Origin of the sequence: Xanthomonas arboricola pv. juglandis (assembly GCF_001013475.1) — a bacterium.
Classification (GTDB): Bacteria; Pseudomonadota; Gammaproteobacteria; order Xanthomonadales; family Xanthomonadaceae; genus Xanthomonas; species Xanthomonas arboricola.
On record NZ_JZEF01000005.1, the window covers coordinates 425,620 to 481,238 of the forward strand.

Here is a 55,619-nt window from a genome sequence, read left to right on the forward strand (position 1 = left end):
AGTAGCGCGGCTCGCCGCTGCGCTGCGCCAGCAACGCCGCCGCCGCCAGCGATTCGGCCTGCACCCAGAAATACTTGTCGTCGTCGCAGACCTTGCCGTCCGGGTCGAAGCCGTAATACAGCCCGCCACGCTGCGCATCCCAGGAGCGCTCCACCGCCACATCGAACAGGTGTTGCGCGGTCGGCAACAACCAGTCGGTCGGTGCGTAGCGATCCAGCAGCATCAGCAGCTTGGCCCATTCGGTCTGATGGCCCGGCTGGAAACCCCAGGGCCGGAACAGGTGCTTGGGATTGTCGCGGTTGTAGTCCCAGTCGATGTTCCATTGCAGATCGTAGTGTTCCCACACCAGGCCATCGGCCTTGGCCGCCTGGCGCCGGGTCATGGTGTCGGCCAGCGACAGCGCACGGTCCAGGTAGCGTTGCTCGCCACTGGCTTCGTACGCGGCGATCATCGCCTCGCACATGTGCATGTTGGCGTTCTGACCGCGGTAGCTGGTGAAGTTGAACTGCGCATCGGCTTCGTCGCGGTACAGGCCGAATTCCGGCTCCCAGAAGTGCTTTTCCAGCAGCTGCCAGGTCTCGTCCATCCATGCGCGCGCCTCCTCGACGCCCGCCTTCAGGCCGCACGAATACGCCAGCAGCACGAAGGCCACGCCGTAGCAGTGATTCATGTCGTCTTCGACCACGCCGTCGCGCAAGGTCCATGCGTAACCGCCGGTGGCCGGATTGCGATGCACGTTGCGCAGATAGTCCAGGCCGTGACGCACCGCCTGCAGGTACTGCGCATCGCCGAATTCGCGATATGCCATCGCGTAGTTAAAGACGAAGCGCGTGCTGCTGACCAGATGCCGATGCCCGGCATCGTAGATCGAACCATCGTCGCGGAAATACTGGAAAAATCCGCCCGCCGGGTCGATCGCGCGCGGGTGGTAGAACGCCATGGTGTCGGCGATATGCTGACGCAGTACATCGGCCGAACGGAAATCGGGTGCGGGGCTCGCAGGCAAACGGCTCATGATTGTTCCTGGATCAGGGAATGGACTTCATCGACGCTCGGCATGGCCGCAAACGCGCCCTTGCGCGTTACCGCGAGCGCGCCGACCGCCGCGGCAAAGCGGATCACCTCGGTGATCGCAGCGGCATCGCCGGACAGCTGCTCCAGCGTGGATGCACGCGTCGCCAGCTGAAACAGCAAGCCACCGACGAACGCATCGCCCGCTGCCGTGCTGTCGCGCACCTGCACGCGGAAGGCCGGTACCTGACCCGAATCGGTGCGTGTCTGCCAGTGCACCGGGCCACCACCGTCGGTGACCAGCAACCAGCTGGCCTGGCCCTGCCAGAGCTTGCGGGTGACCGCGCTGGCGTCGCCATCGAGCGTGCCGGCCAGGTAATCGAGTTCTTCGCGCGAGAGCTTGACCACATCGGCCAGCGCCAACGCCTCCCACAGCAGTGCAGCCGGGTCCACATCCTGCGGCCACAGCATCGGGCGCAGGTTGAGATCCAGGCTGACGATGGCGCCATCGGCGCGTGCGCGGCGCATGCCGTCCAGCGTGCATTGCGCGATCGCAGGCTCGGTCATGCTGTTGGAACACACATGCAGCACGGCGGCCTGCGTGAAGCCGTCCGCGGCGAAATGCTCCGGCCGGAACAGCAGATCCGCCGCAGGCGGACGGTAGAAACTGAAACTGCGTTCGCCGGCTTCATCCAGCGCCACGAAGGCCAGCGCGGTCTTGGCCTGATCGGTGCGCACGACGCCATCGGTGGCGACGCCGGCCTGCTGCAGGCTCTGCAGCAGAAAATCGCCGAACATGTCGCGCCCCAGCATGCCGACGAAATGCGCTGCGCCGCCCAGGCGCGCCACCGCGACCGCGACATTGGCCGGCGCACCGCCGGCGTATTGCGCAAACGTGCGTGCCTCATCCGGACCGGCCTGCGGCAGTGCCAGCATATCGATCAAGGCCTCGCCAAAACACACCACCCGGTTCTTCAAGGCACTCATGCGCGTGCCTCCGCCAGTGCACCGCGCAGACGCGAGCCCCAGATGCCGTAGAACACGATGTACAGGTAGCACACCAGCGGCAACACGAACGACTCGTGCAGACCGATGCTGTCGGCCAGCAGGCCCTGCAGATACGGCACGATGGCGCCGCCGACAATGGCCATGATCAACAGGCTCGAGGCGCGGCCGGTCAGCGGGCCAAGCCGCTCGATGCCCAGCGTAAAGATGGTCGGGAACATGATCGAATTGAACAGGCCGATCGCCACCAGCGCATACACCGCCAGCATGCCGCCGCTGGCCATGGTCAGGCCCAGCAGCAGTGCGTTGATTCCGGCGAACACCGACAACAGCACGCGCGGCGACAACTTGGCCAGCAAGGCCGAACCGATGAAGCGGCCGATCATCGCCAGCGTCCAGTACGCCGACACGTAGTGGGTCGCCTCGCGCTCGGTGAACCCGCCGATCTGCGGCAACGAGAAATAGTTGACCATCAGGCTGCCGATCGCCACTTCCGCACCGACATAGAAGAAGATCGCCAATACACCGAAGCGCACATGCGGATGCGCCAGCGCATCCAGCAGCGAATGCCTGCTTTCATCCTTCTGCGCGCCCGCATCGGTCAGGGCCGGCAGACGGAACAGGAACACGAAGATCGCCAGCAGAAACAGCACGATGCCCAGACCGATGTACGGCCCCTGCACGGCTTGCGCTTCCTGCACGCGATAGGCCAGTTGCTCGGCTTCCGGCAGCACCTTGAGCTGGTCGCCGCTCATCACCGTGTTGGACAGGATCAGCCAGCCACCGAACAGCGGCGCGATCGCGGTACCCAGCGAATTGAGCGCCTGCGCCAGGGTCAAGCGGCTGGACGCACTGCGCTCCGGACCCAGCAGCGCGACATACGGGTTGGCCGCCACCTGCAGGATGGTGATGCCGGTGGCCAGCACGAACAGCGCGCCGAGAAATGCGCCATAGACGCGCAGTTCGGCTGCGGGCCAGAAGCCCAGCGCACCGACCGCGGCAACCGCCAGCCCGGCCACGATGCCTTGCTTGTAGCCAAGCCTGGCCACCAGCCAACCGGCCGGCAGCGACATCAGGAAATACGCGCCGAAGAAGGTGAACTGCACCAGCATCGCCTGCGCGAAGTTGAGTTCGAATACCGCCTTCAGATGCGGGATCAGGATGTCGTTGAGGCAGGTGAGAAAGCCCCACATGAAGAAGATCGTGGTGACGACCGACAACGCAACGCCGTTGTTGACGGGCGCCTTGTTGCCGCTAGGCACTGTGGACTGCGTGGAAAGGGAAACCATAGGAATTGCCTGGTCAGCGGCCTGAGGCCTTGGTGGGGGAATGGGCGGGAGAATCGCTGGGGGAGTGAAGCGGAACCACGGAGATTGACGCGCTGGCGCTGCTGGCGCTGCTGGCGCGGATCTTCAATTCGACTGCGGCGGTCAGGCGCTGCGATGCAAGGGTGGGACTCCCGATACGCTGCAACACCAATTGCGCAGCCTGGCGCCCGCGCGCGCGCGGATCTGCGGCCAGCGTGGTCAGCGCGGGCGTAAACAACGCGGCTTCGGCAATATCGTCGAAACCGGTCACCGCGAAATCGCGCCCTGGCACGATGCTATGCATAGCCAGCGCCGCCATCAGGCCCAACGCGACGCTGTCGTTGTAGCAGACCGCCGCAGTTGCACGATCGTGCTCGGCGCGGTCCAACATGCCAGCGGCGCACAGCGCAGCATCCTGTCGATTCGGTGCGGATTCGACGTAATGCACGGCCAGACCGGCATCGGCCATCGCACGCGCGTAACCGGCGCGGCGTTGCCGGCAGGAACTGGATTCGGCATGGCCACCGAAGAACACGATGCGCCGGTGGCCTTGCGCGATCAGATGCGCGCAGGCAAGCAACGCGCCCTGCTCGTTGTCCAGCGCCAGCAGATCCCAGCCCGCGCCCTCCACTTCGCGGTTGAACAACACCACGTTGTGTTGTCGCCCCAGCACCTGGGTCAGCGCCTGTGCCTGGCTGCCTTCGGCCGGCGACAGGATGATGCCGGCAGGGGTGTGCTCCATCAACGAGGTCAGCACCGCCTGCTGGCGCTGCGTCGATTCGCCGGTGCTGCCGAGCAGGGTCACGTAACCCGCCGCGCCCAGCGCTTCGTCCACGCCTGCGGCGAATTCGGCAAAGAACGGATTGGACAGATCGTTGATGACCAGCGCGATGCTGGATGAGGTGCGGCAGCGCAGATTGGCCGCAGCACGGTTGTAGACGTAGTGCTGCCGATCCAGTTCGGCCTCCACGCGCGCGCGCGTGGTCGCATGCACCAGCGGGCTGCCGCGCAGCACCAACGACACCGTCGCGCGCGATACGCCGATGGCACTGGCGATATCGCGCAGGGTCACCGCCCCGCGTCCGTTGCGGCGCGCGTCGCCGTCCTCCGAAGTGGAGGGCGCCGGTTTGGCACGCGTCACGTTGCCGACCTTGCAATGGAAGAAGTGCGCATGCATCTGGCGTCGATTGGATCGATCCAATTAGGCCTTTTCCGGGCACTCAATGCATGCGGCAGTGCAACATAGGCAGCAGCCGCGACTTCGCCGCCGCCTTCCATCGTCCCATCACTGAAACGCAATCGACAGGCCGATTCCACCCTGCCAGTCCGGGCTCTCCGAGGTCAGCCCGCGCAGCACCGAGACATCCAGTTGCATCGCGTGCGGCAGCTGCCACGCACCGCCGGCGCCGGCCACACGCGAATGCTCGCTGCCGGTATCGAAACCTGCCTCGGCATAACTGCTGAAACGCTCGCCGGAAAAGAACGTGTAGTTGGGCGAGAAGGTCCAGGTATGCCCGTCGCTGTCGCGCGCATAGTTGACGTATAGCGCCAGTGCGCGCTGCTGGGCCAGATCCCAGGACGCGGTCACGCCCAGTTCGCGCGCGTAGCCATCGCTGAAGGCAGCGCTGCCGGTCGGCACGCTGTAGCTGCCGAGCGCGGCCCAATGAAAGCTGTCCGACTGCGACGGCAATGCCACCTTCAGGCCGATATGGCTATCGCCTCCGCCACGCACATGCGCACCGCCGCCGTGCTGCCAGTTGTAGCTGTCGCTGCCGACCTGCAGTTCCACGTTCTGGAACAGGCCCAGGCGCAGCACCGTATCGGCGGTGTACTGCGTGATTCGCTGTCCGTCGCTGCGATCGGTACTCGCATCCGGCAGACCCTGCTCCCAAGCGAACACACCGGGCTGCAGCACCTCGGCGGCAAACGGAATGCCGGGACGGTCGAACGCGGGCGCATCCCCCGTCTGTGCAGCGGCCTGCCCACTCATCCCGCATAACGCAAACATGGCAGCGGCCAACACCGTGGCGCGCGTCGCCTGCAAACCCGAAGCGCCACGCGCGGTGGAGGCAACCGACGCAACGGCACGGGACTTCAACTCTTTCGACAACATGGACATACGCGGCACCATCGGCAGGAGTGGGCAGCGACGCAGTGGGCACCATGCCCGGCTGCGTCGACAGTAACGCGGCGATGGTGCCGCGCGCACCGTGACCGGCCCGTGTATCGCTGGCGGTGCGTTTGCCGCATAGCTCGACCCGAAGGCGCGCAAGTAACGATTCAAGCACGCAACACACAGGGCAACGCACAAAAAACATGGGCACCCATCAGGTGCCCATGTGCCAACGCAAAACCATCTACGCAGCCTTACCAGACCAGGTCGTCGGGCACCTGGTACTGGGGATCGGCATACGGGTCTTCGCCTGCCGGCGCATTCGGGTCCACCTTCAATGCTACCGATGGCGCAAATACCGCTTCCGCCTCGGCCAGTGCCTCGGCAGTCACCAACAGGTAACGGCCATTGAGCTGCAGCACGCCCAGCTCGCCGGCATTAAGCGCCTTGAGCTGATCGGCGGTCACATAGATACGTTTGATCTTGCCGCCATACGGAAAATGCCGGGCGATATCGGCATCGGCATGATTCAGCCCCTTGTCCTTGAGCAGTTCTTCGAGTTTGGTCTTGGCTTCGCGACGCAGGCGTGCTTCTTCCTGCTTGAGCCGCTCGGCTTCGATGCGCTCGTCCTTCTCGCGTTGCGCGCGGATCGCATAGGCCTTGGCCAGGTCGATATCCTCACGCGTGCGTGCCGGCCTGGGTCCGCGGCGGTCGGCCGTGGACTGCGGCGGACGTTGCGACCCTGCCGGCTTGCCATCGTTGCGACGCTCCGGCCTGCCGTCATTCTTGCGCTCGCCCTTGCCGTCGGTCGCCGCAGCGGCATGCGGCCGCTGCGGTCCCCTGCCCTGGCCGCCCGGCTTGTTGCCGCCGGGCGCAGGCCTGCCACCGTTGCCATGTTGACGCGCGGCAGGCCGTGCGTCGGGTTTGCGTTCGGGCTTGGGTGCGGACTTGAAGCCCAACCCAAGCAACTGGTCACGTAAGGTATCGCTCATGGCGGTGGCAATCTGCAATCAATAATGCGGAGGCGGCGGTTCATCCGCTGCGTCGGCAAACAACGTGGAGCGCACCTTGCCCAGATCCTCGAGCAGGTGGCGGATCAGTCCGGCATTGCGGGCGCCCGTCAAACGGGCGTCCGCAAGTGCTTCACTCAGTTCATTGAGCGCCTGCTCCTGAAAGGACAGGCGCGTTTCCAGTTCAACCAACCGCGCGTCCAGTTCCTGGTCGCGCGGCGAGAGTTGCTCATGCATGCAACGAACGGCCTCGTCCGATGGCGTAGTAGGCCAGACCTGCGGCCTCGATTTCCTGCGGATCGTAAAGGTTGCGGCCGTCGAACACGACGTCGTCCTTCAAGGCCTGCTTGATCTTGCCGAAATCCGGGCTGCGGAACTGCTTCCACTCGGTGACCACGACCAGGGCGTCGGCGCCTTCCAGTGCGGCAAATGCCTCGTCGCAGAAGGTCAGATCGTCGCGCTCGCCGAAGATGCGCTTGGCTTCATGGGTTGCTTCCGGGTCGTAGGCACGCACGGTGGCACCGGCCTCCCACAACTGCTCCATCAAACGGCGGCTGGACGCGGCACGCATGTCGTCGGTATTGGGCTTGAATGCCAGGCCCCACACCGCGAATGTCTTGCCGGCAATGCTGCCGGTGCCCTCAGCGCCGTAATGACGCTGCACCAGTTCGAACAGGTGCCCCTTCTGCGCGTTGTTGACGCTTTCCACCGCGTTGAGCAGGGTCGGCTCCATGCCGTACTGCTCTGCGGTCTTGGCCAGTGCCTGCACATCCTTCGGGAAGCACGAGCCGCCATAACCGGCGCCGGGATAGATGAAGTGCCAGCCGATGCGCGGATCCGAACCGATCCCGTTACGAACGTGCTCGACGTCCGCACCGACACGCTCGGCAATGTTGGCGATCTCGTTCATGAAACTGATCTTGGTCGCCAGCATTGCGTTGGCCGCGTACTTGGTCAGCTCGGCCGAACGCACGTCCATCTCCACGATGCGATCGCGGTTGCGGTTGAACGGCGCATACAGACGACGCATGCGGGCAATGGCCGCCGGCTTCTTGGCGCCGATCACGATGCGATCCGGACGCATGCAGTCGGCCACGGCGTCGCCTTCCTTGAGGAACTCGGGGTTGGAGACCACATCGAACTCATGGTCCAGGCCGCGTGCGTCCAGCTCTTCCTGGATCGCGGCGCGCACCTTGTCGGCGGTGCCGACCGGCACGGTGGACTTGTTGACGACCACCGACGGGCCATCGATATGCCGACCGACGGTGCGCGCAACCGCCAGCACGTACTGCAGGTCGGCACTGCCGTCCTCGTCCGGCGGCGTGCCCACGGCGATGAAGGTGATTTCGCCGTGCGCAATCGCCTCGGCCGCATCGGTGGTGAAGCGCAACCGGCCAGAGGCGTGGTTGGCTTTCACCATCGGCTCCAAGCCGGGTTCATAGATGGGAATCACCCCACGATTGAGACCATCAACTTTCGCCTGGTCGATATCCACGCAGATAACGTGATGACCTACTTCCGCCAGACAGGTACCGGTGACAAGACCAACATAGCCGGTACCAAAGATCGCAACTCGCATGGGTGGGGGTACTCCTGTGGGGGATCAGGGAAGGATACCCATCAGTTCGACATCGAACGTCAACGTTGCGTCTGGTCCGATCGGCCCCCCCTGCGTGCCGTTCGGGCCATAGGCCAAGTTGGATGGAATCCAGAAACGATATTTCGAACCGACCGGCATCAATGCGACGCCCTCGGTCCAACCAGCAATGACTTGATTCAGACCGAACTCGGCCGGCTGGCCGCGCTGGTAGGAGCTGTCGAATACCTGCCCGTTGAGCAGCTTGCCTTCGTAGTTCACGCGCACCGTATTGGTGGGCATCGGACGCTCGCCGCTGCCCTGGCGCAGCACCGTGTACTGCAGGCCCGACGCGGTGGTGATCACGCCCTTCTCGGTCTTGTTCTTGGCCAGGAAGGCATTGCCTTCCTCACGATTCTTGGCGCCGGCAGCGCCCTGCTTGGCAGAGGCAAACGCCTGCATGGTGGCAGCGGCTTCCTGCTGGGTCAGACGCGTGGTGCCCTTGGCGAACACGGTGCGCACCGCTTCCATCAGGATCGACAGATCGATCTCGTCCTTGATGCCGGCCAGCGACGGACCGACCGCGCGATCGCCCAGCATCAGGCCGACATTTTCCTTGGACGGCGCGGCCGGCGCGCTACCCGGCGCCATGCCCGGAACCTGCTGGCCGTTACGCGCCGCCAGCGCCGTGCGCAGTGCGGTGTCGGTGGCCTGGGTCTGCTCGTCGGACAACAGCGGCTTGCCGCCCTTGAATGCATTCTCGATGGCGCGTTGCAGTGCGCTCACATCGATGTCCTGGGCAATCGGCTCGAACGAACGTGCCACGTCCATACCGATGGCGTAGCTGACGTTGTCGCGCGTGCTCTTCTCAGACGATGCATTCAAAACTGGCTTCTCCTTGGTGGCCGCTGCGGCCGGTTGCTGCGACATCGCCGGCATCGATGCCGACAGTGCCACCATCAGTAGCGACGCCGCCGCGCCGCGCTTTCCCATCTTCATTCGATGCACTTCCCGAAAGTGAAAAGACACGCCGACGCCGGCGCTGAATGCGCATTGTCGCATGTGCGCGTGGCCTTGCGAGCGCCGTGCTCAGCGCGACGGCGCGTTGAGCTCGCGTTCGATTGCCGCCAGCACGCTCGGATCGTCCGGTTTGATCTTGCTGGGGAACTGCGCCACCACCCGTCCATTGCGCCCGATCAGATACTTGTGGAAGTTCCAGCCCGGCGCCACACCGGTGGCCTGGGTCAGGCGCTGATACAGCGGCGTGGCCTGCGCACCCAGCACATGCACCTTCTCAAACATCGGGAACTTGACGCCATAGGTCAGCGTGCAGAATTCCTGGATCTGCTTCTCAGATCCCGGTTCCTGCCCCTGGAAATCGTTGGACGGAAAGCCCAGCACCGAAAAACCGCGGCTGCCGAAACGCTGGTTGAGCGCCTCCAGCCCTTCGTACTGCGGCGTGTAGCCGCACTTGCTGGCGGTATTGACCACCATCAGCACCTTGCCGCCGTAGGTACGGTTCAGGTTGATTGGCGCCTTGCCGGCCAGCGGCCGGTAATCCAGATCCAGCACCGGCGCGCCGGCGGCCAGCGCGGAGGCGGAGAAAAAGCCAGCGAATACAACGACCAGCAGACGCTTGAGCAACATGAGCGATCCCTTTCGATAGGTCCGGGCCACCCGCCGACGCGGGGTGCCATCAGTTGGGTATGACAGGCAGTTGACTGTCTGCGTGTCGGTGTTATAGTTTAATACAACACCAGTCATCCAACGCAGGGGAAAGCATGAACAGCACACGCTTCACGCGACCAGCTCCATTGCTGCTGTTCGGCAGCGCCCTGTTCGCCATTGGTTGCCTGGGAGCCGCTTCCAGTCAGGTCACGGAGTCCGGCGCCGATTATGGCGTGTCGGAGGCGGTTACGGAAAACGCGACAACTCCCCCCGAGGCGCGCACCCGGCCCAGCCGGCACCTGCGCACCTCGCTGTCGATGCCCTATTTCTCCTTCGCGCAGGTTCTGCGTCCACGGAGCTGACCATGAACGACATCCAATGGAGCGACGGCGCTCCCATCTACCGCCAACTCAAGGAACGGGTGATAGCCATGATGCTCGATGGAATCCTCAAGCCTGGCGACGCCCTGCCCTCGGTACGGCAGGTGGCGGCCGACTACCAACTCAATCCCATCACCGTCTCGCGCGCCTACCAGGAACTGGCCGACGAGAACCTGGTGGAGAAACGCCGCGGCCTGGGCATGTTCATGACCCCGGAGGCCGCACAGAAATTGCGCGGCAGCGAGCGCGAGCGTTTCCTGAATGAAGAATGGCCCGCAGTGCTGGAACGCATCCAGCGCCTGGGACTGTCCATCGACGATCTGTTGCCACAGGGAAAAACACCATGACCGCCGTCTCCTCCGACCATGTGGTCGACGCACGTGGCCTGCGCAAGGCTTACAAGCATCGGCTCGCGCTGGACAACACCAGCTTCACCATCGCCGCCGGGCGCATCGTCGGCCTGATCGGCCCCAACGGCGCCGGCAAGACCACTGCGCTCAAGGCGGTGCTGGGGCTGACCGATTTCGATGGCGAACTCAGCGTGCTCGGCATGGATCCGCGCACCCAGCGCAATGCGCTGATGAACGAGGTCTGCTTCATCGCCGACGTGGCGGTACTGCCGCGCTGGCTGCGGGTTGGCGAGGCGATCGACTTCGTCGCCGGCGTGCATCCGCGCTTCGATCGCGCCAAGTGCGAACGCTTCCTGGCCAATACGCAGCTCAATCGCAAGTCGCGGGTGCGCGAACTGTCCAAGGGCATGATCGTGCAGCTGCACCTGGCGCTGGTGATGGCGATCGATGCCCGCATCCTGGTGCTGGACGAGCCCACCCTGGGCCTGGACATCCTGTATCGCAAGCAGTTCTACCAGCGCCTGCTGGAGGACTACTTCGACGAACAGAAGACCATCATCGTCACCACCCACCAGGTCGAAGAGATCGAACACATCCTCACCGATGTGATGTTCATCCGCGACGGCCGCATCGTGCTGACCGCCGACATGGAAAACGTGGCCGAGCGATACACCGAAGTGCTGGTGGGTGCCGAGCATCTCGACGCCGCCAGAGGCCTGCAGCCGATCGACGAGCGCAGCCTGCCGTTCGGCAAGACCGTGATGCTGTTCGATGGCGTGCCGAAAGCGCAGCTCGCCCGTTTTGGCGAAACCCGCAATCCCGGCCTTGCCGACCTGTTCGTTGCGGTCATGAAGGGGACCTACGCATGAATGCACTCACTCACCAAGCTTCTCCCGCACGCACGTTCGGCTGGCTGCTCAAACGCGAGTACTGGGAACACCGTGGCGGTTTCGTCTGGGCACAGATCATCACCGGCGGCATCGCGGTGTTCTTCGCGCTGCTGGGCGCGGTGATCGGCGCGATCAGCGCGCGTCGCAACATGATCGGCGACAGCATCACGATGGACGATCTGGCCGAATACACGCGCACCCTGGGCCAGGTCGGCGACGGCCTGCTGCTCGGCGGCATCGGCATCGCCTCGGTGGTCCTGGCGTTCGTGGTGTTCTTCTATTCGCTGGGCAGCCTGTACGACGACCGCCGCGACCGCAGCGTGCTGTTCTGGAAATCGCTGCCGGTGTCCGATGTGCAGACGGTGCTGTCCAAGGCCGCCTGGGCGCTGTTGCTGGCGCCGCTGATCGCCATCGTGATCGGCGTGCTGGTCGGCCTGGCACTGTGGCTGATCGCCATCGTGGGCGCCTCGATCGCCGGCGTCCCCAGCCCCTGGGCCCTGGCCACCCATTCGCACCCGTTCGCGTTGCTGTGGCTGTTGCTGAAGACCGTGCCGATGAGTCTGCTGTGGGCGTTGCCGACGGTGGGCTGGTTGATGTTCTGCTCGGCCTGGGCCACCAGCAAGCCGTTCCTGTGGGCGGTGCTGTTTCCGCTGCTGGCCTGCGTGATGCTGAGCATCCTCTCGGCGATGCCGGGTATCTCGCTGCCGATCGGCTGGATCTGGTACATCGTCGGCTACCGCGGCCTGCTCAGCGCCCTGCCCGGCACCTGGTCGCCGCGTGCGGTCAGCGGCAACCTCGACAGCAGTGCGATGCAGACCCCCAACGACCTGGTGCAGTGGGCGCTGCAGCACACCGACAGCGCACGGGTCTACGGCAATCCGGACATCTGGATCGGCGCTGCAATCGGCGTAGCCCTGATCGCCGCCTCCATCTACCTGCGCCGTCGGCGCTCCGAAGCCTGAAGGACATCCCATGCGTCGTCTGCTGAGTCTGGCCATCCTGTTCGCCGTGCCCGGCGCTGCGTTTGCCGAGGAGCAATGCAAGTTCTCCGAACCGCGCAGCCTGGAGTTGAAGCTGAGCGGAGTGAAGTCGGTGCTGTTCGAGGTCGGCTCAAACGACCTGCATCTGGACGCCGCGCCGGGGAACGGCGGGCGCCTGGGCGGCCGCGCCTGCGCCGCCAGGGCCGATCTGCTCAAGGGCCTGACCGTCTCCCAGAAGCGCGTCGGCGACAAGCTGGTGGTGACGCTGGCCGATGACCGCCCGCTGCGCATCTCCATCGGCGACAGCTACTCGTACCTGGACCTGCGCGGCAGCGTGCCGGACACGCTGCTGGTGCAGTTCGACGTGGGCTCCGGTGACGCCGAGATCAGCGGCGCTGCGGCCGTGAGTGCCGATGTCGGTTCCGGCGACATGGCCATCCGCCGCACCAGGGGCCGGGTCACCGCCAAGGTCGGTTCCGGCGATATCGAACTGGAAGAGATGGGGTCGCTGCGCGTGCTGGCGATCGGCTCGGGCGATCTCAAGGCCAGGCAGGTGCATGGCGCAGCGGAGGTTGGCAAGGTCGGTTCGGGCGACGTCAAGCTGCGCGGCGTGGCAGGCAACGTCAAGTTCGGCACGATCGGCTCCGGCGATGTCGACATCGACGATGTGCAAGGCGATGTCGGCGTGGAAGCGGTCAACTCCGGCGCCCTGAGCGTGCACAAGGTGCGCGGCGACGTCAGCGTCGCGCGCAAGGGCAGCGGCGATATCGACGTCAGCGATGTGGCCGGCACCACCCGCGTGCCGACCGACAACTGACCGCTGCATTGACCATTCAAGAGGGGAACGGCTGATGAAACTGTTGATTTCTGCGGTATTGGTGGGTGCGCTGCTGGTCGGTTGCGGCAAGTCCGAACCCACGGTCGTGGTGTCGGGCAAGACCAACGCGAACGGGGTGATCTTCAACGGCAAGAGCCTGACGCTCCACCGCGACGGCCTGCCCGCGGCCACCATCGGCGTGGATGGCGCGCTCAGCATCGCCGGCAAGCCGGTGAGCCTGAACGATGCGCAGCGGCAGGCGATGCGCGGTGTCTACGTGCAGATCCAGGGCGTCGCCGATAAAGGCATCGACATTGGCACGCAGGGCGCGGCCTTCGGTGCGCATGCCGCCGGCGAAGCACTCAAGGGCGTGCTCAGCGGCAACACCGACCAGATCGGCGACAAGATCGAAGCGCAGGCGGAAACCTTCAAACACACTGCGATGCAGATCTGCGATCAGCTGGCCAAGCTGCGCAACGCGCAGGACGCCGCCGCGCAACTGGTGCCGGCATTCGCGCCGTACTCGACCCTCACCCAGCACGATATCGACGACTGCCGCAAGTAAGCGTGGCCTGGATCGCCGCTGCGCCCGCAACGACGGGCGCAGCGACTGATCGGAACCGGAGGGATCGTCACGCCGATTGCTGCGCGCACGCCAGGCACCCGATACCGCCTGCGACAGCTTGTCAGCCGCGCCATGTGCCGCAGGCGCCGATCGGCTGGTCGGAGCGGGATTACACTAGTGCGCTCCCTGAACCCGGCGACCCCATGAACAAGTTGGTGATGCTCTGCATGGCGCTTCTGCTATGCGCCCTGACCGCCTGCGGCGACCAGTCGTCGCGGCGCGCCGAACGCGGCAAGCCGCGCGTTGCCATCACCACCCAGTCGGTGATGATCCGCCGCCCACCGGCGGCCAATGCGGAAATCACCCCGGACGGCACGCTGAAGATCGACGATATCGCGCTGCCGCAAAAGGAGCCGACGCGCGCCAAGTTGCAGCTGCTGTTCGGGCACCTGCAGATGCTGCGGCAGCAGGCCGTCAACGAGGCTGGCGCGGATCCGGAGTACAAGTCGATCAAGCTGACCGCCACGCCGGAGATCCAGAAGCTCAGCGGCGAATTGCTCGATGAAATCCCGTCACTGCAGCCGTATCGCGAGAGCTTCGGCAACGTGCAGGCCGAGCGGCACTGAGTCCTGGCAACGCCGCGGATTCGCGCAATGCCGTGTAGGAGCGCACCTGGGCGCGACGGGGCGTTGTCGATAAAGCCCCATCGCGCCCAGGCGCGCTCCTACGCGCGCACGCTGCGGTGGTCAGCCACCGCCGCCCGTGCTGCCGGCCTGGATGCCACCGCGGGTCAGCGCAGCCGGATCCAGCAAACGGCGCAGATCCGCCTCGCTGAGCCCGCTGTCTTCCAGCGCCACGTCCAGCACCGGGCGCTGTTCCTTGTAGGCACGCTTGGCGATCGCCGCGGCCTTCTCGTAGCCGATGATCGGGTTGAGCGCGGTGACCAGGATCGGATTGCGGTCCAGCGCCTCGCGCACGCGCTCCTGGCGCACCTTCAACCCGGCAATCGCGCTATCGGCCAGCAGCCGCGCCACATTGCCCAGCAAGTTGATCGAGTCCAGCAGGTTGTAGGCGATCAACGGCAGCGTCACGTTCAACTGAAAGTTGCCGGTCTGCCCCGCCACGGTGATCGCAGTGTGGTGGCCGATCACCTGCGCGCAGGCCATCACGGTGGCTTCGGGAATCACCGGGTTGACCTTGCCCGGCATGATCGAACTGCCCGGCTGCAGCGCCGGCAACTCGATCTCGCCCAGCCCGGCCAGGGGGCCGGCATTCATCCAGCGCAGGTCGTTGGCGATCTTGATCAATGCCACCGCCAGCGCATTGAGCTGACCGGACAACTCCACCGCATCGTCCTGCGCGGCCAGGCCTTCGAACTTGTTGTCGGCACTCTCGAACTTGAACTTGCTCAAGCCCGACAAGGCCTTGGCCACCTTGCCGCCGAAACGCGGATCGGCATTGATGCCGGTGCCGATTGCGGTGCCGCCCAGCGGCAGCCGCCGCAGGCGCTTGAGGGCATCGTCGATGCGCTCCTGCGCCGAACTCAGCTGCGCCGACCATGCACCGAATTCCTGGCCAAAGGTCAGCGGCATCGCATCCATCAGATGCGTGCGCCCGGTCTTGACGACCTTGTTCAGCCCCTTGCCGCGCTTGTCGATGGTCTTGCGCAGATGCTTGAGCGCCGGCTGCAGGTGTTCCTGCACCGCCAGCAACGCCGACACCCGGATCGCGGTGGGCACCACGTCGTTGGAACTCTGCCCGAGGTTGACGTGATCGTTGGGATGCACCGCGTCCTTGCCGGCGCGCGTGGCCAGCGTGGCGATCACCTCGTTGGCATTCATGTTGGACGAGGTGCCCGAGCCGGTCTGGTAGACGTCGATCGGAAACTGCGCGTCATACGTGCCGTCGGCGACCTGCAGCGCCGCGTCCTGCACGGCCTTGCCGATCGACTTGGGCAGCAGCCCGAGCTCGGCATTGACGCCGGCCGCAGCGGCCTTGATCAGCCCCAGCGCGCGGATGAAGCCACGCGGCATCGGCTGGCCGGACACCGGAAAATTCTGCACGGCACGCTGGGTCTGCGCGCCCCACAAGGCATCGGCGGGCACCTGCAATTCGCCCATGCTGTCGTGTTCGGTCCTGAAACGTTCGCTCATCTGCACTCTCCGCACATGGTTGGTTTGTGGTGATGGATGGCTGGCAGCGGGCGTACCCACGCTGGCGAGGCTGCCTACGATACTCGCTCGCGGCGTTGCGACCGTGTCGTCGCAAGCCCTGGGCTAGACTGCCCAATGATCCATACGAGGTACCACGCCGCCATGGGCGACGACCCTGACTGTAGAAACGCATCGTTTGCGTCTTGCTTGCTTGCACACCGCCCCGGCACTGACGCGCAGCCGCTGACATACCGCGTCACCGCCGCTACGCGCCATGGAGGCGGACGCCATGTTGGGTAATGTGCTGCTGTTGTTCGTCGCACTGCTGCTGGTGCTGTTGAACGGTTTCTTCGTTGCCGCCGAGTTCGCGCTGGTCAAGCTGCGCCACACGCAGGCGGTGGGCCTGGCGCAGAACAACGGTTGGCGTGGACGGTTGTTGCTCGGGGTACATGCGCATCTGGATGCCTACCTGTCGGCGTGCCAGCTCGGCATCACCCTGGCCTCGCTCGGCCTGGGCTGGGTCGGCGAGCCGGCCTTCGCGCATCTGCTGCAGCCCTTGTTCGATACCGCCGGCCTGTCGCCGGAAGCGGCACAGTTCACCGCACTGGCGATCGCCTTCAGCCTGATTTCGTTCCTGCACATCGTGCTGGGCGAACTGGCGCCCAAGACCATGGCGATCCGCCGCCCGGAGCGGATGTCGCTGTGGACCGCCGCGCCGCTCTACGTGTTCTATTGGCTGATGTACCCGGCGATCTGGGTGCTCAACACCAGCGCCAACCGCCTGCTGCGGGTGCTGGGCTGGGGCGATGTGGAACACCAGTCGCACCGCTATTCACGCGAGGAGCTGATGCTGATCGTCGGCCGCCAGGATCCCAACGCCGCCACGCCCGATCACGGGCTGGCCCTGATGAGCCATGCACTGGAACTGCCCGACCTGGTCGCCGGCGACCTGATGCGCCCGCGCGAGCACCTGCGCAGCCTGCGCGAAGGCATGACGCTGGAATCGGTGCTGGCCGAGTTCAGCGAGTCGCGCTACAGCCGCTACCCGTGGTTCGACGCCGACGGCGAGCAGGTGCTGGGCATCCTGCACACCAAGGATCTGCTGGTGGCGATGGCACGCAGCCAGGATCTGGACGATCTGCGCCCGTTGCTGCGCCCGCCCACCCTGCTGACCCTGGAAACCCCGATCCCCAGCGCGCTGGAGCAGTTCCGCACCGGCACCACCCATCTGGCGCTGTGCGTGGAGGACGAGGGCCGCATCCTGGGCTTCTTCACCCTGGAAGACCTGCTGGAAGTGGTGGTCGGCGAGATCGAGGACGAGCACCGCCACGTGATGCGCGATGCCCCGATCCGCAGCCAGGACGGCTCGCTGCTGGTGGCCGGCAGCACGTCGATCTTCCGCCTGGAACGTCTGCTGGGCCAGGACCTGAGCGCGCCGGACCACGTCAATTCGGTCGGCGGGCTGATAGTGCACCAATTGCAACGGCTGCCCGAAGAAGGCGAAACCCTGGAGCTGGACGGCCACGCACTGACCGTGCGGCGCATGGCCGGGCACCGGATCCAGGCCATCACGGTGCGGCCGATCGGCGAAGCCGGCGCCGGGGCGGCGTAGAATACGCACCCCCGCCAGCCTCCCAGTGCCCTGCCCATGTCGGATTCCGCCCTGCTCGCCCTGTCCCCGCTCGACGGCCGCTACGCTTCCAAAGTGGATGCGCTGCGCCCGATCTTCTCCGAATACGGCCTGATCAGGGCGCGGGTCAAGGTCGAGATCGAATGGCTGCTGGCATTGGCCGCCGAGCCGGGCATCGCCGAGCTGGCGCCGTTCTCGGCCGCCGCCACCCAGACCCTGCGCCGCCTGGCCGACGACTTCAGCGTCGGCGATGCCGCGCGGGTCAAGCAGATCGAGCGCACCACCAACCACGACGTCAAGGCGGTGGAGTACTTCATCAAGGAACAGCTCAAGGACGATGCCGAGCTGGGCCCGGCGCTGGAATTCGTGCATTTCGCCTGCACCAGCGAGGACATCAACAACCTCAGCTACGGCCTGATGCTGGAGCAGGCGCGCCGCGAGGTGCTGCTGCCGACGCTGGACGGCATCACCGCCAGCCTGCGCACCCTGGCCCATGCCCAGGCCGGCCAGCCGATGCTGTCGCGCACGCATGGCCAGACCGCCTCGCCCACCACGCTTGGCAAGGAAATCGCCAATGTGGTCGCGCGCCTGGAGCGGCAGCGCAAGCAGATCGCCGCGGTCGAACTCACCGGCAAGATCAACGGCGCGGTCGGCAACTACAACGCGCACCTGGTGTCGTACCCGGAGCTGGACTGGGCCGCGTTCGCGCAGCGCTTCGTCGAAAGCCTGGGCCTGGTGTTCAACCCCTACACCACCCAGATCGAGCCGCATGACAACGTGGCCGAAATCGGCGACGCCAGCCGCCGCGTCAACACCATCCTGATCGACCTGTCGCGCGACATCTGGGGCTACATCTCGCTGGGCTACTTCAAGCAGAAGCTCAAGGAGGGCGAAGTCGGTTCATCGACCATGCCGCACAAGGTCAACCCGATCGACTTCGAAAATGCCGAAGGCAATTTCGGCATCGCCAATGCGCTGTTCGAGCATTTTTCCGCCAAGCTGCCGATCAGCCGCTGGCAGCGCGACCTCACCGACTCCACCGTGCTGCGCGCGCTCGGCACCGCGTTCGGCCATACCCAGGTCGCGCTGGATTCGCTGGCCAAGGGCCTTGGCAAGCTGACCGTCAATCCCGAACGCCTGGATGCCGATCTGGATGCGGCCTGGGAAGTACTGGCCGAAGCCGTGCAGACGGTGATGCGTCGCCACGGCCTGCCCAACCCCTACGAGCAGCTCAAGGCGCTGACCCGCGGCCAGGGCATCACTGCCGCGTCCATGCAGGCCTTTGTCGAGAGCCTGCAGTTGCCGGAGCAGGACAAGCAGCGGCTGCGGGCGCTGACGCCGGGTGCCTACACCGGGCTGGCCGAACAGCTGGCGCGCGCGATCTAAGCAGCGGTATCCATCCACCGGTATCACGCCCTTGTATCCAGCTGCCAGGAGTATTGCCATGGCATTGCGCGCGCTGCTGTCTGCCTCCCTGCTTGCGTCGGTGGCCTGCGGATTGCTGGCCTGCGGGAAGCAGGCCACTCCCGACTCGCACCCGGACTCCCCCGCTGCCGCGCCGCACGCGCCGGCCGGCGTGGCGGCCGCACCGGTTCCGTCGGTGCCGAGCATGGACGGCGCCACCCAGGTCGCCAGCAACGGCGAGCGGCCGACACTGATGGTCACCTCGACCAGCGGCACGGTCAGCTGCGACGGCCATAACGTCGATCTGACCGGCCAGAACGCCAATCTGGTCCTCAAGGGTGACTGCGGCACGATCGCGGTGCTGGGCCAGCATGCGATCGTGCAGATCGAGCGCGCCGAGGCAGTGCGCATGGTCGGCAACGATGCCCAGGTCACCCTCGCCGGCGATGCCAGCACCATCGAACTGTTCAGCCGCACCTCCACACTCAAGGCCGGCCGCATCGGCACGCTGCTGGTGCCGGGCGACGACAACCAGGTACAGGCGCAGGCGATCGCCTCCGCCACGCTGCACGGCCGCGGCAACCGCATCACCCAGCAATCCGGCACTGCGATGGTCAACGACTACGGCAGCGACAACCAGATCTCCACCCGCTGATCTGCTGACACCGAGACACCCAGCTGCATCCCCGGCCCTGCATGGCCCGGACGCGCACCGCAACCTCACCGCGACACCCGCATGCAAGGCAGCGCATGGCGGGCTGGGCGACAATAAGCCACCTCGCCGGCCGCACCGCGCCGGCCCTCCAGTCGGACCCGTGACACCATGAAAAAGACCCCCGCAAAAAAGATCGCCGCCAGGAAAGGCGCGCCACTGCCCTTCGAGATCCACGCCACCCGCGACCAGCCGCTGGGCATGCCGATCGAGCGCTTCCTGCGCAACTACTGGCACAAGCATCCGCTGCTGATCCGCAACGCGTTTGCGGAGTTCCAGTCCCCGCTGCAGCCCGAAGACCTGGCCGGCCTGGCCTGCGAAGACGGCGTGCTGGCACGCCTGATCAGCCACGACCGCGCCACCGACGACTGGAACGTGCGCACCGGCCCGTTCCAGGAAACCGACTTCCCCGGCCTGCCCGACCATGACTGGACCCTGCTGGTGCAGGACGTGGACAAGTGGGACGCCGACGTGTGCGCGCTGCTGGAACAGTTCCGCTTCCTGCCGCGCTGGCGCATCGACGACATCATGATCAGCTTCGCCGCCACCGGCGGCTCGGTGGGCGCGCATGTCGACCATTACGACGTGTTCCTGCTGCAGGGCCAGGGCCACCGGCGCTGGCAGATCGACGCACGCGCGCAGCAGGGCCGCAAGGCCGCGCCGCTGGCGTTCCGCGACGATGTCGAGCTCAAGCTGCTGCGCGACTTCAAGCCCACCCACGACTGGGTGCTGGGCCCGGGCGACATGCTGTACCTGCCGCCGCTGGTGCCGCACCACGGCGTGGCCGAAGACGCCTGCCTGACCTTCTCCATCGGCACCCGCGCGCCGTCCTCGGCCGAGCTGATCGGCGACTATCTGGACACCTTGATCGCCGATGCCGACGAGGCCGTGCGCTATCACGACGAAGACCTCAAGGTGCCGGCCGATCCGTACGAGATCGACGTCACCGCGATGAACCGCGTGGTCGAAGCGCTCAACGCGCTGCGCATGAACGACCCGGATCGCCTGGGCGACTGGTTCGGCCGCTTCATGACCACCTACCGCGCCTCCGGCGACGTAGTGCCGGCACCCGAACCGATTCCCCGCGAGGCGGTCGAGCAGGCGCTGGAAGAAGGCGTGCTGCTGCACCGTCACCCCTGGTCGCGGCTGGCCTGGCGGCGCGCCAAGCGTGGCGCCACCCTGTTCTGCAGCGGCCTGGAATTCGCGCTGTCGGCCAAGGATGCCGCACGTCTGGCCGCAGCCGAAGAGATCGACGGCGCGCTGTATGCGCAGCTGTCCAACCGTGGCCGCGAGGTGGTGCTGGAGCTGCTGGCGCAGGGCCATTACCAGCGCGCCCACGAGGAGGCGGAGGACGACATCGAGGACATCGACGACGACCAGGCCCACGTCCTGAGCCTGTCGGGCGACCACGACGATGCCGACGAAGGGGCCGACACGCCGGACGCGGACGATGAGATCGACGCCGAGGCCGACGTCGAGCAGGTCGCCGATGCCGCGGACGGTCCGGCCCAGGCTGAGGAGGCCGAACAAGGCGAGGATGCCGACCAGGACGACGACAGCGGGCTGGCCGACGACGACGCGGCATCGGACGCTGGCGACGACGACGGGTCCGACCAGCGCGCATGAGTTCCCAGGCCGGGCCGCAGATCGTTTCGCTGGATGCGGCGTCCGACGCCGCAGCCCTGCGTGCGCTGCGCCTGGCCTGCGGTACCGGCAGCACCGACGACAGCGCTGCCGACTGGGACGCCCTGGACCCGCTCAGCCTGCACCTGGCGCTGCGCAGCGAGGACGGCCAGCTGATCGGCTCGGTGCGGCTGACGGCAGATCGGCGCATCGACCGGCTCGGCGTGCTGCCGGGCTGGCGCCGCCGCGGCTTGGCCGACCGGTTGCTCGCAGCCGCCGTCGCCAGCGCGCAACAATGCGGCTGGCCCGGCCTACGAACCCGCGTGAACACAGACGCCGAGGCCGCTTTCGCACGCCTGGGCTTCCTGCCGGACACCTCTTCCGACCGGCACCCCGCTCGCGCCGCAACGGCGGGCGATCGTCCGGGCAGGCCGCTGCACCGCCGTCTCGACGGCCCGATGGCGGTGGACGACCTGCGCGCGGCCCTGGCCGCCACCACCGGTCTGCTGTGCGCCGCACGCCGCCAGGTGCTGATCTATACGCGGGCACTGGATCCGCCGCTGTTCGACGACGCCGCAGTGCTCGATGCGCTGCGCCGCTTCGCCACCGCCCGCCACGACAAGCGCGTGCAGGTGCTGGTGCAGGACACCGCCGTCGCGGGCGCCAACAGCAGCGCGATGCTGCGGCTGGCCCAGCGCCTGCCCAGCGTGTTCCGCTTCCGTGCGGTCAGCGATCCGGTCGATGCCAGCTTCGCGTCGGCCTATGTGGTGGGCGATGACGCCTACTACTTTCGTCCAACAGGCCATCGCTTCGACGATGGCGAAACCTGGCTGTCGGGCGCGGCGCGCAGCCGCCAGCTGGAGCGCGAATTCGCGCAGATATGGGAGCGCAGCGCGCTTTGGAACGAACCGCGCGCACTCGACATCTGAGACCGCAGCGCCCTTCGCACGTAGGCGCCAGGCGGTTGCACCTACCCGTCCGGTCAGCTGGCAGACGCCCCCTCACTAGCGCAAGGGGGTATAATTTTTCGAGATTTGAGACCGACCGACAGGGCATCTCGCCCCGCCGCTTCCGCACAATCATCCCCACAGCAGACCCGACTTACCATCGTGGATAATCTCCTAAAGCAGTTCGCACAGTCATCGCAGCTCGCCGGCGGCAACGCCGCCTATATCGAGGATCTGTACGAGCAGTACCTCGTCGCCCCGGACAGTGTTGACCCGAAGTGGAAGAGCTATTTCGATGGCTTCAAGGGTCGCGATGCCGGTGATGTACCGCACTCGGCGGCCATTGCCCACATCCTCATCGCCTCCAAGCAGGCTGCCAACGCCGGCACCGGCGCCGCGGCCAGTGACGAGCGCGAGCGCAACGTCGGCCGCCTGATCACCGCCTACCGTGCGCGCGGCCACCTCGGCGCGCAGCTCGATCCGCTCGGCCTGACCCCGCCGGTCAACCCGCCCGATCTGGACCTGCCGTTCCACAGCCTGTCGCAGGCCGATATGGACAGCGAGTTCAGCACCGGCGGCGTCGGCGGCCAGCCGCGCATGAAGCTGAAGGATCTGCTGGCCCGCCTGAAGGCGACCTACGCCAGCACCATCGGCGCAGAGTTCATGCACATCCAGGAATTCGACCAGCGCCAGTGGATCTACAAGCGCCTGGAAGATGCCGGTGGCAAGATCGCCGGCGACGCGGCCAGCCGCAAGCGCACGCTGGAGCGGCTCACCGCCGCCGAAGGCCTGGAGCGCTACCTGCACACCAAGTACGTCGGCCAGAAGCGCTTCTCGCTGGAAGGCGGCGACGCGCTGATCCCGATGATGGACGAGATCATTCGCCAGTCCGGCAACGATCAGGTCAAGGACATCGTGATCGGCATGGCCCACCGCGGCCGCCTCAACGTGCTGGTCAATACGCTGGGCAAGAACCCGCGCAAGCTGTTCGACGAGTTCGAAGGCAAGTTCGAGCACGCCCACGACGACCGCGCGCACACCGGCGACGTCAAGTACCACATGGGCTTCTCGGCCGACATCGCGGTCGGTGGCGACAAGCAGGTGCATCTGGCGCTGGCCTTCAACCCCTCGCACCTGGAAATCGTCGACCCGGTCGTGGTCGGCAGCGTGCGTTCGCGTCAGGAACGCTTCGGCGATGCCGAGCGCAAGACCGTGCTGCCGATCCTGATCCACGGCGATGCCGCATTCGCCGGCCAGGGCGTGGTGATGGAACTGTTCCAGATGTCGCAGGCGCGCGGTTTCGCCGTCGGCGGCACCGTGCACATCGTGGTCAACAACCAGATCGGCTTCACCACCAGCGCCCGCGACGACGCCCGTTCCACGCTGTACTGCACCGACGTGGCCAAGATGATCGGCGCGCCGGTCTTCCACGTGAACGGCGACGACCCGGACGCGGTGATGTTCGTGTCCAAGTTGGCCTACGAATTCCGCCAGCAGTTCAAGAAGGACGTGGTCATCGACCTGGTCTGCTACCGCCGTTGGGGCCATAACGAGGCCGACGAACCGGCAGCGACCCAGCCGGTGATGTACCAGACCATCCGCAAGCACAAGACCACCCGCGAGCTGTACGCCGCCAAGCTGGAAAGCGACGGCGTGCTGAGCGCCGACGAGGCCAAGGCGCTGGTCGACGGTTACCGCAACAAGCTTGATTCGGGCGAGTACACCACCGAACTGGCGACGCGCAAGCCGGACGAATTCGCCATCGACTGGTCCAAGTATCTGGTCGGCACCGCTGCCGATCCGGTCGACACCCGCGTCAAGCGCGAGCAGCTGGACCGTCTGGCCAAACTGATCACCACAATTCCGGAAGGCGTCGAGCTGCATGCGCGCGTTGGCAAGATCTACGACGACCGCGTCAAGATGGCCGCCGGCGAGCAGGCCGGCGACTGGGGCTTTGCCGAAAACCTGGCCTATGCCACCTTGCTGGCCGAAGGCCACAAGCTGCGCCTGGTCGGCCAGGACGCCGGTCGCGGCACGTTCTTCCACCGTCACGCGATCCTGCATGACCAGAAGACCGACAGCTACCACCTGCCGCTGCGCCAGCTGGTGCAGAACCCCGAAGACGCCACCATCATCGACTCGCTGCTCAGCGAAGAAGCGGTAATGGGCTTCGAATACGGTTACTCCACCACCGACCCGAATGCGCTGTGCATCTGGGAAGCGCAGTTCGGCGACTTCGCCAATGGCGCGCAGGTGGTGATCGACCAGTTCATCGCCGCCGGCGAAGCCAAGTGGGGCCGCATCGCGGGCCTGTCGCTGTTCCTGCCGCACGGCTATGAAGGCCAGGGCCCGGAGCACAGCTCCGCGCGTCTGGAGCGCTTCCTGCAGCTGTGCGCGCTGGAGAACATGCTGGTCTGCGTACCGACCACGCCGGCGCAGTGCTTCCACATGATCCGCCGCCAGATGCGCATGACCACCCGCAAGCCGCTGGTGGTGATGACGCCCAAGTCGTTGCTGCGCCACAAGCTGGCGGTATCGAGCCTGGAAGAATTGGCCGAGGGCGAGTTCCAGCATCTGATTCCCGACGCCAAGGCCGATGTCGGCAAGGTCAAGCGCGTGGTGCTGTGCTCGGGCAAGGTCTATTACGACCTGCTCGAAGACCAGACCAAGCGTGGCCAGGACGACGTCGCCATCCTGCGCGTGGAGCAGCTGTATCCGTTCCCGCGTGCGCAGCTGGCCGCCGAGCTCAAGGCCTATGCCAACGCCACCGATGTGGTGTGGTGCCAGGAAGAACCGCAGAATCAGGGTGCGTGGTACCAGATCCGCCACCATCTGAACTTCTGCCTGGCCAGCGGCCAGAGCCTGCATTACGCCGGCCGTGCCCGTTCGCCCTCGCCTGCCGCCGGCCATATGGCCGACCACATCGTCGAACAGCAGAAGCTGGTCGCCGATGCGCTCCTCAATCCGTTCAACGACCAAGTCGCTGAATAACTCCTCTTCCCCAAAGAACGAAAACCCTAGGACGCTCCCCGAATGGCCACCGAAGTCAAAGTTCCGGTACTGCCCGAATCCGTTTCCGACGCCACCATCGCCAGCTGGCACAAGAAGGCCGGTGAAGCGGTCAAGCGCGACGAGAATCTGGTCGACCTGGAAACCGACAAGGTCGTGTTGGAAGTTCCTTCGCCGGTCGACGGCGTGCTGAAGGAAATCAAGTTCGAAGCCGGCAGCACCGTCACCAGCAACCAGATCCTGGCGATCATCGAAGAAGGCGCCGTGGCTGCGGCCGCACCGGCCGACGAGAAGAAGGCCGAGGCACCGGCTCCGGCCGCTGCTGCCCCAGCTGCCGCGCCGGCCCCGGCTGCTGCCGCTGCGCCTGCCGCTGCATCCAAGTCCGCTGCCGATGCGCTGCCGCCGGGTGCGCGTTTTTCCGCGATCACCCAGGGCGTGGATCCGGCCCAGGTCGAAGGCACCGGCCGTCGTGGCGCGGTGACCAAGGAAGACATCGTCAACTTCGCCAAGGCCGGCGGCGTGGGCAAGGCGTCCGGCGCCCGTCCGGAAGAGCGCGTGCCGATGACCCGCGTGCGCAAGACCATCGCCAAGCGCCTGATGGAGTCCAAGAACTCCACCGCGATGCTGACCACCTTCAACGAGGTCAACCTCGCCAAGGTCTCGGCCGCGCGCAAGGAGCTGCAGGACGAGTTCCAGAAGGCGCACGGCATCAAGCTCGGTTTCATGAGCTTCTTCGTCAAGGCCGCCGCCAACGCGCTGCAGCGCTTCCCGCTGGTCAACGCATCGATCGACGGCGACGACATCATCTATCACGGCTACAGCGACATCTCGATCGCGGTGTCGACCGAAAAGGGCCTGGTCACGCCGGTGCTGCGTAACGTCGAGCGCCAGTCGTTCTCCGACGTCGAACAGGGCATTGCCGACTACGCCGCCAAGGCGCGCGCCGGCAAGCTGGGCCTGGACGATCTGCAGGGTGGCACCTTCACCATCACCAACGGCGGCACCTTCGGCTCGCTGCTGTCGACCCCGATCATCAACCCGCCGCAGAGCGCCATCCTGGGCATGCACGCGATCAAGGAACGTCCGATCGCCGAGAACGGCCAGGTCGTGATCGCCCCGATGATGTATCTGGCGCTGTCCTACGACCACCGCATCATCGACGGCAAGGACTCGGTGCAGTTCCTGGTCGACATCAAGAATCAGCTGGAAAACCCGGGCCGGATGTTGTTCGGTCTATAAGAGCCGGGAATCGGGAATGGAGATTCGGGAATGGGACAAGCGCCCATCGACCGCTCCATTCCCGCCTGGACCTGGATGGGACGCGGCAGGCGCACGCATGCGCTCTTGCAATTCTCCATTCCCTATTCCCCATTCCCGTGAGCAAATGAAATGAGCGAACAATTCGACGTCGTCGTCATCGGTGCCGGTCCGGCCGGTTATCACGCTGCGATTCGCGCGGCCCAGCTGGGCATGAAGGTCGCCTGCATCGACGCGGCTATCGGTAAGGATGGCAAGCCGGCGCTGGGTGGTACCTGCCTGCGCGTGGGCTGCATTCCGTCCAAGGCGCTGCTGGATTCCTCGCGCCAGTTCTGGAACATGGGCCACCTGTTCGGCGACCACGGCATCAGCTTCAACGACGCCAAGATGGACGTGCCCACCATGATCGGCCGCAAGGACAAGATCGTGAAGCAGTTCACCGGCGGCATCGCGATGCTGTTCAAGGCGAACAAGATCACCCCGTACTACGGCTTCGGCCAGCTGCTGCCGGGCAACATCGTCAAGGTCGCCCAGCACGAAGGCGGCGAGATCGAGCTCAAGGGCACCAACGTGATCCTGGCGCCGGGCTCGGAGTCGATCGAGCTGCCGTTTGCCAAGTTCGAAGGCGACACCATCGTCGACAACGTCGGCGGCCTGGATTTCACCGCCGTTCCCAAGCGTCTGGCGGTGATCGGCGCCGGCGTGATCGGCCTGGAGCTGGGCAGCGTGTGGAAGCGCCTGGGCGCCGAGGTCACCATCCTCGAAGCGCTGCCGGATTTCCTGGCGCTGGCCGATGCCGAAGTGGCCAAGACCGCGCTGAAGGAATTCAAGAAGCAGGGCCTGGACATCAAGCTCGGCGCCAAGGTCAGCAAGACCGAGATCACCGGCAGCGGCGATGCCAAGCAGGTGGTGGTCAGCTACACCGACGCCGCCGGCGAGCAGACCCTGACCGTAGACAAGTTGCTGGTGGCCGTGGGCCGCAAGGCCGCGACCAGGAACCTGCTGGCCGAGGGCACCGGCGTCAAGCTCAACGAGCGTGGCCAGATCGAGGTGGACGGGCATTGCCACACCGGCGTCGACGGCGTGTGGGCGATCGGTGACTGCGTGCGTGGCCCGATGCTGGCGCACAAGGGCTTCGAGGAAGGCATCGCGGTTGCCGAGCTGATTGCCGGCCTGCCTGGCCACGTCAACTTCGACACCATTCCGTGGGTCATCTACACCGAGCCGGAGATTGCCTGGGTCGGCAAGACCGAGCAGCAGTTGAAGGCCGAAGGCGTGGCCTACAAGGCCGGCAGCTTCCCGTTCGCGGCGATCGGCCGTGCCGTGGCCATGGGCGAGCCGGCCGGCTTCGTCAAGGTCATCGCCGATGCCGAAACCGACCGCGTGCTGGGCATGCACCTGGTCGGCGTGGGCGTGTCCGAACTGGTCCACGAGGGCGTGCTGACGATGGAGTTCAACGGCTCGGCCGACGACCTGGCGCGCATCTGCCACGCCCACCCGACGCTGTCCGAAGCGATCCACGACGCCGCGATGGCAGTGAGCAAGCGCGCGATTCATAAGGCCAACTAAGCCGGGAATCGGGAGTGGGGAATCGGGAATCGTAAGAGCGTTCCCATCACCTCACTCTTCATGCTGACGCCGGACCTAGGTCCGGCGTCATGCGTTCTGGCTGCTGTGTTTGCTTTGACCCATTCCCTATTCCCAACTCCCGATTCCCGTTCCCATGAAAAGCATCTGCGTCTACTGCGGTTCCAATGCCGGCAACAAACCCGCCTACGCCGAGCGTGCCACTGCGCTGGGCCAGCGCATCGCCGAGCAGGGCCTGCGGCTGGTGTATGGCGGCGGCAACGTCGGGCTGATGGGCACCGTGGCCAATGCGGTGCTGGCGGCCGGTGGCGAAGTGACCGGGGTGATTCCGCAGCAGCTGGCCGATTGGGAAGTGGCGCACCGCGGTCTCACCACACTGGAAATCGTCGGCTCCATGCATGAGCGCAAGATGCGCATGTTCGAGCTGTCCGATGCCTTCGTCGCCCTGCCCGGCGGCTTCGGCACCATGGAAGAGATCTTCGAGATGCTGACCTGGCGCCAGCTCGGCATCGGCAACAAGCCCTGTGCGTTCCTGGATATCGAAGGGTTTTACGCACCGCTGATCGGCATGATCGATCGCATGGTGGAAGAGCGCTTCCTGCATCCGGACCAGCGCAGCGACCTGTGGTACGGCGCCGATATCGAACAGATGCTGGAGTGGATGCAGCACTACACGCCGGCGCAGGCCTCCAAGTGGATCGACGAGAAGCGCCGCTCCACCCTGGTGTGATGCCAGGCGACGCACGCGCCCTGCCCCATCGCCTGCCAGGTCCGGCGTCGGGCAGGCGCACCAGCAAGCACGCAGCAGCGTTGTAGTCACACGTCAGCTGCGCGGGGCGCAGCGACACACCAGGCCATCTCTCACTGATGCGGCAATGGCTCCAGCGCGATGCCGCACACCCCGGCCCCTGCCACGGCGGACCGTGTGGCATGTTGTCCGACAGGTCGACAGCGCAACCACAGCGCCTGCGCGTCACCGCCCCCCGGCCTGCGCGACCCCATCGCGCATCCGACCCTTCGCAATGCGCCGCCGAACACCCTGCCGATCTGCAAGCTTGCAACGGCAGTCACGATGGCTGCAGCGTCCGGCACGAGCGGCTCGCATAGAATGGCGACGATGCTCGATACCCTCGCCGCTGACGCGCACCACAGCCTGGACATCAAGCACAGTCGCTTTCTGGCCAACGCTGCTGCATTGGAATCGCCCGCGCACGCGCTGGCGATCGTGCAGCGCGTGTCTGTGCCCGATGCCACCCACAACTGCTGGGCGTACCGGTTCGGGCAGGAATACCGCTCCAGCGACGATGGCGAGCCCAGCGGCACCGCCGGCCGGCCGATTCTTGCGGCTATCGATGGTCAGGGTTACGACCGCGTGGTGGTGGTGGTCACGCGTTGGTACGGCGGCATCAAGCTCGGCGCGGGTGGATTGATGCGCGCCTACGGCGGGACGGCAGCGGAATGCCTGCGCATGGCCACTCGTCGTCCACTGATGACGCTGTGTGCGCTTGAACTGCACTGCCGGTTCGATGATCTTGGCGTGGTGCACGTCGCACTCAATGCGTTTCACGCCACGAAACTCAACGAGCGTTTCGATGCAACTGGTGCCCTGCTAGACATCCACATAGCGGCCGATCAACTTCTCGGCCTGAAAGAGCGACTGCGCGATGCGACAGGCAATCGGGCTCGACTAACTGGCGCGGAAACCTGCTGATACATCAGCCACCGTGCGGATTGCGTGCACATGGCTGCTATTGGACCACCGCCTGGCTCAGCAAACGTATCGCACCTTGCGCGGTATCTAGCGACACCGTAGCTCCCAGCGGCAATGCAAGATTGGGATCGACGTGGCCGCTTGGCCAATTGACCATCACCGGAATCTTGAGCGGCAAAAAAAACTCATTGAATAAGGCGTTGGCCATACTGGAGGGCGTGGCCGCCGGAGTTTCGCCGGCGATCACGAACCTGCCTAACAACAGCCCTCTGATCGAGCGCAGCTTGCCAGCCAACCGCAATTGGGTGAGCAAACGATCCAGCCGAGGCAATGCGATCTCGGTGTCTTCGAGAAAGAGAATGGCATCGGTGGAGTCCACCTCGTAGGGCGTACCGAGGGTACTGCACAGCAGCGACAGGTTACCTCCCACCAGCCGACCCTGTGCAGTTCCATCGACAAGCGTGGCGGCCGGGTACATCGGAGGGGAAGGAATCCAGGCGCCCGATGACAGGCGTCCGGACAGCAGATCAAGGATGAGCGAAGCAGTTGGTGGAAGCTTTTCTGGTACCAGGTCGGAAACCAGCATGGGACCGTGAAATGTCACCATACCAGCATGTTGCTGTAGCGCGATGTGCAACGCGGTGATATCGCTGTAGCCAATGAATGGCTTGGGATTGGCGCCTATCAGCGCGTAGTCGAGCTTATCGAGTAAGCGCGTGGCACCAAAACCACCACGCAGGCACCAGACTGCCTTTATTTCGTTGGAGAGAAAGGCATAGTGGATATCGTCTACACGCGCACTGTCGGTTCCAGCCAGATAATCGAACGGAGGCGCCAGCTTCTCCATTGCCGAAGGCATGATCTCCACGGAAAACCCGTGTGCCCGAAGCCACTCGGCTGCCTTTTCCACATCGCTTGAGGGGGAAGACGGTGCAACGATGGCGACCTTGTCACCGGCTTTGAGCGCAGGTACCGGACGATGCGGGCCTTGTGCAGCATGGGCCTGCACTCCCCGCGCGCCTTCGCGCGCAAGTGCGGGAAGTCCGAGCGACGCCAGCATCAGCGCCGCGCCGCCACTGGCGGCCCCAAAAAATTCTCGCCTGGACGTGTTCATCTGCAGTCACTCCACTTCTTTTCAGTTATGACTTGGCGGGTGCTACCCTTAAAGGCCAATACCGAAGTTGCAGTGCTTTTAGAGAACCGATGCCTTTGAGACAGGGAATCCCTTCTCATTGCCCGCGCTGCATCACACATCCTGAGGCAACCGTGTACTGGTTCTTTACACTTGGACTGTAAACGCAGCTAGGCTCCGCACACGCTTGAAAACGCGCCTGTGCGACGCCACTCGCAACCGTGTCCATCTCTCATCACCGGAAGCCGCATGAACCAGCCAGCCGCCGCCAGGCCCAACCCGTTGCGGAAGCTTGGCAGCCTGCGCACCTTGTGGCCGTTCGTGCAGCGCCAGCGTGGCCTGTTCGCCGCCTGGCTGATCGCACTGGCCATTTCCTCGGCCGCCACGTTGAGCCTGCCGGCGGCGGTCAAGCAGATGATCGACCATGGTTTTTCCGGCGGCTCGCAGATCAACCACGCCTTCGCGCTGTTGTTCGCGGTGGCGGTGGTGCTGGCGGTGGCAACGGCCGCGCGGTTTTATTTCGTCGCGTTGCTGGGCGAAAAAGTGGTGGCAGATTTGCGCGGCCGCCTGTATGCGCATCTGATCGGGCTGGACGCCGGCTTCCATGATCGCAGCCGCAGCGGCGAGCTGGTGTCGCGCCTGTCGGCCGACAGCGAGCTGCTGCGCGGCGTGATCGGCACCACCATGTCGGTGGCGCTACGCAGCTCGGTGACGGTGATCGGCAGCATGGTGATGTTGTTCGTGACCAGCCCGCGGCTGGCCGCCTTCACCTTGATCGGCATTCCGCTGGCGGTGCTGCCGATCGTGCTGGGCGCACGCCGCCTGCAGAAGATCTCGCGCGCCAGCCAGGACCGCGTCGCCGACGCCAACACGCTGGCGGCCGAAACGCTGGGCGCGGTGCGCACCGTGCAGGCGCATGCGCGCGAGCGCTACGAGAGCCAGCGGTTCAGCCAGGCCCTGTTCGCCGCGATCGATACCGCACGGCTGCGCATCCGCACCCAGGCCACCGTGACGGCGGTGGCGATCATGCTGATCTTCGGCGCCATCGTCGGTGTGCTGTGGCTGGGCGCGCACGATGTGATCGCCGGACGCATGACCCCCGGCACGCTGGGACAGTTCGTGTTGTACGCGCTGATCGGCGGCGGCTCGGTCGGTGCCTTGGCCGAGGTCTGGAACGAGTTGCAGCGCGCCGCCGGCGGCATGGGCCGGGTCGGCGAATTGCTCGACGAGCAGCCGGCGATCGTCGCCCCGGCCACGCCGCAGCCCTTGCCGCAGCCACTGCGCGGCGCGATCCATTTCGATCAGGTGGTGTTCCATTATCCGCAGCGCCCCGATGCGCCGGCGCTGGATGGCTTCGACCTGCATGTCCATCCGGGCGAAACCGTGGCGCTGGTCGGGCCCTCCGGCGCCGGCAAGAGCACGGTGCTGGCGATGTTGCTGCGCTTCCATGACCCGGTCAGCGGCAGGCTGCGTATCGACGAGGTGGACCTGCGCGATACCGACCCGGTACTGCTGCGCGAACGCATCGCCCTGGTGCCGCAGCAACCCACGCTGTTTGCCGCCAGCGCCGCTGACAACATCCGCTATGGTCGCCTGGACGCCAGCGATGCGGAGGTGCAAGACGCCGCCGCGGCCGCCGAGGCCGACAGTTTCATCCGCGCCCTGCCGCAGGGCTACGCCAGCGAACTCGGCGAACGCGGCACGCGCCTGTCCGGCGGCCAGCAGCAACGGGTGGCGATCGCGCGCGCCTTGCTCAAGGACGCGCCGATCCTGCTGCTGGACGAGGCCACCAGCGCGCTGGATGCGCAGAGCGAACGCGCCGTGCAGCAGGCGCTGGACCGGTTGATGGAAGGCCGCACCACGCTGGTCATCGCCCATCGCCTGGCCACCGTGCTCAAGGCCGACCGCATCGTGGTGATGGATGCCGGCCGCATCGTCGCGCAGGGCACGCACGCGCAGTTGATCGCCGAAGGCGGCCTGTACGCCGAACTGGCGCGGCTGCAGTTCATCGATCAATGACGCCTGGGTGACACCGGCGTGTGCTGTCATGCCGGCGTGTCCGCGGCAGCGGCCCGGGCCGATCCAGCGCCCCCACGCGCCCCCACCTGACGACGTCACGCATGCCCCGCCCCAGAACCACCATTCGCCAGCTCAGTTATTTCGTCGCGCTCGCCGACACCGGCAGCTTCACCCGCGCCGCCGAGCAGATGGGTGTGTCGCAACCCTCGTTGTCGCAACAGATCCGTGCGCTGGAAACCATCGTCGGCGCCGCGCTGTTCGAGCGCGGCGTGCCGGCCATCCTGACCCCGTTGGGGCGCGACCTGCTCGAGCGCGCGCGCAGCATCCTGCTGGACGTCGCCGACCTGGAAGACGTCCGCGCCACCTCGGCCGATACCTTGATCGGCACCATCCGGCTGGGCGTGTCGCCCACGCTGGGCGCCTACCTGATGCCGAGCCTGGTGGCGCGCCTGCATCGCGAACATCCGGCACTGCGCGTACACGTGCGCGAAGGCCTGCCGACCGCGCTCGCCAGCGGCCTGGCCAGCGGCGTGCACGACCTGATCCTGGCGCAATTGCCGGTGGCCGGGCGTGGCCTGCACAGCGAGCGGCTGTTCCGCGAACCGCTGCACGTGACCATGGCCGCCGATCACCCCTTGCGGGCCAAGACCTGCATCACGCCGGCCGATCTGCGCGGCGCCAACCTGCTCACCTTGATGCCCGAGTACCGCCTGGCCGAACAGGTGGCGGCGATCGCCATGGACGTCGGCGCCAATGTGTTGCGCGATTACGAAGGCACCAGCCTGGATGCGATCCGCCAGATGGCCGGGATGGGCATGGGTCTTGCACTACTGCCAGACCTGTATGTGCGCCAGGAAATCCGCGAGGGCGACGATGTCGTGGTCCGGCCGATCAAAGGCGGACGCTACTATAGGGAGATCGGGCTGTTGTGGCGGCAGGGTGCAGGACGCGCGCCGGCCTTCGGCCTGATCGCCAATCTTCTGCGTGCGGTGGCCGCATAGGAAAATCCTATGCGTCGAATAAGCGCTGCGGCCTTGTTCGCCAGCTGCAACTCGTCAATGCTTCATTGAACTCATCAACGGAAATCGAATGGCGGGCAAGCAGATCGGATGGCGGGAAGCGGGAGCCTGGCTGGCGGAAATCGTCGGGCCGGACATGCCCTATGTGCGCCTGGCCATGGTGTACGGAGTCGCGATCAGCCTGCTGTCGCTGGCCACGCCGATCTCGGTGCAGTTGCTGATCAACAGCGTAGCCAATACCGCACTGCCGGCGCCGCTGTGGACCCTGTCGAGCCTGCTGCTGGGCCTGTTGCTGCTGGTCGCCGGCCTGAGCGCGATGCGGGTGTGGGTCATGGCGCTGTTCGAGCGCCGGCTGTTCGCACGCGTGGTGTCGGAAATCACCGTGCGTGCGGTGCATGCGCAGAATCCGTTCTTCGCCGACCAGAACCGCGGCGACATGTTCAACCGCTACTTCGATCTGGTGGTGGTGCAGAAAGCGGTGCCGAGCCTGGCCATCGGCGCCTTCACCATCGTGCTGCAATCGGCGGTCGGGCTGATACTCACCAGCTTCTACCACCCGTTCTTCCTGGGCTTCAATGCCTTGCTGCTGCTGGTCATCTTCGGCATCTGGATGATCTGGTCGCGCGGGTCGATCCGCACCGCGGTCGACCTGAGCCATGCCAAGCACGAGGCTGCGCGCTGGCTGGAAAGTGTCGGCGGCTCCAACGGTTTCTATAAATCCAGCCGCCACCTCAACTTTGCGATGGACCGCTCCGAGTCCGTCACCGCCGCCTATGTCGACCGGCATCGGCACCACTTCCGTTACAGCTTCACCCAGACGGTCGCGTTCCTGCTGGTCTACGCGATCGCCAGCGCGGCGCTGCTGGCGCTGGGCGGCAACCTGATCCTGCGGGGCGAGCTGTCGATCGGCCAGCTGGTGGCGGCCGAGCTGATCCTCAGCGCGGTCTTTTACGGCATCTCGCAACTCGGTGCGTATCTGGACGCGTTCTACGACCTGGTGGCCAGCTCCGAGGAACTGTCGCTGCTGTTCGCCATCCCGCAGGAACGTGCAGTCGTGGCGCCCGGCAAGACTCCCGGCAACAGCGCGGTGCGCCTGGACGGGGTGGTGATCGATGGCGCGCGTTTCGATTTTTCGCTGGCTGCCGGCGAGCAACTGGTGACGATCGCCGATGGCGGCGCGGAGCGGCTGCTGGCGATGATCCTCAAGCGCCATGTGGTCCCCGATCGCGGGCTGGTGATGGTGGGCGGTGCGGACATGGCCACCTTCGACATGTATCTGCTGCGCTCGGAAGTGACGGTGCTCGACCGGCCGACCATTGTCGAAGTCACCATCCGCGAATATCTGGCGCTGGCATCGGCCGATGTGAACTCCGAGGCGATGCTGGAAGCGATCGATGCGGTGGGCTTGCGCACCCGCATCGCCGCGCTGCCGCACGGCCTGGACACGCGGCTGGCCGCTTCCGGCTACCCGCTGTGGATCGGTGAAGTGATGGCGTTGAAGCTGGCCAATGCGCTGCTGGTGCGCCCGCGCGTGCTGATGCTGTCGCAGCTGTACGACCTGATTCCCGCCGACCGCCTGGCCGGCGTGCTGCGACGCCTGAAGGCGGCCGGCACCACGGTGCTGCTGTGCACCGGCCGGCCGGAAGACATCACCCTGGATGGCTGGTTCCACCTGCAGCCCGAGCGACAGCAGCGCTTTGCCACCCGCGCCGAACTGATCGCCTCCACGCAGGAGGCAAACGATGCAGCACGCTACTGATCGCAACGCACACTTTCCCACCCTGGCGGCGATGCGCCCACCGAGCATCGCCAAGGCGCTGGCCTGGATGCTGCTGATCGGCATTGTCATTGCCAGCGCGATCCTGGCGCTGGCGCCGTGGGTGCAGACCGCCAGCGGCAAGGGCCAAGTGGTGGCGCTGGATCCGGGCGACCGCCAGCAGCAGGTCACCGCCTTCGTACCCGGCCGGGTCGAGCGCTGGTATGTGCACGACGGCCAGCATGTTTCGCGCGGCGATCCGATCGCGCGCGTCGGCGATCTGGACCCGGATCTGCTCGCCCGCCTGGCCAGCGAGCGGGCCCAGGTGCAGGCGGAAATCACCGCGATCCAGCAATCGCGCGCGGTTGCCAGCATCGATGTGGCGCGCAGCAGGCAATTGCTCGCCGAGGGGCTGGCTGGCCGCCGCGACTTCGAACTGACCCAGATCAAGGTCGCCGAGGCCGATGCCAAGCTGGCCGAATCGCGCGCCAAGCTGACCCGCATCGACATCCAGTTGAACCGCCAGTCGGCGCAGCTGGTGCGCGCACCGCGCGATGGCCGCGTGCAGCAGCTCAACGCCGCCAGTGGCAGCGCGATGGTCTCGCCCGGCACGGTGCTGGCGGTGATCGCGCCGGAGCGGGTGGAGCGCGCGGTCGAGCTGTATATCGACGGCCGCGACGTGCCGCTGATCCGCCCCGGCCGCCCGGTGCGGCTGGAGTTCGAAGGCTGGCCGGCGATCCAGTTCAGCGGCTGGCCGTCGGTGGCGCACGGCATGTTCGATGGCCGCGTGCGCGCCATCGACCCCAATGCCGCGCCCGATGGCCTGTTCCGCATCCTGGTCGAACCGCAACCCGGCAAGCCGGCCTGGCCGGCGCAGGAATTCGCCCGCCAGGGCGGCAAGGTGCGCGGCTGGGTGCAGGGCGAAACGGTGAAGGTGGGCTACGAACTGTGGCGCCAGCTCAACAATTTCCCGCTGGAGTTCGGCCGCCGTCCGGCGGCAACGACGACGCAGGATGAGGGCAAGGCCAAGGCGGCGCCCAAGGCCGAAGACGACGAGACCGGCAAGAAATGATCCGCCGTCTTGTCGTCCTGCTGATCGCGCTCGCACCGGGCGTGGTCGCCGCCCAGACCACCCCGCTGACGCTGGATGAAGTGCTGCGCTCCTCTGCACGCTCTTCCCCGCAGATCGTCGAAGCGCTGGCCAAGGTCCGCCAGGCCGAGGGCAAGGGCATCTCGGCCGACGGTGCGTTCGATACCGTGTTCGATCTCGACGGCCGTTCGCGCGAGGCCGGCTACTACGACGGCAGCACGATCGAAAGCACGGTCAAGCGTCCCTTCGATGACAACGGCGGCTATTACTACGGCGGTTACCGCTCCTCGCGCGGCGCATTCCCGGTCTACGAAGACAAGTCCTACACCGACCGCGGCGGCGAAGTGAAAGTCGGCGCGCTGTATGCGCTGCTGCGCGACCGCGTGGTCGACGAACGCCGCACCCGCCGCAGCGTTGCCGGTGGCGATATCGATGTCGCCCAGTACGAAGCGCAAATGGTCGCCATCGGCGTGCAACGCCGCGCGGTGGATGCCTACCAGAGCTGGGTTGCGGCCGGCCTGAAGCTGCGCGCGTACAACGAGCTGCTGCAGCTGGCCGAGCAGCGCCGCAATGCAATTTCGCGGCAGGTGACGCTGGGCGCGCGGCCCACCATCCTGCTGACCGAAAACGACCAGAACCTGGTCCGCCGGCGCGCCCTGGTGGTGCGCTCGGAGCAGGACTTCGCCAACGCCGCCAATACCTTGTCGCTGTACCTGCGCGACGATGCCGGCATGCCGTCGATCGTCTCCACCGAGCGCCTGCCGGCCAATACATCGGCGCTGGAAGGCCTGGCCGGTGCCAGCAGGATCACCGCACCGGTGGAGCGCCCCGATTACCGTGCGGTGCTGACCCGGATCGACCAGGCCACCGCGCGGCTGATGCTGGCGCAGAACGATCTCAAACCACGCCTGGATGTCACCTTCGAGGTCAGCAAGGATCTGGGGGCGCCCGGTGTGGGCGGCCCGAACCGCTCGCCGACCGATGCGATCATCGGCTTCCGCTTCAGCGTGCCGCTGGAAAACCGCACCGCCAAGGGCAAGGTCGCCGAGGCACGCGCCGAGATCGAGGCGCTGGATCAGCGCAGCCGCTACCTGCGCGACCAGATCACCGTGGAGGTCGAGTCGATCGTCATCTCGCTCACCGCTGCCGAGCGGCTGGCCAAGATCGCCGACGAAGAACGCAGCCTGGCCGACCGCCTGGCCGTGGCCGAGCGCCGACGCTTCGAACTGGGCTCGGGCGATTTCTTCCTGGTCAATCAGCGCGAGGAGACCGCCAACGACGCCCGCGTGCGTCTGATCGATGCGCAGGCGCGGATCGCCTCGGCGCGTGCCGAGCTGGCAGCGGCAACGGCCGACCGCGACGCGTTGCAGCTGAGCCGTTGAGCAGTCTGCCTGCTGGCTCCCGAGCGGTGCCGCACTGCGCAATGACGCCCGGGTAACACCTGCCTGCGCATGCTCGCCTGCACCGGCCCGGCGCCGGGCGTGCGGTCCCTGGCGGCTCGCAATGCGACCCTGAAATCCTTCGGAGGTGCGTATGTCTTTCCGGCAATTTCCCGCAATCGGTGCAGATGGCGAGTCCTACGTCATCATCGAATTCCGCGACGAGCTCGAATCCCGCAACGGGCCTCAACCACGCACGCAAGCGCACACGGCGCCACGCTACGAACTGCCCGATGGCCGCCGCCTGCAACGGCATGGCCAGCGCTTCATCACCGATGGTGGCGAGCTGCGCCTGTCGACGCCCTGAGATTGCACTGGTCATTTTTTGACCAACCCGTTCGCAGCCGTTGCAGCGCAATGGCTGCACACAGTTATCCACATGCTTGTGCAGGTTTCATCCACACCCTGTGTGGATGAAACCGGTGCGCGTTGTCCGGCATTGCGCCCAGCGACAATCACCCTCGCGCTTGGGGCCATCGCATGCAGTGTCATGCGGCCAGCACGTGATCGGTGACTGACATCTGCACCCTGCTGCGGCCATCGACAGTGGGCAAGCCCACGACCGCCCCACACTGCTGCTGCTACCCGTTGCGGTCGGAACGCTCCAGCACTCGCCCGATGCCGCTGCGGTCGATTTCGCTGGCTGCCCGCGTCAGCGCCGCGCGATCGCTACCCGGCTCGAACCCGATGCGGAAATGCAGCTCGCCCACCGGCGTGCGCGAGGAATGAATCGACGACAGGTTCACCCCGTGCTGCTCGAACACATGCAGCAAGGCACGCAACGACCCGGGCTGGTCTTCCGGCAGATACACGCTCAAGGTCAGCGGTTCGGTGAGGTCGGCCAGCAGGTAGCCCACGCGCTCATAGGTGTAGTTGCCGGCCGCGAGCGACTCGCCTTGTAGCGCCTGCGCGTTATCGTCCAGGAACCGGGCGCGAAACTGCGCGCGCGCCGCATCGTCGCCTTGCGCGACCAGGGCGCGCAGCTCCTGCAGTTGCAGCAACAAACGATCGAGCATCTCGCCGACATAGGGGTTGCCGAACTGGATGTCTTCGTAGATCGCCGGATTGAGCGAGAGGATGCGCGCGATCACTGCGGTATCCAGCTCGAACGAGGCCGAGCGATACGGCATCAGCGCGCGCAGCTCGCCGAGCAGCGGCGCGTAGTCGCGCAAGGTACCGGCCTGCGCCAGATGGGTGGCGTGCACCATTGCCTGCACCAGCGCCATCACGCGGTCGTGGTGCTCGGGCGTGGCGTACACGCACTCGGCCTGCAACGCAGTGCACAGCGCCTGTACCCACGTGGACCAGTGCTGCAGGCGTGCCTGGCAGACCACCATCACCCGCCCCTTCAAAGTGGGCGATTTGGGCGGTGCGGTCATCGGATGCAGGCCGACGACCTCGGCTGGCGAGGCAAGCATCGCGGCGACCGGTGCCTGCTTGATCGAGGTGACATCCATCCACAACTGCGACGCGGCACGCGGGCCGGCAAGATCCACATAGCGCTCGATCAAGCCGGCGGTGTGGCGGATCGGTGCAGAAAAAATCAGCACATCCGCTCGCTGCGCCAATGTGGCTTCGTCGATGTCGCCGTCACCGGCCGGATCGAAGCCGATCACCTCCAGCCGCATGCGCGTGCGCAGAAATTGCGCCAGCCAGCGTCCGTAAGCGCCGGCGATGCCGACGATGCCGACCACCGGCTGCGCCATCATGCCAACCGCTCGACGGCAAAGCGCGGTGCGGCCGCGAGTGCGGCCGGCGCGGCGGCCAGCACATCGAACTCTTCGAAGCCTGCAGCCAGGGTCGCTTCCAGCGCGCTGTGCACGCCGCTGAGCGCATGCCCCACCGCCTGCTCGAACGGCACCTCGCGCAGCAGCAAACCGATCAGCAATGCCATCAGCACATCGCCGGTGCCGGCCACATCCACCGGCAGATGCGGCGTGGCCCAGCGATACACTGCCGCGTTGCTCACCGCCAGGGTTACCAGCTCGCCGGCCGCACCGGCCACGCTGTGCGCAAGCACCCATTGCGGGCCGCGCGCCAGCAATGCGCGCGCGGCAACGATGGCATCGTCCTGCTGCAGACTCGGCAAACCGGTCAGGCGCCCAAGTTCGAACGCATTCGGCGTCACCAGCCAGGCATGCGGCAACAGCCGCTCGGCGAAGACGCGCTCCAGTCCAGGCTCGACATACGGGCCGGTGTGCGTGTCGCCGATCACCGGGTCCAGGCAATACCGCAGCTGCGGCGCCTGCGGCAAGGTCTGCTCGAGCCAGTCGGCGAATGCTTCGCCATTGGCCAGGCTGCCGAAGTAGCCGGAGACCAGCATGCGCGCACGCTGCGGCAGGCCGCGCTCGGTGGCACCCAGCAACAGGTCAGCCAACCAGTCGGCCGGCAGGATGCGGCCGCGCAAGGTGGCGTAGAACGGCGCGTTGCTCAGCAGCGTGGTTGGCACTTCCGCCACCCGCAGGCCCAGCGCACGCAACGGCGGCACCGCCGCGCTGTTGCCGGCATGGCCATAGACCAGTTGCGATTGCACCGAGATCACATCGATCGGCGAAGGACCATCCGGACGCTGGCGGCGACCGTGGACGAGGTGACTGTCGGGGGCATTGTTCATCGCCGCATTTTACGCCAGCGCCACCGCGCGCCCAGCGTCGATCGATGCGACCGTCGTCCGCTCGCCGCTGCACGCACCGCCGCCAGGCCGGTCTGTGCGCTGGCAGCAGTCGCTATCGCCCTTACCTCTGTGGGCTCCCGCCGCACAAACGTAAATGCCGGCCCCTGGGGCCGGCATTGATAGGGAGAACCTCACTCAGCCGTGCAACTCTGCAAACATTCGGAGCGGGCATCCAAACCCACGAATCCCGAATCGCCACACTGGCGCACTACCCCGGCAGGCCGGGCCACACCGCCCTTACGATTCCCCAATCCCGATTCCCGACTCCCAGCCTCAGGACGTCATCCGATCCCAGAAACCCTTGACGCCATCGATGAACGTGGCCGACTTGGGCGAATGCTTGCGTGCATCCTCACCGGTGAACGTGGCTTCGAACTGCTGCAGCAACTCGCGCTGGTCGGCGGTCAGATTCACCGGCGTTTCGACCACCACGCGGCAATACAGATCGCCTTCGGTGCGGCTACGCACCGAGCGCACGCCCTTGCCGCGCAACCGGAACAGCTTGCCGGTCTGGGTTTCGGCCGGAATGCGGATCTCCGCCTCACCGCCCAGGGTCGCCACACGCACGGTGTCGCCGAGCGCCGCCTGCGAGATGCGGATCGGCACCTCGCAATGCAGGTCGTCGCCGTCGCGCTGGAAGATCGCATGCTCACGCACGCGCACTTCCACATACAGATCGCCCGGCGGCGTGCCGGCCGGACCGGCCTCGCCCTCGCCGGCCAGGCGGATGCGGTCGCCGGTATCCACACCGGCAGGCACCTTGATCGACAGCACCTTGTCTTCTTCCACGCGACCGGCGCCGTGGCAGGTCTTGCACGGATTCTGGATCAGCGTGCCGCGTCCGTCGCAGTGCGGGCAGCTCTGCTGCATGGCAAAGATGCCGCGCTGGATGCGCACCTGGCCGCGTCCGTGGCAGGTCCCGCACACTTCCACCTTGCCGTCTTCCGAACCGCTGCCGTGGCAGGGCTCGCACTCGATCAGGGTCGGGATCTCGATGCGGCGCTCGATGCCGGCGACGGCTTCTTCCAGATCCAGTTCCAACACGTAACCGACGTCGGCGCCACGTCGCGCAGCGCGCGGACCGGCGGCGCCACCGCCGAAAATATTGCCGAAGATATCGCCAAAGATATCTCCCATGTCCGGGCCACCCGGCCCACCACCACCGCCCATGCCGTGCTCGAACGCAGCGTGGCCATGCGCATCGTAGGCACGGCGCTTGTTGCCGTCCGACAACACTTCATAGGCTTCCTTGCACTCCTTGAACATCGCCTCGGCAGCAGCGTCGCCTGGATTGCGGTCCGGGTGGTGCTTCATCGCACAGCGCCGATACGCCTTCTTCAGCTCCTCGTCGCTGGCGCCACGGGCAACGCCCAGCACTTCGTAGTAATCGCGTTTGCTCATAAGCCGGTATTGGGGATTCGTGATTTGAGATTCGTTGAAACGCAAAAGCGGACAGCATGCGCTGGTCCGCCTTGGCGACGCGACGCGTAAAGGATATCGGGATGGGGATCGGCACCTTTAGCGGCTGCCAATCCCCACTCCCGACTCCCAAATCACGGCTTACTTCTTGTCGTCCTTGACCTCGGTGAACTCGGCGTCCACCACGTCGTCGGCGGCCTTGGAGGCCTGCGCGTTGCCGCTGGCCGCATCGGCGTTGCCGCCCTGCTCTGCCGCGGCGGCAGCTGCGTACAGCGACTGGCCGGCTTCTTCCAGGGTCTTGCTGCGGGCTTCGATTTGCGCCTTGTCGTCGCTCTTCATGGCGGTTTCCAGATCCGACAGCGCCGCTTCCACCTTGCCGATCACATCGCCACCGACCTTGCTGCCATGCTCGGTGATCGCGGTACGGGTGGCGTGGATCAGGCCATCGGCCTGGTTGCGGGCCTGCACCAGTTCCTGGAACTTCTTGTCTTCCTCGCGGTTGGCTTCCGCGTCGGCGACCATGCGCTGGATCTCTTCGTCCGACAGACCCGAACCGGCCTTGATCTCGACCTTCTGTTCCTTGTTGGTCTTCTTGTCCTTGGCCGACACGTGCAGGATGCCGTTGGCGTCGATGTCGAAGGACACCTCCACCTGCGGCATGCCGCGCGGCGCCGGCTCGATGCCGGACAGGTCGAACTTGGCCAGCGACTTGTTGAAGCGGGCCTGCTCGCGCTCACCCTGCAGCACGTGCACGGTCACGGCCGACTGGTTGTCCTCGGCAGTGGAGAAGGTCTGCGAGGCCTTGGTCGGGATGGTGGTGTTCTTTTCAATGATCTTGGTAAACACGCCGCCCATGGTTTCGATACCCAGCGACAGCGGGGTCACGTCCAGCAGCAGCACGTCCTTGACGTCGCCGGCCAGCACGCCGCCCTGGATCGCAGCGCCCACGGCCACGGCTTCGTCCGGGTTGACGTCCTTGCGCGGTTCCTTGCCGAAGAAATCGGCAACCGCCTGCTGCACCTTCGGCATGCGGGTCTGACCGCCGACCAGGATCACTTCGTTGATGTCGCTGGCGCGCAGGCCGGCATCGTTCAACGCGGTGCGGCACGGCTCGATCGACTTCTTGACCAGGTCTTCCACCAGCGCTTCGAGCTTGGCACGGGTCAGCTTGATGTTGAGGTGCTTCGGGCCCGAGGCATCGGCAGTGACGTACGGCAGGTTCACTTCGGTCTGCTGGCTGGTCGACAGCTCGATCTTGGCGCGCTCTGCGGCGTCCTTCAGACGCTGCAGTGCCAACGGATCCTTGCGCAGATCGATGCCCTGATCCTTGTTGAATTCGTCGACCAGATACTCGATGACGCGGTTGTCGAAGTCTTCGCCGCCCAGGAAGGTGTCGCCGTTGGTGGCCAGCACTTCGAACTGCTTCTCGCCATCGACTTCAGCGATTTCGATGATCGACACGTCGAAGGTACCGCCGCCCAGGTCGTACACGGCGATCTTGCGGTCGCCGCCGTTCTTGTCCAGGCCATAGGCCAGGGCTGCCGCGGTCGGCTCGTTGATGATGCGCTTGACGTCCAGACCGGCGATGCGGCCGGCGTCCTTGGTGGCCTGACGCTGGCTGTCGTTGAAGTAGGCCGGCACCGTGATCACGGCCTCGGTGACCTTCTCGCCCAGGAAGTCCTCGGCGGTCTTCTTCATCTTTTCCAGCACGCGCGCAGAGATTTCCTGCGGTGCCATACGCTTGCCATCGCTGGTCTGCACCCAGGCATCGCCGTTGTCGTGGGCAAGAATGCCGTACGGCACGTGCGAGATGTCCTTCTGCACTTCGGCGTCGGTGAACTTGCGGCCGATCAGGCGCTTCACCGCGTAGAAGGTGTTCTTCGGGTTGGTCACCGCCTGGCGCTTGGCCGAGGCACCGACCAGCACTTCGCCGTCCTTGGTGTAGGCGACGATCGAAGGCGTGGTGCGGTCGCCCTCGGAATTTTCGATGACGCGGGCCTTGCCGCCGTCCATGATCGACACGCACGAGTTCGTGGTGCCGAGGTCAATACCAATGATCTTGCCCATGGATACGCTCCTGATGATTCTGTAGCTGTGTCCGGCGACGCCGGGTCTGGCTGAGATGTGGGGGTGGTGCGCAGGTGTTCAAGCCACCTGCACGAATCTGCGTTTCGCGCATGCGCCCGGCAGTTCAGCCGGGCGCTGCGGTTCAGTCGTGCTTGGCCACGACCACCAGGGCCGGGCGCAGCAGACGCTCGTTGAGCAGATAGCCTTTCTGGAACACCTGCACCACGTGGCCCGGGGCGATGCCCTCGGCCTCGCCCTGGCTGATCGCCTGGTGCTGGTCCGGGTTGAACGGCTGGCCGACCGGGTCGAGCAGGGTCAGGCCGTTGTCGGCCGCGACCTTGAGCAACTGCTTGTAGGTCATGTCCAGGCCATCGCGCAGCGGGCTGGGTTCGGTGCCGGCCGCGGTCAGGCCGGCGTCCAGGCTGTCGAACACCGGCAGCAGCTCGCCCAGCAGCTTCTCGTTGGCGAACTTGCGTGCGTTCTCGACGTCGCGGGCGATGCGCTTGCGCTGGTTTTCCAGATCGGCCCGCTCGCGCAGGGCATCGGCCTTGACCAGCGCGATCTCGCTGCGCAGCGACTCGATCTCGGCCTTGAGCGGATCGGTCTCGGGTGGGTTCTGGGACAGGTCTTCGGAGTCGAATTCGGGGTGGTCTTGGTTCATGTGCAGTTCCCGGGCAAGCGGAACGCCCGCCCCAACGTCACCCCGTATGTGGGCGCGCGCGCGCGTTTCAAGCAAAACGATCGTATCGATCGCTGCCGCTTATCGCGTGCCGGGCGGTTCCATGGCCGCGCCCAGCACCTGGGCGGCGGTCTGCACCAGCGGAATCACCCGGTCGTAGGCCATGCGTTTGGGCCCGATCACGCCCAGCACGCCCAGCACCTGGCCATTGGCGGCATACGGCGCGGTGACCAGCGAGACATCGTCCAGCGACACCATGCCGGTCTCTTCGCCGATGAAGATGCGCACGCCCGGCGCCTGGATGGTGCGTTCAAGCAGCTGCAGGATCTCGCGCTTGCTGGCGAAGGCCTCGAACAGCTCGCGCAGCCGGTCCAGGTCCGACAGGTCCTGCACGCCCATCAGGCGGGTCTGCCCGGCCATCACCATGTCGTCGGCGTCAGCCGGCACCAGCGCCTCGCTGGCCAGATCCACGCTGTGCGCCAGCAGCTGCTCCATCTCGTTCTTGGCCATGCGCAGCTCGCGCAGCAGCGAGGCGCGGATGTCTGACAGCGCGCGCCCGGCAAATTGCGCATTGAGGTAATTGGCCACCCGCTCCAGCTCGGCCGGCTCGTAGGCCCGGCGCGGCTCGATCACCCGGTTCTGCACCTCGTTGTCGGCAAACACCAGGATCGCCAGCACCCGGCGCGCGTCCAGCGCCACGAAGTCGATATGCCGGAACGCGAACTGCTCGCGCCGCGGCGCACTGACCACGCCGACGAAATGGCTCATCGCCGACAGCATCTGCGAGGCGCTGCCGAGCAGCGACTGGGTGCCGTTGCCGCTGGCAAGCTCCGCGCGCAGGCGGCGCACTTCTTCCTCGCCGGGCGGCTGCATCTGCACCAGGCTGTCGACGAACACTCGGTAACCGTGCGCGGTGGGCACCCGCCCGGCCGAGGTATGCGGAGAGCTGAGCAGGCCCACATCCTCCAGATCGGCCAGGATGTTGCGGATGGTGGCCGGGCTGACGTCCAGCCCCGCGTGCTGGGCCAGCGTCTTGGAACCGACCGGCTCGCCATCGCGGATATAGCGGGCAATCAGCGTCCGCAGCAGTTGGCGTGCGCGGGGATCGAGCGTTGGGGACTGTGACGCGCGCATGGGATCATCCGGTGAGACTGGGCATAGATAATGTCTGGCCCTGCGGTTGGCAAGCGTCTTATTCCCTGCCCGCCGCTCCCACCCTAAGCTTCCCCAAAGCGTTCACACTCGATCCCATGCTCAGACACCTCTCCATCAAGGATTTCGCCGTCGTCCGCGCCACCGAACTGGAATTCGGGCCGGGCATGACCGTGGTTTCCGGCGAAACCGGCGCCGGCAAGTCGCTGATGGTGGACGCGCTGGGCTTCCTGTCCGGGCTGCGCGCCGACAGCGGCGTGGTCCGCCACGGCGCCGACCGCGCCGAGCTGTCGGCCGAATTCCAGCTGCCGGCCCAGCACCCGGGCCTGACCTGGCTGTCGGACAACGAACTCGACGACGATGCGCAATGCCAGCTGCGCCGGATCATCCGTGCCGATGGCGGCTCGCGTGCCTGGATCAACGGCCGCCCGGTGACCTCTTCGCAACTGGCGGAGCTGGCCTCGCGGCTGGTGGAGATCCACGGCCAGCACGAACACCAGGCCCTGATGGCCCGCCACAGCCAGCTCGCCCTGCTCGACGCCTACGCCCGCAACGGCGCGCAGCGCGAGCAGGTGCGCCAGGCCAGCCAGCGCTGGCAGGCCCTGCTGGACGAGCGCGATGCGCTGTCCGCGCAAGGCGACGTCTCCGACCGCATCGGCTTCCTGGAACACCAGCTCGGCGAACTGGAACGCGAGGACCTGGACCCGGCCGCGATCGCCGCGCTGGACGTCAATCACCGCCGCCAGGCGCACGCCACCGCATTGATCGGCGCCTGCGACAGCGTGGCCCTGCAGCTCAATGGCGACGACGGCGCCTCCGCGCTGGGCCTGCTGCAGGACAGCCGCCACGACCTGGCGCGCGTGGCCGAGCACGAGCCACGCCTGGGCGAGGTCGATGCACTGCTGGACAGCGCCGTCATCCAGATCGAGGAGGCGCTGGCCCTGCTCGACCGCGTGCGCGACGACCTGGAGGCCGACCCGGCCCAGTTCGAGGCGATGGAGCGCCGGCTCGGCCGCCTGCACGATCTGGCCCGCAAGCACCGCGTCACCCCGGACGAACTGGCCGCCCAGCGCGACCGCATGAGCCTGGAAGTGGAAAGCCTGCGCGGCGCCGATGAGCGCCTGCAGCAGCTGGACAAGCATATCGAGGCGGCGATCGGCGTCTGGCGCAGCGCGGCCAGCAGCCTCAGCGCCAGCCGCACCACCGCTGCCGAGGCCTTGTCGGCCGCCACCACCACGCTGATCGGCGAGCTGGGCATGGGCGGCGGGCAGTTCCTGATCCAGCTGCAGCCGCAGGAGGCATTGCGCCCGGACCCCAACGGCGCCGAGCGGGTGGAATTCCTGGTCGCCGCCAACGCCGGGCAGCCGCCGCGCGCATTGCGCAAGGTCGCCTCCGGCGGCGAGCTGTCGCGGATTTCGCTGGCGATCGAGGTCGCCGCGCTCGGGCTGGACAGCGTGCCGACCATGGTCTTCGACGAAGTGGATTCCGGCATCGGCGGCGCGGTGGCCGACATCGTCGGGCAGAAGCTGCGCGCCCTGGGCGAAGAGCGCCAGGTGCTGTGCGTAACCCACTTGCCGCAGGTGGCCGCCAAGGGCCACGCGCACTATCGGGTCAGCAAGGCGCCGGTGGACGGCATGACCCAGAGCGCGGTCGAACTGCTCGGCCCGCAGGCGCGCCAGGAAGAACTGGCACGCATGCTAGGCGGGGTGGAAGTCAGCAAGGAAGCCCGCGCGGCGGCACGCAAGCTGCTGCAGAGCGCCTGAGCCGCCGGCGCAGTCGGCCGCCATCGGGGGTGCCCGGGCAGCCGATGGCGGCAAACGCACAAGGCGGCCGAAGCCGCCTTGTCGTTGCCGCACTACCACCGGCTTGCGTCAGCGCGGACGCTTCTTGCGCACGTACAGCACCAGCGAGTGCTCTTCCAGCTCGTAGCCATGCTGGGCGGCGATCTGCCGCTGCAAGGCCTCGATCTCTTCGCTCTCGAACTCGATCACGTGGCCGGTGTCCACGTCCACCATATGGTCGTGATGGCCGCCGCGATCCAGCTCATAGACCGCCTGGCCGCCTTCGAAATTGTGCTTCAGCACCAGGCCGGCGGCCTCGAACTGGGTCAGCACCCGGTACACCGTGGCCAGACCGATTTCGTCGCCATGGTCGAGCAGCTGCCGATAGATGTCTTCTGCGCTGAGGTGGTGCTGGTTGCTCTTCTGCTCGAGCAACTCCAGGATCCGCATCCGCGGATGGGTCACCTTGAGCCCGACTTTGCGCAGGTCGTGGGTTTCCATATGTTCTCCGTTCATTGGCGATTTAGCGCCAGCTGCCATCAAACGGGTCGCGGCGACCGACGGGAGTGTATCATCGGCGTGATTTCCTCAGCACTTAATCCCCGATGCGTAATCTCCTGCTGGTCGCCGCCGTTGCTCTCTCCACCGCTGGCTGCGGCATCATCTACAAGCAGCCGATCTACCAGGGCAATCTGATCAAACAGAATGCCGTGGAGCAACTGCAGGTAGGCCAGAGCAAGCAGCAGGTCAGCGCGCTGCTGGGTACTCCCTCGATCCCCGATCCGTTCCATTCGCAGCGCTGGGACTACACCTCCACCCAGCGCGTGGACCGTCTGGCGCGCACCGAGGTCAAGAACTTCACCGTGTTCTTCGAAAACGAGCAGGTCGTTCGCTGGGAAGGCGATTATTTCCCGTCGCAGGACGAGCAGCTGGCCAAGTCGGCACCCAAGCAGTTCGGTCGCAATCTGGCCCGCGACAAGAAGAAGCAGCGCGGCCGTTGATGCGCTTGCTCGCGCACTGCGCGATCGCCTGAGTGTCGCCGCAGCAAAAAACGCATCCGTTTGAACGGATGCGTTTTTCATTTTCCTGGTCGAAAAGATGTGTTCGATCAGGAACTGCAGCGCTGATCTGGATATCGACATCTGTGGGTTTTTGTCAGCCGTCTCGGGGCGACATGCGCCTGTTCAAGCTACCGGCTGCGCTCGCTTGTCCAGATCACTCACCAGAAGAGCTCGCTGTTGCGCACGGCGCACATGCATCGCAGTGCCGGCCAACAGCTATCCGTTGGGACCGGCCTTTTTGCTCGGTCCGGCACGGCGACGCCGCGCCTCCTTCGGGTCCAGCAGCAGCGGCCTGAGCAATTCGACCCGGTCGCCGTCACGCAGCACCTGATCCGCGCGTGCGATCAGCCCATGGATCGCCTGCGCGGCAGGTGGTCGATCCGGGGCCAGACCCGAGGCGGCAATCGCCTCGGCCACGGTAGCGCCCTCGGCCAGTTCCAGCGATACCGAACTGCAGCGGTCCGGCCAGGCCAGCACGACATCGACCCGCATGCTCAGACGTCGCCGCGATCGGCGACCCGCACGAAATCGTTGACCATGCGGTCGGCCAGGCCTTGAAAACCCAGCGCCAGCGCCGGACCCAACAGCCGCGAACTGGTTTCCACTTCCAGGGTCAGGCTGACCTTGCAGGCGTTCTCGCCCAGCGACTGAAACTCCCACAGGCCTTCCAGGCGCTTGAACGGCCCGTCGCGCAGATGCATGACGATGCGCTGCGGGCGTTCGAGCACGTTTTCGGTGGTGAACCAGGTGCGGAACGACCCCAACCCCAGATCCAGCCGCGCAACGATATGCGCCTGGTCCTGTTCAAGCACCTGCGCAGCATCGCACCAGCCGAAACGGCGCGGATAGGCGGCAACATCATTGACCAGATCGAACATGCGGGTGGCGCTGTGTTCGACCAGGGCGCTGCGACGGATGGTAGGCATTCGCTAACTTGTGAAAGACAGAAGATCGTTTGATGACGCCGAATCGGCGACAATGGCGGCATGAGCAAGAAACCAGCCAAGGATAAAGCAAACGGCGCGACGGCCACGAAAACCATCGCGCTGAACAAGCGTGCGCGCTACGAATACCACCTGGAAGAGCGCTACGAAGCCGGCCTGGCCCTGCAGGGCTGGGAGGTCAAGGCGATCCGCGCCGGCCGCGCCAACATCATCGATGGCTATGCCTATGTGCGCTCCGGCGAGATCTTCCTGATCGGCGCGCAGATCACCCCGCTGATCCAGGCCTCCAGCCATACCGTGCCGGTGGAACGCCGCGACCGCAAGCTGCTGCTGCACCGCCGGGAAATCGACAAGGTGCTGAGCAGCGTCGAACGCGACGGCTACACCCTGGTGCCCACCGCGCTGTACTGGAGCGACAACAAGGTCAAGCTGGAAATCGCGCTGGCCAAGGGCAAGCAGAACCACGACAAGCGCGACGCCGCCAAGGACCGTGACTGGCAACGCGACAAGCAGCGCGTGATGCGGCGGCATAACCGGGATGCGTGAATCGGGAATCGGGAGTGGGGAATCGCAAGAGCTGGGTAGGCTCGCTGCGTTGACCTCAAGTTAGTTCACGACGAGGGTATTTCGGGATCCGCAAGAAGCATCCTGCTTTTACGATTCCCGATTCCCCACTCCCGATTCATCACGTCTTCCCAAGCATCCGCATCAAATTCGGCACTCCCCTGCCCTGTACATAGCGATCGCGTTGCAGGTCGGTGCTGGTGTCCAGCATCAGCTGCTTGACCCGATCCGGAAAGCCGATGAACTCGCGGCGGGCGGAGAGAAAGCCGGCCAGCACGCCGGAGACGTGCGGTGCGGCCATGCTGGTGCCGCTCATTTCCACCATCAGGCTGGCCGGATCTTTCGGATCGAAATCGTAATAGGCCGACAGGATCTTTTCGCCCGGCGCCACGACATCCGGCTTGCCGCGCCCATCGGCGGTCGGCCCGCGCGACGAAAAATACGACACGCCGTAATTGTGCGGGCTGCTCTTGTGCACCGAGCCGACTACGATGGCGTCTTCCAGATTGCCCGGGTCGCTGATCGACAGATCCATGTTGGCCGGATACGCATCGCCGTCGTTGCGCATCAACCAGGCCAGACCTTCGTTGCCGGCGGCCACCACCACCAGCACGCCTTGCCGCCATAGCCGCCGCAACTCGTTGCACAGCGGCGTAAAACCGCAGCCGTAGCTCTCCGGATCGAAGTAGCCGCCCAGGCTCAGATTGACGCCGTGGATGACCAGCTCGCCGGCGCGCTCGTTGATCGCCGCCACCTGCTGCACCGCCTTGATCATCCACGAATCACGGCCGTTGCCGGCATCGTCCAGCACCTTGAACCCGTACAGCTGGGTGTCCGGCGCCATGCCGGCAAACTCCAGCGGTTTGCCCGGGTTGCCCTGCGCGTCGGGAATCACCGCCCGGCTATGGCCGGCGATGATCCCGGCGGTATGCGTGCCGTGCCCGTGCCGATCCAGCTGGGCGAAGGCATCGCCGTCGGCGCGCGTCAATCGCCTGGCTGCACCCCGCCGCGTGCAATCCCATTGCGCCACCACCGTGTCGCGCTCTCCCTTTGCGAAGAAATGCGGGTGACTGGCTGCGATACCGGTGTCCAGCACCGCCCAGCCGATCTGTTGCCCGCGTGCGCGATATGCGGTGCGCGCCGCGTCGGCATGCAGAACGTTACCGGACACGTTGATCAACGCGCGCTTGCCGGCATCGCGCCATACGCGCCGGAATCCCAGCGCGCGGTAGCGGTCCTGCAGCGATTCGATCTCGAACCGCGTCAGCCGCGCCGACACAAACCGCTGCAAGCCGTCCTCAAGCTCGATCGCCTCGTCCAGCGCATCGCCGCTCAAGCCGGTGGTCGCTGCAGCGGTCTGGCGCAATTGCGCCAACAGCAGTGCACGCGTGGCGGCCGGATCGTCGCCCAGCAACCGTCGATCCAATTCGATCAGCACTTCGTGCCGGTGCTCGGCGCCATGCGCTTCCAACTGCTCACTGAGATCCTTGATCAGCACCGCGTTGGAGACCGGTTGGTCGAAGCCGACGCCCACCGCTTCGCGCACCGCCGCGCGCACCTGCGGAATCGACAGATAGCCCGAACCCGAATGCGCGTTGTGCTGCCAGTCCGGATTCAGGCGCGCGCCCGCGAGGTTCTCGAAACGCCCCTTGGCATTGGCGATGTCGTCGCCGAGATCCGCATCCAGCGCGATCGGGTCACGCGTATCGGCCACGTTGATCCAGCGCCGCACGCACGCGGGAAACGGCAGCTTGCGCGTGCCGGTCCAGCGCTTGAACATGCTGCGCACCTGCGGCAGGCCCAAGGGCGAGCCCAGGGTCAGGAACAGGCTGACCTCGCACTCGGCCGCCTGGAGCTGACGCAACACGTCAAAGGCGATCATCGAGCCCTGGCTGTGCGCCACCACCACAAACGGCCCGCCACCCGAGCGCAACCGCTGCATCAGGCTGCCGCGCATCAACGCCGCACGCTCGGGCACGAAGAACAAATCGTGCACGTCCTGCAGCAGCGCAGCGGAGATCAGCCGCAGCAGCACGCGGTTGATCGCATCGATCGGACCTTTGGTCTGCACCTGGCCCGCCGCCGGCATCGCGGGCGCGGCATCCAGTTCATCCAGCAAGCGGTGCAGATCGACACGCTCTTGCTCGCTCTGCGCCAAGGCATCGGCGAGCAAATGCAGATCCTGCTCGCCTGGCACCAGCCCAAGCGTGCTCAAGGCGCGCTGCACGCTCTGATTGAGCGCCGGGCCGACATCGCGCGCATCGCAGTTACCGGGTTCGGCAACCGGATAGCGCTCGCGATTGACCCAGTACGCCAGGCGCGTGCGCTCGCCCATCGGCCGCCCGAACAAGGCCTTGTCCCACTGGCAGCGCAACACCTCGGCCGGCGGCTTGTTGCCGATGCCATGGATGTAGATCACGGTGCGCGCCTTGCCCTGCACGCGCGTCAGCCCGGTGTCCTGCGCCTGCTGCTGCGCGGCCCTGGCTGCGCGTCGAGGGCTGGGGGCGTCGACGCCCGATGCGCTTTTGCGGGGCGTGCTGCGTGCCTGCCGCGGACCTGGGGGCTTGCCTGTCGCCATCGCTTCGCTCCTTGATTACCAGACTTTTCCGTCCGATAGGACTGAAGCCACTGTAAGCGCTGCACGTCTCACCACTTGTGACAGGGCGCTCCGATCCCTACACTGATCAGGTCAGCGTTTTGATGCTTTCCCCGGGGGTGCACTGGTTTCGACGGGGGTCGCGAAGTCGCTTGGCGCATGCCGAGGGGGCAGCTTTCCTCGTTAATCCAGCAGCAAACTTTTAGTTGCCAACGATGACAACTACGGTTCGGACTTCGCTATCGCCGCTTAATTGGCTTTAGTTGCAGTTCTACAGCCGCCTAAGGCGAACCCCCGAACCTACTTGTGCCCGTGCTCGTAGGTGTAGGGTCATTATCACGGAACCATCGGTAGTGGCTGCCTGTCAGCTACCGGTTAGATAAAGCAGGCTGGTTTCCAGGTGCGCTTTGCCAACCGTGCTGCCTGGGGATGAGATCTAACGGAGGGCTAAGCATGTAGTGCTGGGGATGGAGTGCTTCCGGACGGCGGTTCGATTCCGCCCACCTCCACCATCTGATCGTGGAAAAGAGCAGTAAGTGCTTGATTTCGCGAAGGTTAGGCCCGGGGTTTGATGTTCAGTTTGAGCCTGCGTTAGGTATCAAACGAGGTATCAAACCCCGTGCCGAAGCCTTATTTTTTGCGCCGCCCTGCTGGGCTCTATGTGCGCTTCTTCGTCCCGACTGACCTGCAAGCCCTCATTGGCTCGCGCTACCTTGTCCGTCCCGTTCGCTTGTCCCTGGGTGATGCTGCCCGACTGGCCGTAGCTCGAACTGCTGTGGCACTCTCGGAAGCATTCGATCAGATGCGGCAAGGAGCGGGCATGCAGGACGATTTGCTGAGCCAGGCTCTGGCCGCGTTGCAAGGGAACGAAACCCGCCCCTACACCATCAAAGTCGGTGGCGTGGAGCTCTCTGCCAACGGAGCGGACGATCATGCTCGGCTGCTGGACGCACTGAAACACCTCCCTCTTCAGCAACTGGCTTCTGTGAAGAGCGCCGGACCGCTGCTGTCAGAGCGCGCCACCATCCACATCAGTGAAATGCGGCGCGTGGGGCGAAGCGCGAAAAACGTGCTTGATACCGAGCACAGCCTGGGTCTTTTTGTGGCGCTTGTCGGCGACAAACCGGTCGAGGACTACAAGACCGATGATGTCCGAAAGTTCCTGGATGCCCTCGAACACTACCCGAGCAACGCTACCAAGAAGGCGGTGTTCGCCGGCCTCACCCCTGTCGAAGTCCTGAGCAAGGCGCGGCAAGGTGGTCATGAACTGCTGAGCATGCGCACCAAGGAAAAGCATCGGGATCGTATTGCGTCCTTCTTCAACGCCTTGGCAAACGAAGACCTGATCAGCAAGGCGCCTCACAAAGCCATCCTCAATCGTCCCAAGTCGCTCACCGATGAGCCGAGTCGTGATCCGTTTAGCCAGGCTGAGCTCGAAGCGCTACTTGAGCTGAATGCATTCACGTCCTGGGCGAAAAAGTATCCGCATCGATGGTTTGGCACGCTGTTGGGATTTGCGACCGGTGCTCGGGTCAACGAGGTCGCTCAGCTCTATGTTGACGACATCGGCAAGGTCGGTGACTTCTGGGGCGTGCATTTCCGAGGAGCAAAGCCGGATCAGCGCTTGAAGAACCCCCACTCCTCCCGCTTTGTTCCCCTGCCCACATCCCTAATCGACGCTGGGTTCTTGGTCTATGTGGATGAGGTCAAGCGCGCAGGCTTTGAGCGACTGTTCCCGCACCTGCCCTACAACGCCGAAAACGGCTACGGCGACGCGCTGGGTGATCAGTTCCGGGCCTATGCGATCAAGCAAGGGCTGACCCAACGGCTCAAAAGCTTTCATTGCTTCCGACACACCTTGTCCAACTCGCTGGTCAATGAACATGGCATCTCGCTTCCGATTTCCCAACAAATCACCGGCCACGAGCTGACGCTTCCGCCAGGCTTGAAGCATTACGTTGATCCGCCCTCTGTTCCCGCTCGCTTTTCGGCCATTGAGCAGTTTGGCCCTCCACTTCCCCTGCCCACTTACACGCCGGGGCAATTTGATCGGTCGTTCAAGCAGGTTCGCCACATGGAACGACGACGCGAGCAGGCGGCAAAGAAGAGGACGACTAAGGCGCCAACAACAGGGTGGAAAAATTCGATCAAAGAAAGCTGAAAAAATGCCCCAACGCTGGAGCGCTGAGGCATTTGGTATAGAGAGCTTAGAACGCTGCACAACAACAACATCAGATTTAGAGATTAGCCGACGTTCTGCGGAGGACCTACGTCAACAACCGGCATTTTGCCACCACAGCTACCGTAGCAACCGCCACCGATCAATACACCACCACTACTGCCGCCACCTGATCCGGCACTACCGCCGCCGCCCGAGCTACCACCGGTCGATGTCTGCTGCTGGATCTGCTCTGCCATTTCCTGAGCCTTTTTACCGCAGGGCTTTTCGATGTAGACCATAGCACGACCGGTATACATCAAAATCTTGACGGTATAGGACACATACCCTTTATAAGAGTTGG

Annotated in this window: 50 protein-coding genes, 1 other RNA gene and 1 pseudogene (2 of these 52 only partly in view); 29 read left to right on the top strand and 23 right to left on the bottom strand. The window is 65.6% G+C overall.

The window, feature by feature from the left end:
* From XARJCFBP2528_RS19045 to XARJCFBP2528_RS19090, 10 genes are all read right to left on the bottom strand, one after another.
* A protein-coding gene (locus XARJCFBP2528_RS19045) for an AGE family epimerase/isomerase (protein WP_047124999.1) crosses the window boundary here: on the bottom strand, positions 1-1,015 show its 5' portion. It extends 191 nt beyond the left edge of the window; the window shows 1,015 of its 1,206 coding nt (coding positions 1-1,015); it begins with the start codon at positions 1,013-1,015; the stop codon falls past the left edge of the window.
* Entirely contained in the window at positions 1,012-1,998 is a 987-nt protein-coding gene (locus XARJCFBP2528_RS19050) for a carbohydrate kinase family protein (RefSeq protein ID WP_016904985.1), read from the bottom strand. Before XARJCFBP2528_RS19050 ends, XARJCFBP2528_RS19045 begins: the two co-directional genes overlap by 4 nt.
* Positions 1,995-3,305: an L-fucose:H+ symporter permease gene (gene fucP / locus XARJCFBP2528_RS19055; protein WP_039812780.1), complete on the bottom strand. Its 1,311-nt coding sequence runs from the start codon at positions 3,303-3,305 to the stop codon at positions 1,995-1,997. Before fucP ends, XARJCFBP2528_RS19050 begins: the two co-directional genes overlap by 4 nt.
* A 13-nt stretch (positions 3,306-3,318) precedes the next feature.
* Entirely contained in the window at positions 3,319-4,500 is a 1,182-nt protein-coding gene (locus XARJCFBP2528_RS19060) for a LacI family DNA-binding transcriptional regulator (RefSeq protein ID WP_047125000.1), read from the bottom strand.
* Between the two features lie 108 nt (positions 4,501-4,608).
* Entirely contained in the window at positions 4,609-5,454 is an 846-nt protein-coding gene (locus XARJCFBP2528_RS19065; RefSeq protein WP_039812786.1) for a transporter, read from the bottom strand.
* Positions 5,455-5,690: 236 nt separating this feature from the next.
* Positions 5,691-6,428, bottom strand: coding sequence for a DUF2058 domain-containing protein (locus tag XARJCFBP2528_RS19070; protein ID WP_343122745.1), 738 nt, complete (start codon positions 6,426-6,428; stop codon positions 5,691-5,693).
* Positions 6,429-6,446: 18 nt separating this feature from the next.
* Complete coding sequence (locus XARJCFBP2528_RS19075) at positions 6,447-6,683, bottom strand: SlyX family protein (RefSeq protein WP_016901529.1); 237 nt, start codon at positions 6,681-6,683, stop codon at positions 6,447-6,449.
* Positions 6,676-8,025, bottom strand: coding sequence for a UDP-glucose dehydrogenase family protein (locus XARJCFBP2528_RS19080; protein ID WP_047125002.1), 1,350 nt, complete (start codon positions 8,023-8,025; stop codon positions 6,676-6,678). The genes XARJCFBP2528_RS19075 and XARJCFBP2528_RS19080 overlap by 8 nt, the downstream gene beginning before the upstream one ends.
* A 24-nt stretch (positions 8,026-8,049) precedes the next feature.
* Positions 8,050-9,021: an FKBP-type peptidyl-prolyl cis-trans isomerase gene (locus XARJCFBP2528_RS19085; protein WP_047125003.1), complete on the bottom strand. Its 972-nt coding sequence runs from the start codon at positions 9,019-9,021 to the stop codon at positions 8,050-8,052.
* 90 nt (positions 9,022-9,111) lie between these two features.
* Complete coding sequence (locus tag XARJCFBP2528_RS19090) at positions 9,112-9,669, bottom strand: glutathione peroxidase (protein WP_016901532.1); 558 nt, start codon at positions 9,667-9,669, stop codon at positions 9,112-9,114.
* Positions 9,670-9,803: 134 nt separating this feature from the next.
* Between XARJCFBP2528_RS19090 and XARJCFBP2528_RS19095 the strand changes: the two genes are divergently transcribed.
* From XARJCFBP2528_RS19095 to XARJCFBP2528_RS19125, 7 genes are all read left to right on the top strand, one after another.
* Positions 9,804-10,052, top strand: a complete 249-nt coding sequence (locus XARJCFBP2528_RS19095) for a hypothetical protein (RefSeq protein ID WP_047125004.1) — start codon at positions 9,804-9,806, stop codon at positions 10,050-10,052.
* A 2-nt stretch (positions 10,053-10,054) separates the two neighbouring features.
* The gene (locus XARJCFBP2528_RS19100) at positions 10,055-10,417 is read left to right on the top strand and encodes a GntR family transcriptional regulator (RefSeq protein ID WP_003483692.1); all 363 of its coding nucleotides are present in this window, start codon (positions 10,055-10,057) and stop codon (positions 10,415-10,417) included.
* Entirely contained in the window at positions 10,414-11,289 is an 876-nt protein-coding gene (locus tag XARJCFBP2528_RS19105) for an ABC transporter ATP-binding protein (RefSeq protein WP_016901534.1), read from the top strand. Before XARJCFBP2528_RS19100 ends, XARJCFBP2528_RS19105 begins: the two co-directional genes overlap by 4 nt.
* Positions 11,286-12,272, top strand: a complete 987-nt coding sequence (locus XARJCFBP2528_RS19110) for an ABC transporter permease (protein WP_016901535.1) — start codon at positions 11,286-11,288, stop codon at positions 12,270-12,272. Before XARJCFBP2528_RS19105 ends, XARJCFBP2528_RS19110 begins: the two co-directional genes overlap by 4 nt.
* A gap of 10 nt (positions 12,273-12,282) precedes the next feature.
* Positions 12,283-13,107 carry a DUF4097 family beta strand repeat-containing protein gene (locus tag XARJCFBP2528_RS19115; RefSeq protein WP_016901536.1) on the top strand — a complete coding sequence of 275 codons (825 nt, stop codon included), beginning with the start codon at positions 12,283-12,285 and terminating at the stop codon, positions 13,105-13,107.
* A 34-nt stretch (positions 13,108-13,141) separates the two neighbouring features.
* Positions 13,142-13,672 (top strand): YggN family protein, encoded by a 531-nt coding sequence (locus XARJCFBP2528_RS19120; RefSeq protein WP_016901537.1) that lies wholly within the window; start codon positions 13,142-13,144, stop codon positions 13,670-13,672.
* A 203-nt stretch (positions 13,673-13,875) separates the two neighbouring features.
* On the top strand, positions 13,876-14,298 hold the full coding sequence (locus tag XARJCFBP2528_RS19125; RefSeq protein ID WP_016901538.1) for a hypothetical protein: 423 nt from the start codon (positions 13,876-13,878) through the stop codon (positions 14,296-14,298).
* A 120-nt stretch (positions 14,299-14,418) separates the two neighbouring features.
* Here XARJCFBP2528_RS19125 and XARJCFBP2528_RS19130 read toward each other — a convergent pair whose 3' ends face one another.
* Positions 14,419-15,825 carry a class II fumarate hydratase gene (locus tag XARJCFBP2528_RS19130; protein ID WP_016901539.1) on the bottom strand — a complete coding sequence of 469 codons (1,407 nt, stop codon included), beginning with the start codon at positions 15,823-15,825 and terminating at the stop codon, positions 14,419-14,421.
* A gap of 289 nt (positions 15,826-16,114) precedes the next feature.
* On the opposite strand from XARJCFBP2528_RS19130, the gene XARJCFBP2528_RS19135 reads away from it, so the two are divergent.
* The 10 genes from XARJCFBP2528_RS19135 to XARJCFBP2528_RS19180 all read left to right on the top strand — a co-directional run bounded on the left by XARJCFBP2528_RS19135 (position 16,115) and on the right by XARJCFBP2528_RS19180 (position 29,705).
* Positions 16,115-17,437, top strand: coding sequence for a hemolysin family protein (locus tag XARJCFBP2528_RS19135; protein WP_026064104.1), 1,323 nt, complete (start codon positions 16,115-16,117; stop codon positions 17,435-17,437).
* 36 nt (positions 17,438-17,473) lie between these two features.
* The gene (purB, locus tag XARJCFBP2528_RS19140) at positions 17,474-18,841 is read left to right on the top strand and encodes an adenylosuccinate lyase (RefSeq protein ID WP_016901541.1); all 1,368 of its coding nucleotides are present in this window, start codon (positions 17,474-17,476) and stop codon (positions 18,839-18,841) included.
* A 58-nt stretch (positions 18,842-18,899) separates the two neighbouring features.
* Positions 18,900-19,514, top strand: coding sequence for a DUF3060 domain-containing protein (locus tag XARJCFBP2528_RS19145; RefSeq protein WP_016901542.1), 615 nt, complete (start codon positions 18,900-18,902; stop codon positions 19,512-19,514).
* A gap of 192 nt (positions 19,515-19,706) precedes the next feature.
* Positions 19,707-21,197, top strand: coding sequence for a ribosomal protein uL16 3-hydroxylase (locus XARJCFBP2528_RS19150; RefSeq protein ID WP_026064105.1), 1,491 nt, complete (start codon positions 19,707-19,709; stop codon positions 21,195-21,197).
* Positions 21,194-22,123 carry a GNAT family N-acetyltransferase gene (locus XARJCFBP2528_RS19155; RefSeq protein WP_016901544.1) on the top strand — a complete coding sequence of 310 codons (930 nt, stop codon included), beginning with the start codon at positions 21,194-21,196 and terminating at the stop codon, positions 22,121-22,123. The genes XARJCFBP2528_RS19150 and XARJCFBP2528_RS19155 overlap by 4 nt, the downstream gene beginning before the upstream one ends.
* A 180-nt stretch (positions 22,124-22,303) precedes the next feature.
* On the top strand, positions 22,304-25,132 hold the full coding sequence (locus XARJCFBP2528_RS19160; protein WP_016901545.1) for a 2-oxoglutarate dehydrogenase E1 component: 2,829 nt from the start codon (positions 22,304-22,306) through the stop codon (positions 25,130-25,132).
* Between the two features lie 42 nt (positions 25,133-25,174).
* A complete protein-coding gene (gene sucB, locus XARJCFBP2528_RS19165) occupies positions 25,175-26,389 on the top strand; it encodes a dihydrolipoyllysine-residue succinyltransferase (RefSeq protein ID WP_016901546.1) in 1,215 nt (404 codons plus the stop codon).
* Between the two features lie 150 nt (positions 26,390-26,539).
* The gene (lpdA, locus tag XARJCFBP2528_RS19170) at positions 26,540-27,976 is read left to right on the top strand and encodes a dihydrolipoyl dehydrogenase (RefSeq protein WP_016901547.1); all 1,437 of its coding nucleotides are present in this window, start codon (positions 26,540-26,542) and stop codon (positions 27,974-27,976) included.
* Positions 27,977-28,130: 154 nt separating this feature from the next.
* The gene (locus tag XARJCFBP2528_RS19175) at positions 28,131-28,724 is read left to right on the top strand and encodes an LOG family protein (protein WP_016901548.1); all 594 of its coding nucleotides are present in this window, start codon (positions 28,131-28,133) and stop codon (positions 28,722-28,724) included.
* Positions 28,725-29,102: 378 nt separating this feature from the next.
* On the top strand, positions 29,103-29,705 hold the full coding sequence (locus XARJCFBP2528_RS19180) for an IMPACT family protein (RefSeq protein WP_016901549.1): 603 nt from the start codon (positions 29,103-29,105) through the stop codon (positions 29,703-29,705).
* A 37-nt stretch (positions 29,706-29,742) separates the two neighbouring features.
* Here XARJCFBP2528_RS19180 and XARJCFBP2528_RS19185 read toward each other — a convergent pair whose 3' ends face one another.
* Positions 29,743-30,819 (bottom strand): S66 peptidase family protein, encoded by a 1,077-nt coding sequence (locus tag XARJCFBP2528_RS19185; protein WP_248802055.1) that lies wholly within the window; start codon positions 30,817-30,819, stop codon positions 29,743-29,745.
* Between the two features lie 205 nt (positions 30,820-31,024).
* Between XARJCFBP2528_RS19185 and XARJCFBP2528_RS23600 the strand changes: the two are divergent.
* From XARJCFBP2528_RS23600 to XARJCFBP2528_RS19215, 7 genes and pseudogenes are all read left to right on the top strand, one after another.
* Positions 31,025-31,090, top strand: a pseudogene (locus XARJCFBP2528_RS23600) (IMPACT family protein); the annotation flags it as partial.
* Positions 31,087-32,856, top strand: coding sequence for an ABC transporter transmembrane domain-containing protein (locus tag XARJCFBP2528_RS19190; RefSeq protein WP_039812811.1), 1,770 nt, complete (start codon positions 31,087-31,089; stop codon positions 32,854-32,856). The pseudogene XARJCFBP2528_RS23600 and the gene XARJCFBP2528_RS19190, both read left to right, overlap by 4 nt.
* Positions 32,857-32,957: 101 nt before the next feature.
* Complete coding sequence (locus tag XARJCFBP2528_RS19195; protein WP_039812813.1) at positions 32,958-33,857, top strand: hydrogen peroxide-inducible genes activator; 900 nt, start codon at positions 32,958-32,960, stop codon at positions 33,855-33,857.
* A gap of 88 nt (positions 33,858-33,945) precedes the next feature.
* Entirely contained in the window at positions 33,946-35,634 is a 1,689-nt protein-coding gene (locus XARJCFBP2528_RS19200; RefSeq protein ID WP_016901553.1) for an ATP-binding cassette domain-containing protein, read from the top strand.
* A complete protein-coding gene (locus tag XARJCFBP2528_RS19205; RefSeq protein WP_024939322.1) occupies positions 35,618-36,703 on the top strand; it encodes an HlyD family secretion protein in 1,086 nt (361 codons plus the stop codon). Before XARJCFBP2528_RS19200 ends, XARJCFBP2528_RS19205 begins: the two co-directional genes overlap by 17 nt.
* Positions 36,700-38,103, top strand: a complete 1,404-nt coding sequence (locus XARJCFBP2528_RS19210) for a TolC family protein (protein ID WP_016901555.1) — start codon at positions 36,700-36,702, stop codon at positions 38,101-38,103. Before XARJCFBP2528_RS19205 ends, XARJCFBP2528_RS19210 begins: the two co-directional genes overlap by 4 nt.
* Positions 38,104-38,254: 151 nt before the next feature.
* Complete coding sequence (locus XARJCFBP2528_RS19215) at positions 38,255-38,467, top strand: hypothetical protein (protein ID WP_016901556.1); 213 nt, start codon at positions 38,255-38,257, stop codon at positions 38,465-38,467.
* A gap of 274 nt (positions 38,468-38,741) precedes the next feature.
* On the opposite strand, the gene XARJCFBP2528_RS19220 is transcribed toward XARJCFBP2528_RS19215, so the two are convergent.
* The 6 genes from XARJCFBP2528_RS19220 to hrcA all read right to left on the bottom strand — a co-directional run bounded on the left by XARJCFBP2528_RS19220 (position 38,742) and on the right by hrcA (position 46,133).
* Positions 38,742-39,869, bottom strand: coding sequence for a prephenate dehydrogenase (locus XARJCFBP2528_RS19220; RefSeq protein WP_026064108.1), 1,128 nt, complete (start codon positions 39,867-39,869; stop codon positions 38,742-38,744).
* Complete coding sequence (gene pdxY, locus XARJCFBP2528_RS19225; protein ID WP_016901559.1) at positions 39,866-40,774, bottom strand: pyridoxal kinase; 909 nt, start codon at positions 40,772-40,774, stop codon at positions 39,866-39,868. The genes XARJCFBP2528_RS19220 and pdxY overlap by 4 nt, the downstream gene beginning before the upstream one ends.
* A gap of 333 nt (positions 40,775-41,107) precedes the next feature.
* Positions 41,108-42,235, bottom strand: coding sequence for a molecular chaperone DnaJ (gene dnaJ / locus XARJCFBP2528_RS19230; protein WP_016901560.1), 1,128 nt, complete (start codon positions 42,233-42,235; stop codon positions 41,108-41,110).
* Positions 42,236-42,394: 159 nt separating this feature from the next.
* Positions 42,395-44,320 carry a molecular chaperone DnaK gene (gene dnaK / locus XARJCFBP2528_RS19235; RefSeq protein WP_016901561.1) on the bottom strand — a complete coding sequence of 642 codons (1,926 nt, stop codon included), beginning with the start codon at positions 44,318-44,320 and terminating at the stop codon, positions 42,395-42,397.
* Positions 44,321-44,462: 142 nt separating this feature from the next.
* Complete coding sequence (gene grpE / locus XARJCFBP2528_RS19240; RefSeq protein ID WP_010366360.1) at positions 44,463-44,981, bottom strand: nucleotide exchange factor GrpE; 519 nt, start codon at positions 44,979-44,981, stop codon at positions 44,463-44,465.
* Between the two features lie 99 nt (positions 44,982-45,080).
* A complete protein-coding gene (hrcA, locus tag XARJCFBP2528_RS19245) occupies positions 45,081-46,133 on the bottom strand; it encodes a heat-inducible transcriptional repressor HrcA (RefSeq protein ID WP_016901562.1) in 1,053 nt (350 codons plus the stop codon).
* A gap of 116 nt (positions 46,134-46,249) precedes the next feature.
* On the opposite strand from hrcA, the gene recN reads away from it, so the two are divergent.
* Positions 46,250-47,914: a DNA repair protein RecN gene (gene recN, locus XARJCFBP2528_RS19250; protein ID WP_016901563.1), complete on the top strand. Its 1,665-nt coding sequence runs from the start codon at positions 46,250-46,252 to the stop codon at positions 47,912-47,914.
* Between the two features lie 108 nt (positions 47,915-48,022).
* Here recN and fur read toward each other — a convergent pair whose 3' ends face one another.
* Positions 48,023-48,433 carry a ferric iron uptake transcriptional regulator gene (gene fur, locus XARJCFBP2528_RS19255; RefSeq protein WP_016901564.1) on the bottom strand — a complete coding sequence of 137 codons (411 nt, stop codon included), beginning with the start codon at positions 48,431-48,433 and terminating at the stop codon, positions 48,023-48,025.
* A 104-nt stretch (positions 48,434-48,537) separates the two neighbouring features.
* On the opposite strand from fur, the gene XARJCFBP2528_RS19260 reads away from it, so the two are divergent.
* Positions 48,538-48,933: an outer membrane protein assembly factor BamE gene (locus XARJCFBP2528_RS19260; RefSeq protein WP_016901565.1), complete on the top strand. Its 396-nt coding sequence runs from the start codon at positions 48,538-48,540 to the stop codon at positions 48,931-48,933.
* A 276-nt stretch (positions 48,934-49,209) separates the two neighbouring features.
* Here XARJCFBP2528_RS19260 and XARJCFBP2528_RS19265 read toward each other — a convergent pair whose 3' ends face one another.
* A complete protein-coding gene (locus tag XARJCFBP2528_RS19265; RefSeq protein WP_016901566.1) occupies positions 49,210-49,485 on the bottom strand; it encodes an RnfH family protein in 276 nt (91 codons plus the stop codon).
* A gap of 2 nt (positions 49,486-49,487) precedes the next feature.
* Entirely contained in the window at positions 49,488-49,919 is a 432-nt protein-coding gene (locus XARJCFBP2528_RS19270; protein ID WP_016901567.1) for a type II toxin-antitoxin system RatA family toxin, read from the bottom strand.
* Positions 49,920-49,979: 60 nt separating this feature from the next.
* Here XARJCFBP2528_RS19270 and smpB point away from each other — a divergent pair, with 60 nt between their 5' ends.
* A complete protein-coding gene (smpB, locus tag XARJCFBP2528_RS19275) occupies positions 49,980-50,483 on the top strand; it encodes an SsrA-binding protein SmpB (RefSeq protein ID WP_016901568.1) in 504 nt (167 codons plus the stop codon).
* 139 nt (positions 50,484-50,622) lie between these two features.
* Here the strand turns inward: smpB and XARJCFBP2528_RS19280 are convergent, their stop codons facing one another.
* On the bottom strand, positions 50,623-53,079 hold the full coding sequence (locus XARJCFBP2528_RS19280) for a S8 family peptidase (protein ID WP_016901569.1): 2,457 nt from the start codon (positions 53,077-53,079) through the stop codon (positions 50,623-50,625).
* Positions 53,080-53,212: 133 nt separating this feature from the next.
* Here XARJCFBP2528_RS19280 and ssrA point away from each other — a divergent pair.
* Together ssrA and XARJCFBP2528_RS19285 are read left to right on the top strand one after the other, a co-directional pair.
* Positions 53,213-53,609: a transfer-messenger RNA gene (gene ssrA, locus XARJCFBP2528_RS22930) on the top strand.
* A 107-nt stretch (positions 53,610-53,716) separates the two neighbouring features.
* Entirely contained in the window at positions 53,717-55,258 is a 1,542-nt protein-coding gene (locus XARJCFBP2528_RS19285; protein ID WP_026064109.1) for a site-specific integrase, read from the top strand.
* Between the two features lie 83 nt (positions 55,259-55,341).
* On the opposite strand, the gene XARJCFBP2528_RS19290 is transcribed toward XARJCFBP2528_RS19285, so the two are convergent.
* Positions 55,342-55,619, bottom strand: partial view of a hypothetical protein gene (locus tag XARJCFBP2528_RS19290; RefSeq protein ID WP_039812838.1) — the 3' portion only. The gene runs 223 nt beyond the window's last position; the window shows 278 of its 501 coding nt (coding positions 224-501); its start codon lies off the right edge, out of view; the stop codon is at positions 55,342-55,344.

What these genes read in the sequence shown, in the direction of transcription:
- XARJCFBP2528_RS19070 (WP_343122745.1), bottom strand. Translation starts at nt 6,428, where the DNA reads ATGAGCGATACCTTACGTGACCAGTTGCTTGGGTTGGGCTTCAAGTCC.
- XARJCFBP2528_RS19270 (WP_016901567.1), bottom strand. Translation starts at nt 49,919, where the DNA reads ATGCCTACCATCCGTCGCAGCGCCCTGGTCGAACACAGCGCCACCCGC.
- XARJCFBP2528_RS19110 (WP_016901535.1), top strand. Translation starts at nt 11,286, where the DNA reads ATGAATGCACTCACTCACCAAGCTTCTCCCGCACGCACGTTCGGCTGG.
- grpE (WP_010366360.1), bottom strand. Translation starts at nt 44,981, where the DNA reads ATGAACCAAGACCACCCCGAATTCGACTCCGAAGACCTGTCCCAGAAC.
- sucB (WP_016901546.1), top strand. Translation starts at nt 25,175, where the DNA reads ATGGCCACCGAAGTCAAAGTTCCGGTACTGCCCGAATCCGTTTCCGAC.
- XARJCFBP2528_RS19205 (WP_024939322.1), top strand. Translation starts at nt 35,618, where the DNA reads ATGCAGCACGCTACTGATCGCAACGCACACTTTCCCACCCTGGCGGCG.
- XARJCFBP2528_RS19115 (WP_016901536.1), top strand. Translation starts at nt 12,283, where the DNA reads ATGCGTCGTCTGCTGAGTCTGGCCATCCTGTTCGCCGTGCCCGGCGCT.
- XARJCFBP2528_RS19180 (WP_016901549.1), top strand. Translation starts at nt 29,103, where the DNA reads ATGGCGACGATGCTCGATACCCTCGCCGCTGACGCGCACCACAGCCTG.
- XARJCFBP2528_RS19095 (WP_047125004.1), top strand. Translation starts at nt 9,804, where the DNA reads ATGAACAGCACACGCTTCACGCGACCAGCTCCATTGCTGCTGTTCGGC.
- smpB (WP_016901568.1), top strand. Translation starts at nt 49,980, where the DNA reads ATGAGCAAGAAACCAGCCAAGGATAAAGCAAACGGCGCGACGGCCACG.
- XARJCFBP2528_RS19215 (WP_016901556.1), top strand. Translation starts at nt 38,255, where the DNA reads ATGTCTTTCCGGCAATTTCCCGCAATCGGTGCAGATGGCGAGTCCTAC.
- XARJCFBP2528_RS19130 (WP_016901539.1), bottom strand. Translation starts at nt 15,825, where the DNA reads ATGAGCGAACGTTTCAGGACCGAACACGACAGCATGGGCGAATTGCAG.
- XARJCFBP2528_RS19090 (WP_016901532.1), bottom strand. Translation starts at nt 9,669, where the DNA reads ATGTTGCTCAAGCGTCTGCTGGTCGTTGTATTCGCTGGCTTTTTCTCC.
- XARJCFBP2528_RS19050 (WP_016904985.1), bottom strand. Translation starts at nt 1,998, where the DNA reads ATGAGTGCCTTGAAGAACCGGGTGGTGTGTTTTGGCGAGGCCTTGATC.
- XARJCFBP2528_RS19195 (WP_039812813.1), top strand. Translation starts at nt 32,958, where the DNA reads ATGCCCCGCCCCAGAACCACCATTCGCCAGCTCAGTTATTTCGTCGCG.
- fucP (WP_039812780.1), bottom strand. Translation starts at nt 3,305, where the DNA reads ATGGTTTCCCTTTCCACGCAGTCCACAGTGCCTAGCGGCAACAAGGCG.
- XARJCFBP2528_RS19080 (WP_047125002.1), bottom strand. Translation starts at nt 8,025, where the DNA reads ATGCGAGTTGCGATCTTTGGTACCGGCTATGTTGGTCTTGTCACCGGT.
- purB (WP_016901541.1), top strand. Translation starts at nt 17,474, where the DNA reads ATGTCGGATTCCGCCCTGCTCGCCCTGTCCCCGCTCGACGGCCGCTAC.
- hrcA (WP_016901562.1), bottom strand. Translation starts at nt 46,133, where the DNA reads ATGCGCGCGTCACAGTCCCCAACGCTCGATCCCCGCGCACGCCAACTG.
- XARJCFBP2528_RS19185 (WP_248802055.1), bottom strand. Translation starts at nt 30,819, where the DNA reads ATGAACACGTCCAGGCGAGAATTTTTTGGGGCCGCCAGTGGCGGCGCG.
- dnaK (WP_016901561.1), bottom strand. Translation starts at nt 44,320, where the DNA reads ATGGGCAAGATCATTGGTATTGACCTCGGCACCACGAACTCGTGCGTG.
- XARJCFBP2528_RS19135 (WP_026064104.1), top strand. Translation starts at nt 16,115, where the DNA reads ATGTTGGGTAATGTGCTGCTGTTGTTCGTCGCACTGCTGCTGGTGCTG.
- XARJCFBP2528_RS19125 (WP_016901538.1), top strand. Translation starts at nt 13,876, where the DNA reads ATGAACAAGTTGGTGATGCTCTGCATGGCGCTTCTGCTATGCGCCCTG.
- XARJCFBP2528_RS19280 (WP_016901569.1), bottom strand. Translation starts at nt 53,079, where the DNA reads ATGGCGACAGGCAAGCCCCCAGGTCCGCGGCAGGCACGCAGCACGCCC.
- XARJCFBP2528_RS19100 (WP_003483692.1), top strand. Translation starts at nt 10,055, where the DNA reads ATGAACGACATCCAATGGAGCGACGGCGCTCCCATCTACCGCCAACTC.
- XARJCFBP2528_RS19120 (WP_016901537.1), top strand. Translation starts at nt 13,142, where the DNA reads ATGAAACTGTTGATTTCTGCGGTATTGGTGGGTGCGCTGCTGGTCGGT.
- XARJCFBP2528_RS19065 (WP_039812786.1), bottom strand. Translation starts at nt 5,454, where the DNA reads ATGGTGCCGCGTATGTCCATGTTGTCGAAAGAGTTGAAGTCCCGTGCC.
- lpdA (WP_016901547.1), top strand. Translation starts at nt 26,540, where the DNA reads ATGAGCGAACAATTCGACGTCGTCGTCATCGGTGCCGGTCCGGCCGGT.
- XARJCFBP2528_RS19220 (WP_026064108.1), bottom strand. Translation starts at nt 39,869, where the DNA reads ATGATGGCGCAGCCGGTGGTCGGCATCGTCGGCATCGCCGGCGCTTAC.
- pdxY (WP_016901559.1), bottom strand. Translation starts at nt 40,774, where the DNA reads ATGAACAATGCCCCCGACAGTCACCTCGTCCACGGTCGCCGCCAGCGT.
- XARJCFBP2528_RS19210 (WP_016901555.1), top strand. Translation starts at nt 36,700, where the DNA reads ATGATCCGCCGTCTTGTCGTCCTGCTGATCGCGCTCGCACCGGGCGTG.
- XARJCFBP2528_RS19060 (WP_047125000.1), bottom strand. Translation starts at nt 4,500, where the DNA reads ATGCATGCGCACTTCTTCCATTGCAAGGTCGGCAACGTGACGCGTGCC.
- XARJCFBP2528_RS19265 (WP_016901566.1), bottom strand. Translation starts at nt 49,485, where the DNA reads ATGCGGGTCGATGTCGTGCTGGCCTGGCCGGACCGCTGCAGTTCGGTA.
- XARJCFBP2528_RS19155 (WP_016901544.1), top strand. Translation starts at nt 21,194, where the DNA reads ATGAGTTCCCAGGCCGGGCCGCAGATCGTTTCGCTGGATGCGGCGTCC.
- XARJCFBP2528_RS19260 (WP_016901565.1), top strand. Translation starts at nt 48,538, where the DNA reads ATGCGTAATCTCCTGCTGGTCGCCGCCGTTGCTCTCTCCACCGCTGGC.
- recN (WP_016901563.1), top strand. Translation starts at nt 46,250, where the DNA reads ATGCTCAGACACCTCTCCATCAAGGATTTCGCCGTCGTCCGCGCCACC.
- dnaJ (WP_016901560.1), bottom strand. Translation starts at nt 42,235, where the DNA reads ATGAGCAAACGCGATTACTACGAAGTGCTGGGCGTTGCCCGTGGCGCC.
- XARJCFBP2528_RS19175 (WP_016901548.1), top strand. Translation starts at nt 28,131, where the DNA reads ATGAAAAGCATCTGCGTCTACTGCGGTTCCAATGCCGGCAACAAACCC.
- XARJCFBP2528_RS19145 (WP_016901542.1), top strand. Translation starts at nt 18,900, where the DNA reads ATGGCATTGCGCGCGCTGCTGTCTGCCTCCCTGCTTGCGTCGGTGGCC.
- XARJCFBP2528_RS19075 (WP_016901529.1), bottom strand. Translation starts at nt 6,683, where the DNA reads ATGCATGAGCAACTCTCGCCGCGCGACCAGGAACTGGACGCGCGGTTG.
- XARJCFBP2528_RS19085 (WP_047125003.1), bottom strand. Translation starts at nt 9,021, where the DNA reads ATGAAGATGGGAAAGCGCGGCGCGGCGGCGTCGCTACTGATGGTGGCA.
- XARJCFBP2528_RS19105 (WP_016901534.1), top strand. Translation starts at nt 10,414, where the DNA reads ATGACCGCCGTCTCCTCCGACCATGTGGTCGACGCACGTGGCCTGCGC.
- XARJCFBP2528_RS19200 (WP_016901553.1), top strand. Translation starts at nt 33,946, where the DNA reads ATGGCGGGCAAGCAGATCGGATGGCGGGAAGCGGGAGCCTGGCTGGCG.
- XARJCFBP2528_RS19190 (WP_039812811.1), top strand. Translation starts at nt 31,087, where the DNA reads ATGAACCAGCCAGCCGCCGCCAGGCCCAACCCGTTGCGGAAGCTTGGC.
- fur (WP_016901564.1), bottom strand. Translation starts at nt 48,433, where the DNA reads ATGGAAACCCACGACCTGCGCAAAGTCGGGCTCAAGGTGACCCATCCG.